Origin of the sequence: Capnocytophaga granulosa ATCC 51502 (assembly GCF_000411115.1) — a bacterium.
Taxonomy (GTDB): Bacteria; Bacteroidota; Bacteroidia; order Flavobacteriales; family Flavobacteriaceae; genus Capnocytophaga; species Capnocytophaga granulosa.
Window position 1 is genome coordinate 1 of sequence record NZ_KE150258.1, and the last position, 47,659, is coordinate 47,659.

The 47,659-nt window shown below is 43.2% G+C and carries 41 protein-coding genes; 27 read left to right on the forward strand and 14 right to left on the reverse strand.

The window, feature by feature from the left end; genetic code table 11:
* Together HMPREF9331_RS11000 and nhaD are read right to left on the reverse strand one after the other, a co-directional pair.
* Nucleotides 1-4,161 (reverse strand): hypothetical protein (locus HMPREF9331_RS11000; protein ID WP_016420981.1); only part of this gene is annotated, 4,161 nt, incomplete at its 3' end.
* 306 nt (nt 4,162-4,467) lie between these two features.
* A complete protein-coding gene (gene nhaD, locus HMPREF9331_RS11005) occupies nt 4,468-5,793 on the reverse strand; it encodes a sodium:proton antiporter NhaD (RefSeq protein WP_016420982.1) in 1,326 nt (441 codons plus the stop codon).
* Nucleotides 5,794-6,061: 268 nt separating this feature from the next.
* Here nhaD and HMPREF9331_RS11010 point away from each other — a divergent pair, with 268 nt between their 5' ends.
* On the forward strand, nt 6,062-6,598 hold the full coding sequence (locus HMPREF9331_RS11010; protein ID WP_016420983.1) for a PAS domain-containing protein: 537 nt from the start codon (nt 6,062-6,064) through the stop codon (nt 6,596-6,598).
* A 205-nt stretch (nt 6,599-6,803) separates the two neighbouring features.
* On the opposite strand, the gene HMPREF9331_RS11015 is transcribed toward HMPREF9331_RS11010, so the two are convergent.
* From HMPREF9331_RS11015 to HMPREF9331_RS11030, 4 genes are read right to left on the reverse strand one after another with little or no spacing between them, the layout of a single operon-like run.
* Complete coding sequence (locus HMPREF9331_RS11015) at nt 6,804-7,940, reverse strand: DUF2062 domain-containing protein (RefSeq protein ID WP_016420984.1); 1,137 nt, start codon at nt 7,938-7,940, stop codon at nt 6,804-6,806.
* A 12-nt stretch (nt 7,941-7,952) separates the two neighbouring features.
* The gene (locus HMPREF9331_RS11020) at nt 7,953-8,264 is read right to left on the reverse strand and encodes a type II toxin-antitoxin system RelE/ParE family toxin (RefSeq protein WP_016420985.1); all 312 of its coding nucleotides are present in this window, start codon (nt 8,262-8,264) and stop codon (nt 7,953-7,955) included.
* Complete coding sequence (locus HMPREF9331_RS11025) at nt 8,264-8,515, reverse strand: hypothetical protein (protein WP_016420986.1); 252 nt, start codon at nt 8,513-8,515, stop codon at nt 8,264-8,266. The genes HMPREF9331_RS11020 and HMPREF9331_RS11025 overlap by 1 nt, the downstream gene beginning before the upstream one ends.
* Nucleotides 8,516-8,564: 49 nt before the next feature.
* Nucleotides 8,565-9,461 (reverse strand): YitT family protein, encoded by an 897-nt coding sequence (locus HMPREF9331_RS11030; protein ID WP_009642510.1) that lies wholly within the window; start codon nt 9,459-9,461, stop codon nt 8,565-8,567.
* Between the two features lie 243 nt (nt 9,462-9,704).
* Between HMPREF9331_RS11030 and HMPREF9331_RS11035 the strand changes: the two genes are divergently transcribed.
* The 4 genes from HMPREF9331_RS11035 to sppA all read left to right on the forward strand — a co-directional run bounded on the left by HMPREF9331_RS11035 (nt 9,705) and on the right by sppA (nt 16,393).
* On the forward strand, nt 9,705-10,862 hold the full coding sequence (locus HMPREF9331_RS11035; protein ID WP_016420987.1) for a 5-(carboxyamino)imidazole ribonucleotide synthase: 1,158 nt from the start codon (nt 9,705-9,707) through the stop codon (nt 10,860-10,862).
* A 206-nt stretch (nt 10,863-11,068) separates the two neighbouring features.
* On the forward strand, nt 11,069-12,928 hold the full coding sequence (gene terL / locus HMPREF9331_RS11040) for a phage terminase large subunit (protein ID WP_016420988.1): 1,860 nt from the start codon (nt 11,069-11,071) through the stop codon (nt 12,926-12,928).
* Nucleotides 12,929-13,254: 326 nt separating this feature from the next.
* Entirely contained in the window at nt 13,255-14,580 is a 1,326-nt protein-coding gene (locus tag HMPREF9331_RS11045; protein ID WP_016420989.1) for an anaerobic C4-dicarboxylate transporter family protein, read from the forward strand.
* A 22-nt stretch (nt 14,581-14,602) separates the two neighbouring features.
* The gene (gene sppA, locus HMPREF9331_RS11050; RefSeq protein ID WP_016420990.1) at nt 14,603-16,393 is read left to right on the forward strand and encodes a signal peptide peptidase SppA; all 1,791 of its coding nucleotides are present in this window, start codon (nt 14,603-14,605) and stop codon (nt 16,391-16,393) included.
* 18 nt (nt 16,394-16,411) lie between these two features.
* Here the strand turns inward: sppA and HMPREF9331_RS11055 are convergent, their stop codons facing one another.
* On the reverse strand, nt 16,412-17,218 hold the full coding sequence (locus tag HMPREF9331_RS11055) for a glycogen/starch synthase (protein ID WP_016420991.1): 807 nt from the start codon (nt 17,216-17,218) through the stop codon (nt 16,412-16,414).
* A gap of 103 nt (nt 17,219-17,321) precedes the next feature.
* Between HMPREF9331_RS11055 and panC the strand changes: the two genes are divergently transcribed.
* On the forward strand, nt 17,322-18,167 hold the full coding sequence (gene panC / locus HMPREF9331_RS11060) for a pantoate--beta-alanine ligase (RefSeq protein WP_016420992.1): 846 nt from the start codon (nt 17,322-17,324) through the stop codon (nt 18,165-18,167).
* 2 nt (nt 18,168-18,169) lie between these two features.
* Nucleotides 18,170-18,958 (forward strand): TrmH family RNA methyltransferase, encoded by a 789-nt coding sequence (locus tag HMPREF9331_RS11065; protein WP_016420993.1) that lies wholly within the window; start codon nt 18,170-18,172, stop codon nt 18,956-18,958.
* Here the strand turns inward: HMPREF9331_RS11065 and HMPREF9331_RS11070 are convergent.
* Together HMPREF9331_RS11070 and HMPREF9331_RS11075 are read right to left on the reverse strand one after the other, a co-directional pair.
* Complete coding sequence (locus tag HMPREF9331_RS11070; RefSeq protein WP_016420994.1) at nt 18,955-19,605, reverse strand: potassium channel family protein; 651 nt, start codon at nt 19,603-19,605, stop codon at nt 18,955-18,957. The genes HMPREF9331_RS11065 and HMPREF9331_RS11070 overlap by 4 nt on opposite strands.
* 2 nt (nt 19,606-19,607) lie before the next feature.
* The gene (locus HMPREF9331_RS11075; RefSeq protein ID WP_016420995.1) at nt 19,608-20,936 is read right to left on the reverse strand and encodes a TrkH family potassium uptake protein; all 1,329 of its coding nucleotides are present in this window, start codon (nt 20,934-20,936) and stop codon (nt 19,608-19,610) included.
* A 450-nt stretch (nt 20,937-21,386) separates the two neighbouring features.
* On the opposite strand from HMPREF9331_RS11075, the gene HMPREF9331_RS11080 reads away from it, so the two are divergent.
* The 13 genes from HMPREF9331_RS11080 to HMPREF9331_RS11140 all read left to right on the forward strand — a co-directional run bounded on the left by HMPREF9331_RS11080 (nt 21,387) and on the right by HMPREF9331_RS11140 (nt 34,068).
* Nucleotides 21,387-22,670 (forward strand): citrate synthase, encoded by a 1,284-nt coding sequence (locus tag HMPREF9331_RS11080; RefSeq protein WP_034566899.1) that lies wholly within the window; start codon nt 21,387-21,389, stop codon nt 22,668-22,670.
* 2 nt (nt 22,671-22,672) lie between these two features.
* Complete coding sequence (locus HMPREF9331_RS11085; protein WP_016420996.1) at nt 22,673-24,886, forward strand: NADP-dependent isocitrate dehydrogenase; 2,214 nt, start codon at nt 22,673-22,675, stop codon at nt 24,884-24,886.
* Nucleotides 24,887-25,003: 117 nt separating this feature from the next.
* Nucleotides 25,004-27,262: an aconitate hydratase gene (locus HMPREF9331_RS11090; RefSeq protein WP_016420997.1), complete on the forward strand. Its 2,259-nt coding sequence runs from the start codon at nt 25,004-25,006 to the stop codon at nt 27,260-27,262.
* A 228-nt stretch (nt 27,263-27,490) separates the two neighbouring features.
* Nucleotides 27,491-28,915 carry an asparagine--tRNA ligase gene (asnS, locus tag HMPREF9331_RS11095; RefSeq protein ID WP_016420998.1) on the forward strand — a complete coding sequence of 475 codons (1,425 nt, stop codon included), beginning with the start codon at nt 27,491-27,493 and terminating at the stop codon, nt 28,913-28,915.
* A gap of 85 nt (nt 28,916-29,000) precedes the next feature.
* Complete coding sequence (locus HMPREF9331_RS11100; RefSeq protein WP_016420999.1) at nt 29,001-29,387, forward strand: hypothetical protein; 387 nt, start codon at nt 29,001-29,003, stop codon at nt 29,385-29,387.
* On the forward strand, nt 29,371-30,357 hold the full coding sequence (locus HMPREF9331_RS11105; protein WP_016421000.1) for a bile acid:sodium symporter family protein: 987 nt from the start codon (nt 29,371-29,373) through the stop codon (nt 30,355-30,357). The genes HMPREF9331_RS11100 and HMPREF9331_RS11105 overlap by 17 nt, the downstream gene beginning before the upstream one ends.
* Nucleotides 30,358-30,465: 108 nt before the next feature.
* Nucleotides 30,466-30,822 carry a DUF1304 domain-containing protein gene (locus HMPREF9331_RS11110; RefSeq protein ID WP_016421001.1) on the forward strand — a complete coding sequence of 119 codons (357 nt, stop codon included), beginning with the start codon at nt 30,466-30,468 and terminating at the stop codon, nt 30,820-30,822.
* Nucleotides 30,823-30,962: 140 nt separating this feature from the next.
* Nucleotides 30,963-31,679, forward strand: coding sequence for a nitroreductase family protein (locus HMPREF9331_RS11115; RefSeq protein WP_016421002.1), 717 nt, complete (start codon nt 30,963-30,965; stop codon nt 31,677-31,679).
* Nucleotides 31,680-31,864: 185 nt separating this feature from the next.
* Nucleotides 31,865-32,326: an HIRAN domain-containing protein gene (locus tag HMPREF9331_RS11120; RefSeq protein WP_016421003.1), complete on the forward strand. Its 462-nt coding sequence runs from the start codon at nt 31,865-31,867 to the stop codon at nt 32,324-32,326.
* 16 nt (nt 32,327-32,342) lie between these two features.
* On the forward strand, nt 32,343-32,762 hold the full coding sequence (locus tag HMPREF9331_RS11125; protein ID WP_016421004.1) for an SMI1/KNR4 family protein: 420 nt from the start codon (nt 32,343-32,345) through the stop codon (nt 32,760-32,762).
* 228 nt (nt 32,763-32,990) lie between these two features.
* Complete coding sequence (locus tag HMPREF9331_RS11130; RefSeq protein WP_016421005.1) at nt 32,991-33,416, forward strand: hypothetical protein; 426 nt, start codon at nt 32,991-32,993, stop codon at nt 33,414-33,416.
* A gap of 11 nt (nt 33,417-33,427) precedes the next feature.
* The gene (locus tag HMPREF9331_RS13385) at nt 33,428-33,604 is read left to right on the forward strand and encodes a hypothetical protein (RefSeq protein WP_234945885.1); all 177 of its coding nucleotides are present in this window, start codon (nt 33,428-33,430) and stop codon (nt 33,602-33,604) included.
* On the forward strand, nt 33,601-34,068 hold the full coding sequence (locus tag HMPREF9331_RS11140; RefSeq protein WP_016421007.1) for a hypothetical protein: 468 nt from the start codon (nt 33,601-33,603) through the stop codon (nt 34,066-34,068). The genes HMPREF9331_RS13385 and HMPREF9331_RS11140 overlap by 4 nt, the downstream gene beginning before the upstream one ends.
* Here HMPREF9331_RS11140 and HMPREF9331_RS11145 read toward each other — a convergent pair whose 3' ends face one another.
* Entirely contained in the window at nt 34,069-34,542 is a 474-nt protein-coding gene (locus tag HMPREF9331_RS11145) for a gliding motility lipoprotein GldH (protein ID WP_016421008.1), read from the reverse strand. It lies immediately after the preceding gene.
* Nucleotides 34,535-35,932 (reverse strand): PSP1 domain-containing protein, encoded by a 1,398-nt coding sequence (locus HMPREF9331_RS11150; protein WP_172539814.1) that lies wholly within the window; start codon nt 35,930-35,932, stop codon nt 34,535-34,537. Before HMPREF9331_RS11150 ends, HMPREF9331_RS11145 begins: the two co-directional genes overlap by 8 nt.
* Before the next feature lie 172 nt (nt 35,933-36,104).
* Between HMPREF9331_RS11150 and HMPREF9331_RS11155 the strand changes: the two genes are divergently transcribed.
* Nucleotides 36,105-36,824, forward strand: a complete 720-nt coding sequence (locus tag HMPREF9331_RS11155; RefSeq protein ID WP_009641220.1) for a YebC/PmpR family DNA-binding transcriptional regulator — start codon at nt 36,105-36,107, stop codon at nt 36,822-36,824.
* A gap of 233 nt (nt 36,825-37,057) precedes the next feature.
* Here HMPREF9331_RS11155 and HMPREF9331_RS11160 read toward each other — a convergent pair whose 3' ends face one another.
* Entirely contained in the window at nt 37,058-37,390 is a 333-nt protein-coding gene (locus tag HMPREF9331_RS11160) for a hypothetical protein (protein WP_040357526.1), read from the reverse strand.
* A gap of 395 nt (nt 37,391-37,785) precedes the next feature.
* Between HMPREF9331_RS11160 and HMPREF9331_RS11165 the strand changes: the two genes are divergently transcribed.
* From HMPREF9331_RS11165 to HMPREF9331_RS11185, 5 genes are all read left to right on the forward strand, one after another.
* Entirely contained in the window at nt 37,786-39,126 is a 1,341-nt protein-coding gene (locus HMPREF9331_RS11165) for an MATE family efflux transporter (RefSeq protein ID WP_016421011.1), read from the forward strand.
* A 73-nt stretch (nt 39,127-39,199) separates the two neighbouring features.
* Nucleotides 39,200-40,546 carry an MATE family efflux transporter gene (locus HMPREF9331_RS11170; RefSeq protein ID WP_040357494.1) on the forward strand — a complete coding sequence of 449 codons (1,347 nt, stop codon included), beginning with the start codon at nt 39,200-39,202 and terminating at the stop codon, nt 40,544-40,546.
* Nucleotides 40,547-40,557: 11 nt separating this feature from the next.
* The gene (locus HMPREF9331_RS11175; protein WP_016421013.1) at nt 40,558-41,535 is read left to right on the forward strand and encodes a D-alanine--D-alanine ligase; all 978 of its coding nucleotides are present in this window, start codon (nt 40,558-40,560) and stop codon (nt 41,533-41,535) included.
* A gap of 33 nt (nt 41,536-41,568) precedes the next feature.
* Complete coding sequence (corA, locus tag HMPREF9331_RS11180; protein WP_016421014.1) at nt 41,569-42,630, forward strand: magnesium/cobalt transporter CorA; 1,062 nt, start codon at nt 41,569-41,571, stop codon at nt 42,628-42,630.
* Between the two features lie 141 nt (nt 42,631-42,771).
* Nucleotides 42,772-43,707 (forward strand): DUF4299 family protein, encoded by a 936-nt coding sequence (locus HMPREF9331_RS11185; protein ID WP_016421015.1) that lies wholly within the window; start codon nt 42,772-42,774, stop codon nt 43,705-43,707.
* A gap of 73 nt (nt 43,708-43,780) precedes the next feature.
* Here the strand turns inward: HMPREF9331_RS11185 and HMPREF9331_RS11190 are convergent, their stop codons facing one another.
* Together HMPREF9331_RS11190 and HMPREF9331_RS11195 are read right to left on the reverse strand one after the other, a co-directional pair.
* Nucleotides 43,781-44,347 carry a hypothetical protein gene (locus HMPREF9331_RS11190; RefSeq protein ID WP_016421016.1) on the reverse strand — a complete coding sequence of 189 codons (567 nt, stop codon included), beginning with the start codon at nt 44,345-44,347 and terminating at the stop codon, nt 43,781-43,783.
* 48 nt (nt 44,348-44,395) lie between these two features.
* A complete protein-coding gene (locus HMPREF9331_RS11195) occupies nt 44,396-44,923 on the reverse strand; it encodes a hypothetical protein (protein ID WP_016421017.1) in 528 nt (175 codons plus the stop codon).
* Between the two features lie 335 nt (nt 44,924-45,258).
* On the opposite strand from HMPREF9331_RS11195, the gene HMPREF9331_RS11200 reads away from it, so the two are divergent.
* Nucleotides 45,259-47,541 carry an NADP-dependent malic enzyme gene (locus tag HMPREF9331_RS11200; protein WP_009641265.1) on the forward strand — a complete coding sequence of 761 codons (2,283 nt, stop codon included), beginning with the start codon at nt 45,259-45,261 and terminating at the stop codon, nt 47,539-47,541.
* Nucleotides 47,542-47,659 lie beyond the last annotated feature (118 nt).

Sequence of the window (47,659 nt, forward strand, 5' to 3'; positions counted from 1 at the left end):
TATCTTATCTACCTTGTAATAGCCTGCGGCACTTACTTGCTGCGTAGCCGTAGTGCTGCTCATTTGTGAGTAGCTAGCCCCTGTAGCTCCTCCATCATACCACTTATAGGAAGTATAACCTGTGCCTCTGGCTGTAAGATTCAAGCTGCCTGCACAGAAGAGTTCCACGCGTGTACAATCTCCATCATTCTTTATCTGCGCATAGGCTCCCGCTCCTTCCTTGGTCATCTCTCCCGCTGCACTACAGTTCTTTAAGGTGAAGACAAAGGCTGGCTTGCCTGTAAGTATCGCTGCACAGGCATTCTCATATGCCGTACAGTCCGCATTGTTCTTTATCTTAATAGGTATGTATACCGATACCTTGGTGCCTTGTGAAAATAACGTACCATCTATGCCTTCAAATTGTAAGACTCTTGGACTTTCATAAGAAACCGTTACTCCTGAACCTAACTCGCTCTTGATGATACCGCTATCTGTAGCCGCTGGCAACTCATAGTTGCCATTAGTATTGTCTGGCAAGGTTACCTTCAAGACGCCTCCGCCCAAGGCTTGTGTCGTCTTGTTCTCTATCGTGGCCTTATAATATATGGTATGTCCCTTGGCTATGGTGGTAATCTGGGTATCACTACCAACCGCATCTACAAACTTGCCCGTTACCGCCACATCTATATTCGAAGCCGTTACCGTTACCTTAAAACGCTTCTTGCCTTCTGTTCCTCCGTCAGCCTTGCCCTTTACCGTATACTCTACATAGCTCTCCCCTACTGGGAAACCATCCCATGTAAGCGCTGGGGTGTTGCCATCTGCATCTGGGGTAGGTGCATACAACTCCGTGCCATCCGCCTTAACTACTCTCCACGTTAGCCTGTAGCCACAGCCCTCCGTATCCGTAATCGCAGGCGCTGTCCATGTCACTGTGCCTGTACACTTGTTCAACGGTAAGGTAGTGGTAAGATCTACCAGCGTGCCTATTGCTGCGTCGGTGAAGTTTTTACCCAATAGTGGTAAGTGCTTTTTGTCTGTATTTTTCTCTACAGGGGTACCACAGCCTAGGCCTGTTTTCATTTTATAAGTAACCCAATACTCAGCCTCTTCCTTAGGGGCTATAGTTAGGGACGGATGCTTGAGGTCAGCAGCTGCTATACCATCTAAAGCACTAGCGGGATCGGCCTTCCACTGTATATCATAAAGGGATTCTGAGATGTCTACACTAAGGATAGTAGGAACACCGTAGCAGACACTTGCCGCCTGTGTACGTACCTGTGGTGCTATCAAGCTACCAAAATCAGGGATAGGTACCCAGCGATCAAAACAACCAGACTCGAACTTCACCTCATAGGTATCGCCACCAGTGAGCTTAGGTATATTGTTAAAAGTCGCATTAGCGTCCGCCATATTACTAGGCTTGACTGTCACCACCTTCTTCACCTCATTACCTCCTTGAGTAACTACGGTCTTGGTGCCCCCTGATACCTTATATAGGGTATAAGTGATCGGATACTTAGGTTCCGCCCCTGCAGGCATCTCCACCCGTATCATACCCGTATTAGGATTAGAAGGGTCACACATAGCTACCGCAGAAAGTGGCACTACATCCGTTACCTCCTTCACGGTGAAGGTCTTATATATATAAGTATGAGACATCAAACCAACCCCTTGTTCATTAGGTCTAAATCCATAAGTATAGCCTTTGTCCTCTGGCTTATAGACTGCGGTATAATGGTGAGATCCTCCTGCCTGAATACCTAGTATATAGTCCCCCGCAGGCAAGTTGTCTATCTCTGCCTTTTTCTCATATTTGGAAGGATCCGATGAAAGTCTGGTAACTGTATATCTTGATTGTCTTATATAGGTGCTTGTATTAGCCCGCTTGTAGATGGGGGCTGTACCTCCTGGGTCTCTAAAGACATATAGCCAACCCAGCACATTATTCTCTACCTCATCTACTGCCCTATAGATAAGCTTTCCTCTTCCTGCTTGTCCGTTTTTACTACATTCTACCTCTACCTTTAGGGGATCTATCTGTATATAAGGGGAAGGGGTTTCCGCCACGGTAAGAGGGAGGTTACGGGTAGCACAATTATTCTTAATATTTACGATATATTCCCCTGGGGGCACGTCCATAATCAGTATATAGCCAGTACGTATATCGTTTTCCTTATAGATACCCTTTATTGGGAATTTTATCTGATAAGTACCTGCCAAGTCTTCAGGACCAGTGGCGGTATAGGTCTTAACACCTTGGAAGCCATCCTTGCGATGGATAGTAACCTCCAAGGGATTGGCATCGGTTACTACATCTCTCACACCGTATAGCTGTACCCTTTTTCCTCTATGTTCCCACTGTAGGACAGCTCCATAGCCATTATAGAGGGCATGTACCCCTACATTGTCAATCAAGTCAGGCTTAGTTAGGGTCAGCTCTGGGGAGACATAGTGTTTGCAATCGGTAGGCGCCGTAGCGTTGAGAACCGTGGAGGCATCAGCATATTCTACCTGATATTTGTTGGTTATGGTAGAGACAGGCACATACATCCTATGGCGATTGACATCGTATTCGTCATAGAACTTATACATCACATCCGTTACTGTGGTAGCTACCTGCCAAACATTGGAAGTTTTTACACGGGCTTTCATTCCCGTGAAATTACAAAAATCGGTATAGGAAGGCGTTCCTCCATGTTGGAAAGTAGTGGTAAGCTCTACCTCTCTATCGCAATTGCCTCCTCCTGTTTTCTTGCGTACTCCTATCGAGGTGAAAGGCTTGTCTGGCGTAGTTTTAACAGTATGGGTGAGCACTATAGGGGTGGCCAAGGCGCAATCCTCATAGGTAACAGTAATCACATCCCCTCCTTTTACCTTATAGGCGGACTTATGCACCATCGCATCATAAAGCGTACTAAGCCTAAACTCATTGTTGCCATATATATACCCGTTATTGGTACCTGTCTGTGGTAAAGCATCCGTATTGGTGAATTGTTCTGGAAAGCCTGGGAGCATTACCCCACCACGCTTTACCTCAACCTTAAGGTTATAGGTATAGAACTTATCACGGGTTACCTGATTGGGATTACTATTCCTATTAGGGAACTTGGGTGCTACGGCAAACTCATATTCGCCACAGTCGGCACAGGTATGTGCCAAGTGAAGTCGTACGGCCTCTGCTGAGAATCGGAGCGGGTTGGTCTGGGTACGTTCGGCCACACAATTCCCACCTACGTCCTTTACCTTAATAACATAGTCCTTCCCTACCTCCAAGCGCTTGCCTGCATCGGGTTCTATTTCTTTTTGAGTAGTTCCTGTAGCCCCTCCCTTAGGGAAAGAGGCATCGGCATTGCTTGCGGATACGACCACTTGGTTGTTATCTTTTCGGCGTACCTCTACCTGAAAGGGGCCTACGGCATTGGGGTTGTTGATCTCTACTGTAATCATTCCACGAGACCCCCTTAGTACCCCTTTCTGCTTACAGCTCTCCAAGGCAATACTTCTAAGGAAAGAGGCCGAAGCAGGCTTGGTGGTGAAACTTCTGACATTGCGGTTTTCTGTTTTTGCACAAGTTCCCCCTCCTACCTGGTCGGTTACCTCTATCTCGTACTTGGTATTGGCCTTAAGGCCTGTGGTAATCTGTACGGTAGTTTCATTGCCTGACTTAGTGGTAGGGGCAGAGGTGGCCGCAGGTGTAGCTTGGCCTACTTCATAGAGCTTAATCACAAAGGGGCCAGCCCCATTTTTTATCTTAAAGGTCATTTTCCCATCGGAGGTACACTCCCCTACGGCACGTTCAGCATCAGCCTGTTCGTAGGGTTCTACCACGATAAAGTTCCTATAGGTGGAAGTAATCGTTTGGGTGCCCTGTGTGGGGTGGGTCTTAGAACCATCTTTTCTAATGACCTTTACCTTATATGTGCCTGTAGGGAAGGCAAATTGTGTCTTCCCTGTTGCGTCAAAATCCTTTTGAGATTGTTTGACCCCTGCACTATTATAGAGTTCCACATGCCAAAGCGACACAGGAATACCTGCGGTAACCGCAGCTGACCAGTCTACCTTTATATTTCCTCCACATACCGTATTCTCCCCCGTAAGGGTATAGGCAGGAAGACTCTGTGCCAACGCAAAGAGCGGTAGCAAGAAAAAACCTATATATAGTAGCGATCTTTTCATAATAATATATTTATTGGAAAATCTTTATAATTGTTATTTGTCTATTACTAATGAGAATCAACAGTTATAGCCAATCATTTTTAGAATGCAAATAAATAGAATAATCGGCCAATTCTTAATTTGCTCTTTTTCAAGGGCAAATTGCCTCACATACTCCGCTTTCGCGGACTTTACCCCTACACCTGCTCACGCTAATTTTTCGCAAACCATTTCTGTTTGACTATAAGACAATCCCTAATGAGCATAGTTTTCTGTAGAAAGACTATTGATTTGCGTCATTAGTCACTGGTCACTAGTCACTGGTCACTATCTAAGCCAAGTCTCTACGGCTATCAAAGATCCACAACCTGCTAAGAAGCCTATGAGCGCTAGCCATGAGATGTGCTTTACATACCAGAAAAAGTCTATCTTTTCCATACCCATAGCCGCTACACCCGCAGCTGAACCTATGATGAGCAAGCTACCCCCTGTTCCTGCTGAGAAAGCGATAAAGTGCCACAGAGAAGCATCCAAAGGCTCTTGGAACATACCTATGGCAGCTGCCACTAGCGGTACGTTGTCTATCACCGCTGAGGCGAAACCAAGGATCATCACCACTATATTCTCATTGGGAACCACTTGGCTAAGAGTACCTGCAAAGTTGAAAAGAACACCTGTTACCTCCAAAGCTGCTACAGCCAAGAGAATACCTAGGAAAAACAATATACTGGAGTGTTCTATACGTCCTAAAGCACTATGTACTGAGAACGAAGGCTTGTCCCCTTCTGCCAATTCTGTATTAGGCTTGAGCAGCTCTGAAAAGAACCACACAGTGGCCAAGGAGAACAACATACCCAAATAAGGAGGCAAGTGGAACAAAGACTTAAATATAGGCACAAAGATAATACCTAATACCCCAATGATCAAGATAGGAGTACTGCTCTTGTAAGCCATGGTCTTATCCATCTGTGGCATGTCCAACTTCCCTTTGAAAATAGGCATAAAGGACGCAATAGCAAAAGGCACCAAGAAACAAAATACGGCAGGCAGTACCACATAGTCAATCAGTCTCATAGCAGTTACCTTATTGGCCATCCACAGCATAGTGGTAGTTACATCCCCTATAGGAGACCAAGCCCCCCCTGCATTGGCCGCAATGATCAAAAGTGACGCATACCATATACGTTCCTCGCGGAAAGGTACCAGCTTGCGCAAAATGGTAATCATTATTATTATAGTGGTAAGGTTATCTATCAAAGATGATAGGAAAAACGCTACAATCCCCATTACCCAAAGTAATTTTTTCTTTCTACGGGTCTTGATCATCTTTTTGATAATCTCAAACCCTCGGTGCATGTCGATGATCTCAACAATGGTCATCGCTCCTATGAGGAAGAAAAGAATTTCGGCTACCTTTCCTAAGTGATACAATAGGAGGCTATCAATGGCCTGAGGGTTCCCTCCCTCGTAATGTTCTGCCAAGGGAACTAGCCCCTTGTCAATTTCAAAAATAGGCAAGTTAGCCATTTTGAGGATTGTCCAGCACACAACAGCCATACCGAGTGCTGAAATCGTTTTGTCAATTTTCACCTGGTGTTCTACTGTAATAAACAGATAACCAATGAAAAACACCGCTACAATAAGATATTCCATAGCAATTTCCTTTATACTTTTTTGAGGGTGCAAGTTATAAAAAATTTATCAGAAAAACGAATTTTTCCACATAGTTTTTTCCTCTTTTTGTTGATAACTTTTTTGGGTGCTTCTTCACCCCTCTGCAAACAAGAGGAAAGACATGAAAATCAAGCAGTCAGCATACAGCTCAACCTTTGTTCATAAAAATAATATGGTTTTCTTTTCCTTATTTTTGAAAAAAAATGTATCTTTGCAGGGATTTTACCAAAACAATTAATTTCCTCATATGATTCCAAATTTCAAATACCCCACTCCTATTGACAAGGAAGTCGATTGGGATAAGTCCAAAACGATTATGAGTCGTACGGATGCGGCAGGTGTGATTGATTACGTCAATCAAGTATTCTGTGATGTATGCGGCTATAGTGAAGAAGAACTTATGGGTTCTCCACACAATATTATCCGCCATCCAGACATGCCTCGTGTCATTTTCAAGGTACTTTGGGACAATATACAACAAGGTATAAACTTCCATGCGGTGGCCAAGAACTTAGCCAAATCAGGCGAATACTACTGGGTGGTAACGGATTTTGACATCATCAAGGATGCCCAAGGCAAAATCGCAAGTTACTTGGCGCGTCGTACTTCTGTTCCTAAACAAAGTATAGATAAATACATCGCTCCCCTCTATGCCAAGATGCTACAAGTGGAAGCCGTAGGTGGTATGGAAGCCAGTGGTGCTTATCTGGCCAACTTCCTCAAAGAAAACGGCTACTACGACTATATTGACTTTATAGAAAACGCAATCCTTGAATTTAAGTGAAAAGTGAAAAATGAATAATTAATAGTGAATAATTAATAGTGAATAATTAATAATTAATAGTGAATAGTCATTGGTCACTACTCATTAACGCGAATCAATAGTAGAAGAACAATCATTAAGACGCAATAAATTGCTTATTAGGCAGTTAGCGAATAGTGTTTTAACTATTGATTCACGTTATTAGTCACTTGTCATTTGTCACTTGTCACTTGTCACTGTTTTTCTTCTTTTTCAAAAACAAATAGGTAGCGCCGCCTAAAAGACTAGCCATAAATGCGGCCAAGAGAAAGCTGCCTATAAGGTACTGCATAAGGTGTGCCTTGACAAACTCTTGGGTAATCTCACCCTTGGGAAGCAAGTCCCCGCCAACAAAAAATCCCCCTACCTTGAGCGAACTCCATACAATCACTGGGATTATAGGCGGAATACTGATGTTGGAAGCCAAAAAGGCCAAGGACTTATTCAGCCCCAATAGTACCGAAAAGGTAATAGTCAGTGCCGTTTGCAAGCCCCATAAGGGGGAAATACCAAAAAAAACACCCAAAGCTATAGAAAAGGCTTTCTTGCTATCGGAGAGTTTCGTCTCTAAAAGATCTTCCTTAAGAAACGCTCTAAAACTTTTTTTTTGAAACTTCCTCAGAAAATCACGAGGTTTGATATAAAAAAGGGCTATAAGCACCAAAACTGTGTTGAGCAAACTGATACGCACAAAATCCCACACAGGCCGAAAGTGAGAGACCCGCTCTTGTGGATCATAGAGCACTCGTATAGGCACGGACTTTATAGGCACTCCACGCCAACTGCTTCTAACAAGTACTTCTATCTCAAACTCAAACTTGCCTGTAAAATAGCGCTTCGGTATCCCCTCAAGCGGGTATAAGCGGTAACCTGACTGGGTATCAGGGAGCCTCACACCTGTCTCCAAGTGAAACCAAAAGTTGGAAAACTTATGCCCAAAACTACTCTTTCTAGGGACACCCTCCACAGTCATATCGCGGTTACCCACCAAGAGCGTGAGGGTAGGTTCTTGAGCTATAGCAGTAAGGAAATGAGCTATATCCTCTGGGAAGTGTTGCCCATCGGAATCTATCGTCAGCACATACTGGTAGCCCTTGGCTCTTGCCACACGAAAGCCCTCTTGCAAGGCCTTGCCCTTGCCTTTGTTCTGAGTGAAAGTAATGACTTCTATTTGAGGATAACGAGCAAGGATCTCGGCTGTACTATCAGTGGAGCCATCATTAACAACAATTACCTCAGGGGTATAGGAAAGAACCCCATCCAATACTCTGGAAAGGGTCTTTTCGTTGTTATAAGTAGGAATAAGTACAGCGTAGTTAGTCAATGATTAATGCTATTAAAACTTTAACTTTTTAGGATTACTTCTATTATCTACAAATGTTATTATTTGGACTTCTTTTTCGGCTTCTATGATTCTATAGTACATTGAGAAATTTCGCAATATAACAATTCTACGAATATTCTTCTCTTCCAAATAAATCGTCCCTATTTTAGGAAAATACCTCAATGTATCTAAGATTGTTTCTACTTGCCGATTCAAACTTATAGCATATTTGGGTGAATTATTGTTTTCTGCCCAAAAAAGAAGTATATCGTTATATTGTATCTTTGCCTCCGCTGTCCATAGAACAAGATATTCTGTTTCCATTAGTCCATGTATTTTTCCAATATCTTCCTTGCACTCTCCATAACCTCTTCATGGGAGACAAAATTTCCTGCTTCTGCATCCTTTAAGCCTCTCTCTATTGCCTGAAGTGTATATTCATCATATGTCTCATAAGCATTGGCTTTCTCTACCAATTCGTTATAGTCCTCTATAGGAAGTAATGCATAGGTCTTATTTCCTTGCTTATCTGTAAGGAAATGCGTGTCTGTTAGTGGTAAAGTGGCTGTATTCATAATATAGTTGTTTTGTTAGTGATTAGCTGTTAGTTACTCTGACTACTATCTAGCTAAATTTTTCAAATCCTTTGCCATATACTGCCTCTACATTGGTACGAGTTACAAAGGCTTCTGGATCTATGCTATTGACTAAGCGGAAAATAGTGGTACCCTCTCCACGGCGTGCAAAGACGATAATGACCTTCTGGGGGTTCTTAGTGTACCAGCCCACACCATCCACTACGGTACAACCGCGCTTGAGTTCGGTGTTGATATGGGTAGCAATCTCTTCATATTTCTTGGAGAGTATGGTAACCTGTATGGCTCGCTTGGCGCCATTCATCACCACATCCACTGTCTGATACATAATAGGCAAAAGGATAATCCCTAAGACCATTTTCTCTATAGTGTAGCCCTTAAGTACGAATATAGAGGACGTTACAACAAGTAAATCCACCACCAAGAGAATACGAGAGATGCGTATCTTGAAATATTTGGTTACTAAAAAGCCAATAATATCTACCCCACCGGTACTTCCATTGACTGAATAGACCATTCCTAAACCTGTTCCCATCAAAATACCTCCCAAGACTATGGAGATAAAAGTATCATGTATCAGCGGATTCGCCGTAAAGTATGGGGTCAGGTAGGTCTCCCCTATCTTCACCCCTAAGGTAAGCAAGCCTGCTCCTATGACTGTATTGATCACAAAAGTCTTGCCTAAAAAACGGAAGGCAAGTACTAAGAGCGTCAAATTTACCACTAATATAGTAGTAGAAGCATCTATGCCTGTAGCATATTTGATCAAAAGAGCTGCTCCTGCCAAGCCTCCTGTTACTACTTTATTAGGCATGATAAAACCTGTAAGCCCAATGGAATAGATAACAATGGCAAATGCCATGTAGAGATAATCTTTGATATAGAAAGATTTCAAATACTCAATGGTATTGTTCTTTTTGTCCATATATTATTGCTTTTTTTGCGGTACAAAAGTACGATTTTTTTTATGGTAAAAAAAGGTTTTCCTATAAATTTTAATCTATCGGAAATTTAGGAAATAATTCGTATTTTTGCGCTATCTAATTAGCTAATGCACCCATGTATCAATGCGCCATTTTGTCAATGTGCTCATTGACCAATTGACTCATCTGCTAATCAGTTAATCAACTCATTAACAATTAATAATTAACCATTAACAATTAAAAAAGTGTCCTATTTTTCTACTAATTTTACTTTAGGGATACTCGGAGGGGGGCAACTAGGAAAGATGCTCCTTAGTGAAACCCTCAAATACGATATCCGCACCATCGTGCTCGATCCTAGCGCAGAAGCCCCTGCTCGCTTCGGCTGTCATGCTTTCTTTCAGGGCGACCTGATGGATTATGACACGGTATACCAGTTCGGCAAGCAGGCCGATTTGCTTACCTTTGAAATAGAAAATGTCAATGTAGATGCCCTTGAACGCCTAGAACAAGAGGGGGTCAAGGTGTATCCTACCCCTGCAAGCCTTAGAATCATTCAGGACAAGGGCGCCCAAAAGGCTTTCTACAAGGCACATAAGATTCCTACGGCTCCCTTTGAGGCTTTCGACTCCCCTACTCTCTTGGCCGCTGCGGTTGCTGAAGGCCGATGGACATACCCCTTTGTGTGGAAGAGCACCCGCTTTGGCTATGATGGCAACGGAGTGAAGATTGTACGCAATCTTCAAGACCTCCATGCACTCCCCGAAGGGCCTTGTATAGCTGAGCAGTGTGCCGAAATAAACAAGGAACTTGCGGTGATTGTTGCCCGCAGTCCCAAAGGGGAAGTGGTCACCTACCCCGTGGTAGAAATGGAGTTTCACCCTGAGGCCAACCAAGTGGAGTATGTGCTTTGCCCTGCTCGTATTGCTGAGACTATCAGCAGCCAAGCCAGAAAAATCGCTCTACAAGTTGCCGAAGCCTTTGGCAGTATTGGCCTATTAGCTGTAGAACTCTTCCTTACTAAAGGGGGAGAGATATGGGTCAATGAGGTAGCTCCACGCCCACATAACTCTGGCCACTACTCCATTGAGGCAAGCTATACCTCTCAGTTTGAGCAGCACCTAAGAGCTATTTTAGATTTGCCTTTGGGCAGCACCGAAAGCAAAGTCGCTGGCGTCATGGTCAATCTCGTCGGAGCCGAAGGCTATGCAGGCAATGTGATCTATGAGCATATAGAGGACGTACTCTCCCTCCCTGGCGTTACCCCTCATATCTACGGCAAACGACAAACGCGTCCTTTCCGCAAAATGGGACATATCACCATCACCCACCGCGATATAGAACAAGCCCGCTTACTGGCTCAGAGGGTAAAAGAAACTATTAAGGTCATCAGCCGTCAGTAGGCATTGGTCAGTGGTTAGTGGTTAGTGGTTAGTGGTTAGTCTATTGCGACTAACCACTAACCACTGTTAAATACTTAACACCATTTTTTTATTGTATAAATTCTTACTTCTCAACAGCCTTTTCCTTGACTTCCCTGTCCTAAATGTTGTAATTTTGCAGCGTTTTAGTGGTTGTTAATCATTAATCATTATTGGCATTAATCATTATGGATGAGGCTTTAGAAATTCTTTGGACATATGCTCGTCGTGAGCCTTTGGATAGCAATGGAGAGACGGTTGTCCCTACCGTTAATAACAGTATTGCCGCTATCCGTATCATTATGCGTTTAGAAGGATGGGCAATGGGAAGTGAAAAGCGAAAAGTAAAGCCAAGCGAAAACTTGGAGCTTGGGTATGTGGGTGAAAAGCGGGCAACGCCTGCTTATGCAACGTCTGATAAGCCAGCACACGGTTGTATAGGCAAAGTCAGCAAAAATGAAGTAGGTAAGCCTTTCACCCAACCCAATATAGACGATGATGACAACGAGGGCGAATTGCCATTTACCCCTACACCTGCTCAACACCAATATCCCCAACCCAATACAGCTCACAACAATTACCCCTCCCAAGCCTGCGCCTGCTTAGTAGCTCCCTCGCCTTCGGAGAGAGGGTTGGGGGAGAGGAACCTCCTTTCCTTCACCCGCCATACACTCCCTTCTTTTGCTCCCGCGCCTTTCCATATCGCTTATTACGAGGTGCTAACCCGCTTTGCTATGGGAGAAATCAAAAAGCTCATGATCACCATGCCACCTCAACATGGCAAGAGCGAGGGTGCGACCCGCCGCTTACCTGCTTTCGTTTTAGGACAAGACCCTGACAAGCGCATTGCTATTGTCTCTTACAATGCTATCAAAGCGCGTAAATTTAATAGGGAATTGCAACGTATCATGGACGATGACCGCTACTATGAGCTGTTTCCACAAACGCTCCTCGCGGGTCAGGCAAGCTACCAAGAACAAGGCCGACGTAGTCGCAACTACGCCCGCAACTCCGATGAGTGCGAAATTGTAGGCTACCAAGGCAGCTTTAAAACGATAGGTGTAGGAGGTTCCCTAACTGGTGAACCTGTGGATATGTTGATTATGGACGACTTGTACAAAGATGCTTCCTCAGCTTGGTCGCCAGTCATCAGACAGAACGTGGCCGACTGGTACGATACAGTAGCCTCTACACGTTTGCACAACGATAGCCAACAGCTGTTGGTCTTTACTCGTTGGCACATGGAAGATTTAGCAGGACGCTTGCTCGAACAAGAGGGTATATATGACCCCATAGAAAACCCGCAAGGTTGGCTACTCGTTAGTTTCCCTGCCATACAGAACAGGCCACCGAGCGAGCAAGACCCTAGAGCAGAAGGAGAACCCCTATGGCCTGAAAGACATAGTTTGGAAAAACTCTTAGAGATAAAAGGTCGCTCCCCAACTGTCTTTGAAAGTTTGTACCAACAGAATCCACAGCCTTCCCAAGGATTGATGTACGAAGAGTTCAGCTGTTATACCGACTTGCCTTCTCGTTCCTACTCCGTAGCATATATAGATGCGGCCGATAGTGGGGCGGATTATCTATGCGCTTTGTTCTACAAAGAGGCGGAGGACGGCAACTATATTACAGATGTACTCTACACCAAAGACCCTATGGAGGTTACCGAAACAACCCTAACTTATATGTTGCAGCAACACCAAGTGGAGCGCTGCCATATCGAAAGCAACAACGGCGGAAATTTGTTTGTCAGCAACCTGCAACAACGTTCGTGGGATATGGGCAACCGACTGACGCGCTTTAATCCGTTTCACCAGAATCAGAACAAAACAGCAAGGATTTTTGCCGCATCAGCCTCTGTACAGAAGCTCATCAAGATGCCTCTGGATTGGAAAAAGCGCTTCCCGAAGTTTGCCCGTGACCTGACGGGTTACCTCCGTGTGGGTACCAACGCCCATGACGATGCCCCTGACGCGCTCACTGGCTCCATAGAGTGTCGCCAGCCCCCCAAGAGGGTCAGCGTCGCGGAGATGTTTGGACTTCGGTAGTGACTAATGACCAATGACTAACGACTAACGACAAGTGACTAGTGACTAATCCTATAGCACTAGCCACTCGTTCCCTCTTCGGAGGTTAGGGGGATTAGTCACTCGTCAAATGCTCTTTGCTTTCTAAGACGCAATAAATTGCGTCTTAACGAATTGGACAAAACAATCATTTTCTACCACTATTGCCATTAATCATTGCTGGCATTAATCATTATTGGCATTGACCATTAATCATTGCTGGCATTAATAATTAATCATTAATCATTGGTCATTAATCATTAAATTCGTATCTTTGTCGCTCATAAGAACCACCTTAATTTATTGCTATGATTTACATGGAACTATTGGTTGTCCTTGCCGCTATATTCATTGGTGCAAGAGTCGGAGGTATCGGCTTGGGTATCTTTGGTATGATGGGATTGGGCGTCTTGGTCTTTGGTTTTGGCCTTAAGCCTGGTAACCCGCCTATCGATGTGATGCTGATAATCGTGGCTGTGATCACCGCCGCGGCTACCTTGCAAGCAGCAGGGGGGCTGGATTACTTGGTCAAAGTGGCCGAGAAAATCCTGCGTAGAAACCCTGCTATGATTACCTTCTTGGCGCCTGTGGTATGCTATTTCTTTACTTTGTTCTCTGGAACAGGACATATTGCTTACTCACTGCTTCCGATTATCTCGGAGATTGCCACCGATAGCAAGGTGCGCCCTGAGCGTCCCCTCTCTATCTCGGTGATCGCCTCCCAACAGGCCATTACTGCCAGCCCTATCTCGGCCGCTACTGCTGCCTTGCTCTCAGCTGAACTTTTGGGAGATAGGGGCATCACCTTGGGCAATATACTTATGGTGTGTATTCCTGCCACTCTTATCGGGGTGATTGCAGGGGCTATTGCGGTGAATTTCGTGGGGGTTCCTTTGGAAAAAGACCCTGAGTACCTGCGTCGTATACAGGAGGGTATCCTCAGCCAAGACAAGAGTGAAAAAGCAGTCCCTAGTCCAGAGGAGCAGAAACGTGCTAAGACCTCTGTGATTATCTTCCTCTTAGGGGTATTCTCTATTGTTCTTTTCGGTTCTGTAGAGGCTCTACGACCTACATTCACCATTGACGGAAAAGCGGTACAACTGGGTATGACACAGACCATTGAGATTGTGATGATGTCCACCGCTGGCCTTATGCTGATCCTCTCCAAAGCGGATATCAACAAGGCTGTCAAGGGCTCCGTTTTTATTGCAGGTATGCAAGCGGTAATTGCCATTTTCGGGATTGCTTGGATGGGTGACACCTATTTCAATGGCAATATTGAGTTTTTCAAAGACCATATAGCCGAGATTGTCAACCAGTATCCTTTCCTTTTCGCCGTGGCGCTCTTTGTCATGTCTATTTTCCTTTTCAGCCAAGCGGCTACCGTACGTACGCTCTACCCCTTGGGATTAGGATTGGGGATCTCTCCCCTTGCCATGGTAGCTATGTTCCCCGCTGTCAATGGGTATTTCTTTATTCCGAACTATCCAACCGTAGTGGCAGCGATCAACTTTGACCGTACAGGTACCACTCACATTGGCAAGTATGTGCTCAACCACTCCTTCCAGCTCCCTGGCTTTGTGGCGACCATAGTGGCGATCGCTGTAGGATATACAATCATTGCCTTTATGTAACTGATTATCAAAACTATAATAAATGAAATTTTTTAAAACCGTTTTAGCTGTCATAGTAGGCTGCTTTACCAGCTTATTCCTCCTCTTACTGATTTTCATCGGTATGGCTTCTTTCTTTGCGCCCAAGGAGGACGCTCTTGAGATTAAGGACAACGCCATACTTTCCTTAGACTTTCAGCAGGAGGTATATGAGTATAGCAACCCTATACACATCAAGGATTTCGACTATGACATCAGCCAGGATAATACCCTGACAGCGATTCTAAGGGCTATTGAATATGCCAAAACAGATAAGCAGATCAAGGGAATTGTTCTAGGAGGTACCCAAGGTATCAAGGGACGTGCCCACTTGCAGGATATTCGTGAGGCCGTAGAGGATTTCAAGACCTCCGGCAAGTTCGTCTATGCCTTTAGCGAAGGGGCAACCCAGTCGGATTATCTCTTGCAGAGTGTGGCCGATTCGCTCTTTGTGGGTACCCTCTCCGAACTCAATGTACAGGGACTTAGTGCTGAAGTACTCTATTACAAGGACTTACAAGAGAAAACAGGAATCCACATGGAAGTCTTCCGCCATGGTAAGTACAAAAGTGCCGTAGAGCCTTTCTTGGAAAACAGCATGAGTGAGGCCAACCGCGAACAGATAAAGGCTTACCTTAGCTCCTTGTGGGAAAACTATGCCCATGATGTGGCGCAAAGCCGTGGTTTCTCTGTGGCTGACCTCAACCAAATTGCCGATAGCCTTTGGGGGCGTACCCCTGAGCTGGCACTCTCTCATCACTTAGTGGATAAGATTGCTTTCCAAGATGAGTTTGAAAAAAGCCTATGCAAGGCCACTGGAGTCAAAAAAGTAAAGGATTTTGAATTAGTTCCTATAGAAAAATATACAAAGAAAGTAGCCGTTGAGTATAAAAAGAACTTACTCAAAGAGCGAAAGAAAGCGCATATCGCAGTGATCTTCTGCAACGGAGAAATCGTATATGGCCCCTCCGAGGAGGCTACAGTAGGCAACGAGACTATTATCCAGGCCTTACGCCAAGCACGCGATAAGGAGTCTGTGAAGGCCATTGTGCTACGTGTGAATTCCCCTGGGGGAAGTGGCCTAGCTTCTGAGCTGATACATAGGGAGATAGAGCTTACCCAAAAGGTAAAACCTGTCTATACTTCTATGGGCAACTTGGCCGCTTCAGGCGGTTACTATATCGCTTGCAACTCCAAGCGTATCTTTGCCGACAAGCAGACCATTACAGGTTCTATCGGGGTATTTGGTATATTGCCCAATTTCAAAGATTTGGCCGACAAATGGGGGATCAACAGCGAACAAGTACAGACACACCCCAATGCGCTTACCTATAGTTTGTTTGAGAAAACACCTGAGAAAACCCGCCAGGTATTCACCGAGGGAATTGAGCTATTTTATAAGAAATTTGTTCAACGGGTAGCTGACGGACGCCACATGAGCTGGGAGCAAGTGGATTCCATAGCTCAAGGACGTGTATGGACAGGCGCCGACGCGCTAAAACTAGGCCTTGTAGATGAAATAGGCAACCTTAAGCAGACCATTGCCTATGCTGCCAAAGAAAACAACCTCACCGAGGGTAATTATGGCCTTTTGGCTTATCCTGTTGTAGAAATTGATTTCTCTAATTTCATGAAGAAGCGTTTCCGTGCCTCTACCCAAGCTGAACTTAGAGAGATGATAAGGCAAGAAATAGGTACCAATGTGTATCAGGGAATGCAACAGCTTAAGAATGCTGTTCCCTCCTCTGGCACCTTCTTACAAGCGAGAATGCCCTATGATGTGTATATCAAATAAATAGATAGTCTATAGAGATTACTTGTGCATGAGTTCCTTATAGAACTGAGGATACACCTTACAAGTAGCCTCTATAGTCTCTCCCTGAAGAAAAGGCTTACCTGTGCCTTGTATATAGTCTATAGCCTCTTGGGGAAGAGTGCCTTTGACGGTAGTAATAGCATCGGAATAGCGGCTGGCAATCTTGATAAGGTTTAGGCTATGAGGCTCTTTTAGTTCCTCTGCTTCCTTTTCTGTGATTTCATCGAAGCCTACTTTAGAAAGTAGCGCCGCATCCAGCTGCCCCTCAAAGGAAGAGCGCAAAAAGCAAGTAATAGTCTTGGTATTATAGAAGATGGGTTCGTCCTTGTAGTAAGTTCTTAGGTAGAGCGGAAGCAGTGCCCCAAGCCAACCCTGTATATGGATCAGATCAGGAGACCAATTGAGTTTCTTAACTGTCTCTATGATCCCCTTAGCAAAGAAGATACAACGCTCATCGTTGTCAGCATAGAGTTTCCCTTGGTCGTCAAAGGCATCTTCTTGCTTGAAATATTCGTCATTATCAATAAAGTACACCTGCATACGCTCCTTTTGGATAGAGGCTACTTTGACAATCAGTGGCATATCCACATCATTGATAACCAAGTTCATTCCTGAAAGACGAATCACCTCATGCAACTGATGACGGCGTTCGTTGATGTCTCCATAACGGGGCGTAAAGATACGCAATTGTCCTCCTGTGGTATTCAGGGCGCGTGCCAAATCAAAAGCGCGTTGGGCTATTTCTGTCTCTGCCTGATAAGGCAACACCTCAGAAGAAACATAAAGTATCTTTTTATTTTTCATAAGTGTATTTTTTTTAGACGAAAAACATTCAGGCACAAAGTTACAAAAAAAATTACAAACAAACCACTATCAACAAAAAAATAGTTTCGTAAATTCATAAAAAATGCAAATTTTTGACAAGAAATTAGATTTACAGTCTTTTTTGGCTCCCTTGTTCCAAGAAAAAAAATCAGTAGGCCTTGTCCCTACTATGGGAGCGCTCCACAACGGACATTTGTCCTTAATGAAAAAAGCCTTGCAGGAGAACGACCAAGTCGTGGTCAGCGTCTTTGTGAACCCCACTCAGTTCAACAATGCAGAGGATTTAGAGAAGTACCCACGCAACCTGGAAAAGGACGCGGCTACCATCGCCAGCCTATCGGACAAGATTGTGCTCTTTGCTCCCGAAATTTCCGAAATGTATGAGGGTGTTCCCTCCTCTGGCAGTTATGACTTTCAGGGCTTGGACAAGGTCATGGAAGGCGCTTTCAGGCCTGGACACTTTGAGGGGGTAGCCACCATCGTAGAAAAGCTTTTCAGGCTGGTAACCCCTACCCGTGCTTACTTCGGAGAAAAGGACTACCAACAAATATTGATTATCAAGCGTATGGTCGCCCAGCGAGGCCTACCTGTGATGCTGGTGCCTTGCCCTATCATCAGGGAGGAAAGTGGCCTTGCTATGAGTTCTCGCAACGAGCGCCTCTCCAGCGAAGGACGCCAGCAGGCAGCTTTCATCTACAAGGTACTCCAAGAGGCCAAAGCGCGCTTTGCCTCCAGCTCCATTGCCGAGGTAAAGGCTTTCGTTGAGCAACAATTTGCCCAAGCACCTGCCTTCGAATTAGAGTATTTCTTAATCGTAGACGAAAATACCCTCCAAGAGGCCACCCAGAAACAAGCCAACAAGGCTTACCGTGCTTTTGTCGCCGCTTATATTGAGGGCGTACGACTTATTGATAACCTTTCCTTATAGTCATGCAACAGATTACCAGCCTACAGAATCCCCTTGTCAAATACCTCTTTACCCTCACCCAAAAGTCCAAGCAGCGCAAGGAACATCAACAATTTCTTATAGAAGGAAAACGCGAGATTACCTTGGCCTTACAAGCAGGCTACCTCATTGAGCAGTTATTCATCTGCCCCGCTATCCTAAGTGAGGCAGAGGTCGAAAGATTTTTTGCAGGGTATAAGTATACGGCTATTTCAGCAGAGGTGTATGAGAAGCTCTCCTATCGCTCCTCTACCGAGGGGATATTGGCGCTGGCACAGTGTAAAGACCATGCGCTTTCTGGAAGTGTATTCCAAAAAGCGCATCCTTTAGTCTTGGTTGCCGAAGCTCCCGAAAAACCTGGCAACATTGGGGCACTACTACGTACCGCCGATGCCGCAGGGATTGATGCCGTCTATATCGCCAATCCTAAGACAGACCTGTACAATCCCAATATTATCCGTTCCAGCGTGGGCACTGTCTTTACTGTTCCTATTTTTATGGGCAGTAGTGAGGATATTCGCTCTCACTTACAGCAGCAGGGCTTTGCTATCTATTGTGCCGCTCTTTCGGCCTCTGTGCCTTATGATGAGGTGTCCTATAGGGGGCGTACCGCTATTATGGTAGGTACCGAGGACATTGGCCTCTCCCCTACTTGGCTAGAGGCTTCCTCCCAGAATATTATCATTCCTATGCAGGGCAAAATTGACTCTATGAATGTATCTGTCAGTGCAGCCATCCTTATTTTTGAAGCTGTCCGACAGCGAAAAAGCTAAACGATCTTCCCGATGGAGTTCTCTCTGGCCAATACAATAAGTACGTCTTCCTTATCCAAGCGAAGATTCGGATCTGGAGTTACATTCATCTTGCCATCACCATGCTTGACCGCCAATATATTGATCTCATACTTATGCCTTAAGTTCAGCTCCATAAGCGACTTGCCTATATAGCTCTTTGGAATTTTGACCTCGTAGATAAAATAGTCCTCCGAGAACTTAAAGTATTCTATGATCGTAGGGTGTAGCATAGAGTAGGCAATCTTTTCCCCCATGGACTCCTCTGGAAAAACCACTTGGGTAGCCCCAATCTTTTCCAAAACACGACCTTGGGTGTGATTCACTGCCTTACAGATGATATCTTTCACACCTAAATCCTTTAGGTGTAAAGTAATCAATATGCTCGCTTGTATATTGTCTCCTACACTGACAAAGGCCATATCAAAGTCGTCTTTCACTACATTCTTCAGGGCTATCTCATCGGTAGCATCCAAGATAACGGCATCATCTATGATACCCTCATTCAGGGCTTGCTTGATCAGTTCCTCATTGGCATCAATGGCCAGTACAGTGGATTTATTTTTATAAAGGGTCTTGGCTACGGATTTACCAAATTCGCCCAAACCTATGACTAAAAAACTTTTCATAATTATCCTATTAATATATTTTCTTTAGGGTATTTATAATTACCAACTATTCTCTCACGAGAAAAAGCCAATACAATTGTAAGCGGCCCTACCCTACCCAAAAACATGGTAAAGAGTAAGATAGTTTGAGAGGCTGTACTCAAAGAATTGGTAATCCCCATGGAAAGCCCTGTGGTAGAGAAAGCCGACATAACCTCAAAGAGAATCTTTAGAATTTCCACCTTTGGATCAAAGTAAGTTATAAGTAATGCAGCAAGAAAGACATACAACAGAGTTATAAAAACCAAGGTAGAGGCCTTATTGAACAGCTGCCATGAGATACGTCGTTTAGAGTACTCTATATACCGTCTATTGAGCAAAGAGGTACGTACCCCTAAGTATAAAACACCAAGAGTAGTAGTTTTTATCCCTCCTCCTGTAGAACTAGGCGAAGAACCTATGAACATCAGCAAAATCCACAAAAAAGCCGTTGCTGCTGAAATCTCTGTTATAGGTATGGTATTGAAGCCCACCGAACGCAGTGTGGCTGAGTGGAAGAAGCTAATAAGCAGCCTATTCCCCACAGAGTGCCCCGCATAAGCGTCCATATGATTGTATTCTAAAATAAAAAACAGCAAGGTGCCTGCCCCAAAAAGAATCAAGGTAATCAGGCTGGAAAACTTAGAATTGACACTGATTTTTCTACGCTTTCCTCTGATATACTCAAAGAGTTCTATAATAGCAGTAAAACCGAAACCTCCTAAGAACATCAATGGAATAATAATGAGGTTCATAGGAATATCAAAGGTATAATCTTGCAAACCATTGGGATAGAGAGCAATCCCTGCATTACAAAAAGCCGATACCGAATGAAAAATTGCATAGAAAAGAGCTTTGTACCAGCTATATTGCTTGATAAAAACAAAAAAAAGCAGAAAAGCACCTATAGCTTCTATGAGCAGAACGATAAAAACTACCTTTTTGATATGAGAATACAAGTCTATCTTAGCCTCATGGTTCATACCCTCAGAGATCAATCGCTTGGTATAGAAGCCTATTTTTTTAGTAATAAGCAGCACAATCACTGAAGAAAAAGTCAGTATTCCCAAGCCTCCCAGTTGTATCAACAGCAAAATGCACACCTGCCCATAGTCCGAGAGTATACCATGCATATCACAGATAGAGAGACCTGTACCTGTAACAGCCGAAGTAGCGGTAAAAAGTGCCTCAAAGAAAGTAAACCCGCTCCCCGCGCTATGCGTAAAAGGCATCATCAACAGCCCCGCCCCTACACATATCAGAAAGAGGAAAGAGATTATAATAATGGTATAAGGAGAACAATTACGTAACATCAATAGTGATTAGTGATTAGCGAACAGCGAATAGTGAATAACAAGCAACAGGGTGACACTTTTCACTCTTCACTTAATTAATAGGTGGCAAAAGTACTAAATATAAACAAGCTAACCAAATATTTTAAAACTTAGTTTCTAAACATCAATCAATAGTTAAAATATCATTTACTAATCCTCTAAGACACAACAAATTCCATGAATAGTCATTAGTCACTCGTCATTAGTCACTTGTCATTGGTCACTCGTCATTGGTCACTTGTCACTTGTCATTGGTCATTATTCTTATCCCCTTAAAAATTCTAAATAATCAGAATAGAATATTATTTTTTCCCAAACAAAACAACAATCATAGAAATTACAGTTAAAAGACAAAAAAATATTTTACTCCTGCTTGATATGTCAAAAAAAAAACGTATGTTTGTGGTAGCTAAAAAAAACACTTTTGCTATGGAAAATACAGTAAAACTAACTTTCGAAGGAAAGGAATACGAGTTCCCGCTGGTAGTGGGAACCGAAAACGAAAAAGCAATTAACATAGAGAAATTGCGCGCCCTCACAGGGCTGATTACCTTAGACTCTGGCTACAAGAATACTGGTTCTTGCAAGAGTGCTATTACTTTCTTGGACGGAGAAAAAGGTATCCTCCGCTATCGTGGCTATAACATAGAGGATTTAGCAGCCAAGGCAGAGTTCTTGGAAGTGGCTTACCTGCTGATCTTCGGAGAACTCCCCACGGTAGAAGAGTATGACAAGTTCAAGAAAACCATTCACAAGTACACCTTGGTACATGAGGAAATGCGCCAAATACTCAATGGTTTCCCTAAGGCTGCCCACCCTATGGGGGTACTCTCAGCCGCCACCAGTGCGCTGACTGCCTTTAATCCTGTTCCAGTAAATGTGAAATGCGAAAAAGATGTGTATGAAGCAGTGTGTAAGGTGATGGCCAAAGTGACCATTATCGCCACTTGGGTATATCGTAGGCGTGAAGGATTACCACTGAACTATTACAACAATGATTTGGGTTATATCGAGAATATTCTACAGTTATTCTTCTCTATCCCTACCGAAAAGTATGAGATCAACCCAACCGTAGTTTCAGCTCTTAACAAACTACTTATTCTCCATGGCGATCATGAGCAAAACTGCTCTACTTCTACCGTACGCTTGGTAGGCTCTTCCGAAGCGGGACTCTTCGCTAGTATCTCCTCTGGGGTATCTGCCCTCTGGGGTCGCCTACATGGCGGGGCTAACCAAGCCGTAATTGAAATGCTCGAAGAGATTCACAAGGACGGAGGCGATGTGGATAAGTTCGTTCGCCGTGCCAAAGACAAGGACGATCCGTTCCGCCTTATGGGCTTCGGACACCGTGTATATAAGAACTTTGACCCGCGTGCTACTATTATCAAGGCCGCAGCCGACGATGTGCTCAATGCCTTGGGCATAGACGAACCTATCTTCGCTATTGCTAAGCATCTAGAAAAAGTAGCTCTTGAGGACGAATACTTCAAAGCTCGTAACCTTTACCCCAATGTGGATTTCTATTCTGGTATCATCTACAAGGCTTTGGGCATGCACTTAGAAATGTTTACCGTACTCTTTGCCATCGGCCGCCTACCTGGTTGGATTGCACAATGGAAAGAAATGCGCCAAGGCGGAGAGCCTATCGGTCGTCCACGCCAAATATATGTAGGAGCCACCCAACGTCCATTTGTGGAACTTAACAAGAGATAGTCATGAAAAGTATCGTATATACCAAAACCGACGAAGCTCCTTTTTTGGCCACACACTCACTACTGCCTATTATTCAGCGCTTCTGTGCCTCTTCAAATGTCACCTTTGAGCTGAAGGATATTTCTTTGGCAGGGCGTATCTTGGCAGCTTTCCCCGAATGGCTCTCTAAGGAGCAACAGGTGAAAGATGACTTAGATGAGTTGGGGCACTTAGCCACTACCCCTGAGGCCAATATCATCAAATTGCCCAATATTAGCGCCTCTGTACCTCAGCTCAAGGCGGCCATTGCCGAATTGCAAAAACAAGGCTATCCCCTCCCCCCCTATCCTGAAGCTCCTGCTACGGAAGAAGAAAAGACTATCAAAGCACGTTATGATAAGGTAAAAGGAAGTGCTGTAAACCCCGTACTTAGGGAAGGTAACTCCGACCGTCGTGCCCCTAAAGCGGTCAAAGCCTATGCCAAAACCCACCCGCATAGTATGGGGGCTTGGAGTAAGGATTCCAAAACCGCTGTAGCTACCATGGACGAAGGGGATTTCTATCATAACGAACAGTCAGTAACGCTCAAAGCTGCCGACACCGTACGTATAGAACTACTCACTGCCTCTGGTAAAACCCAACTGCTCAAGGACAACCTCCCTCTACAAGAAGGAGAGATTATCGACGCTACAGTAATGAGCCGAAAGGCCTTACTGGATTTCTATAAAAAGCAGTTTGCCCGTGCTAAGGAGCTAGGGGTATTGCTCTCTTTGCACCTGAAAGCCACCATGATGAAGGTCTCCGATCCTATTCTCTTTGGCTATGCCGTGGAAACTTTCTTTGAGCCACTTCTTAGCAAATATGCTGATACCTTCAAGCGCTTAGGAGTGAATACACGCAATGGCTTCTCCGATGTCTTAGACAGAATAAGCTCCCTCCCCGATGCTGAAAGAACTGCTATTGAAAAAGATATAGAAAAGGTATTTGCCCAGGCGCCCGCTGTGGCCATGGTCAATTCCGACAAGGGCATCACCAACCTACACTTCCCTAACGATGTAATTGTAGATGCTTCCATGCCTGCCATGATACGCAATTCAGGGAAAATGTGGGACGCCAAAGGGCAAACCCAAGATACCCTCGCCGTACTACCCGACAGCAGTTATGCAGGAGTATATCAGGTAGTGATAGACTTCTGCAAAGAATATGGAGCTTTCGACCCTACCACTATGGGTTCTGTGCCCAATGTAGGCCTCATGGCGCAGAAAGCCGAGGAATATGGTTCTCATGACAAGACTTTCGAAGTACCTGAAGACGGGGAAATACGTGTTGTAGGGGCGCATGGCAAGGTATATCTCTCTCACCAAGTAGAACGAGGCGACATTTGGCGTATGTGCCAAGTGAAAGATGCGCCCGTACAGGACTGGGTAAAGCTCGCCATAAGCCGTGCAAGAGCTACAGGTGCTCCTGCTGTCTTCTGGCTGGATACCCTCCGCCCTCACGACCACGAACTTATCAAGAAAGTAGGTCGCTATCTGAATGACTACGACACCGAAGGATTGGAAATCCATATCCTCTCCCCCGAAGAGGCTACCCTTTTCTCCCTCAAGCGAGCTAAAAAAGGATTGGATACCATCTCTGTTACTGGTAATGTCTTGCGCGACTACCTCACCGACTTATTCCCGATCTTGGAACTCGGTACCAGTGCCAAAGTGCTTTCCATTGTCCCTCTAATGAACGGCGGCGGACTTTTTGAAACAGGTGCGGGAGGTTCTGCGCCTAAGCTAGCCGAACAGCTCTTCCAAGAAAATCACTTGCGTTGGGATTCCCTTGGGGAGTTCCTCGCCTTGGGTGCTTCCTTAGAGCACTTTGCACAAACCTACAAAAACCCGAAGGCACAAGCCCTTGCCGATGCTTTGGACGTAGCTGTAGGCAAAGTCCTTGAAGAAGGCAAATCTCCCCAATCCAAGGTAGGCACCTTGGACAACCGTGGCAGCCATTTCTTCTTGGCGCGTTACTGGGCTGAGGCTTTAGCCGCACAAACTCAGGACAGTGCTCTCGCCCAAGAATTTGCACCTATCGCCAAAGCCTTGGCCGATAATGAGGCACAAATCTTAAGCGAACTTATGCAGGTGCAAGGAAAGCCTGTAGATATACAAGGCTACTATCACCCCAACGAAGCACTAACCTTCGAGGTGATGCGCCCTAGCCAAACACTTAATTCAATTATTAATGGCTAATTTTTAATGATTTATAATTTGTTTGTAGGGGTAAATGGTAATTCTCCCTTGTACGAATGACAATTTACCCCTACAATAACTCAAAACTAAAAATTCAAAACTTAAAACTAACAACATATGGCATTTGATATTGAAATGATAAAAAAGGTATATGACCGTATGCCTGAGCGAGTAGATAAGGCGCGTAGCATCGTAGGCCGCCCCCTTACCCTCGCTGAAAAAATCCTCTATGCACACCTTTGGGAAGGAACACCTACCCAGGCCTTTGCAAGAGGAAAAGATTATGTGGATTTCGCCCCTGACCGCATCGCTTGTCAGGACGCCACCGCTCAAATGGCGCTCTTACAGTTCATGCACGCTGGCAAATCCAAAGTGGCTGTACCTACAACCGTACACTGCGACCACCTTATCCAAGCCAAAGAAGGTGCCGAAATAGACCTTAAAGTGGCTACCGAACAGTCCAAAGAGGTTTTTGACTTCCTTTCCTCTGTATCTAACAAATATGGGATTGGTTTCTGGAAGCCAGGGGCTGGAATTATCCACCAGATTGTCTTGGAAAACTATGCCTTCCCAGGAGGGATGATGATTGGTACTGACTCCCACACTGTCAATGCAGGAGGCTTAGGTATGATTGCCATAGGTGTCGGAGGTGCCGATGCGGTAGATGTGATGGCTGGTATGGCTTGGGAGCTAAAATTCCCTAAACTCATCGGGGTCAAACTCACTGGTAAGCTCAACGGATGGACTGCCCCTAAGGACGTAATCCTCAAAGTGGCTGATATCCTTACTGTGAAGGGGGGTACAGGCGCTATTGTGGAATACTTCGGCGAAGGTGCTCAATCCCTCTCTTGTACTGGTAAAGGTACAATCTGTAACATGGGGGCTGAGATAGGAGCTACAACCTCTACCTTTGGCTATGATGAGTCCATGCGCCGCTACCTCAAGGCTACTGGCCGCGAGGACGTTGTAGCTGCTGCTGATAAAGTAGCTGATTACCTAACCGCTGATCCTGAGGTATATGCCGAACCTGAAAAATACTTTGACCAACTTATTGAGATCAACCTCTCCGAGTTAGAACCTTATATCAATGGGCCTTTCACTCCTGACCGTGGTACGCCTGTAAGCAAGATGAAGGAAGTAGCCCGTGCCAATGATTGGCCTCTCAAAGTGGAATGGGGGCTTATTGGTTCTTGTACCAACTCCTCCTATGAGGATTTAAGCCGCGCTGTATCAGTGATTAAGCAAGCCATTGAGTTGGGCGTAACGCCTAAGGCTTCCTTTGGTATCAACCCAGGCTCCGAACAGATTCGTTACACCATCGAGCGCGATGGTATCATAGATACTTTCAAACAACTCAGCACCAAGGTATTTACCAACGCTTGCGGCCCTTGTATCGGTCAGTGGGACAGAGAAGGAGCAGAAAAACAGGAGAAAAACACCATTGTGCACTCCTTCAACCGTAACTTCTCCAAGCGTGCCGACGGAAACCCTAATACCCATGCCTTTGTAACCTCCCCTGAAATGGTAGCTATGCTAGCCATTGCTGGTCGCTTAGACTTCAACCCTCTTACCGATACCCTTATCAACGACAAGGGCGAAGAGGTAAGGTTCAAACCTCCTTACGGAGAAGAACTCCCAACCAAAGGATTTGCCGTAGATGACCCTGGTTATCAGGCACCAGCCAAAGATGGTAGTAATGTAGAAGTTGTGGTATCCCCTACCTCCAACCGCCTACAACTCTTGGCGCCTTTCGCCCCTTGGGACGGAAAGAATATCACCGGAGCTAAGCTGCTCATCAAAGCACAAGGCAAATGTACTACCGACCATATCTCCATGGCAGGGCCTTGGTTGCGCTTCCGTGGACACTTGGACAATATCTCCAATAATATGCTCATCGGGGCAGTAAATGCCTTCAATGGAAAGACCAACAGTGTCAAAAATCAGCTCACAGGTGCGTATGACGAAGTGCCTAAGGTACAACGTGCCTACAAGGCAGCTGGGGTTCCTTCTATCGTAGTGGGCGACCAGAACTATGGAGAAGGTTCCTCTCGCGAACATGCGGCTATGGAGCCACGCCACTTAGGGGTGAAGGCTGTTTTGGTTAAGTCCTTTGCACGTATCCATGAGACCAACCTCAAAAAACAGGGTATGCTCGCGCTAACCTTTGCCAACGAGACTGATTATGATAAAATACAAGAAGATGACACTATCAATTTCCTTGACCTCACCGACTTTGCACCTAACAAACCCCTACACTTGGAGTTTGTCCACAAGGACGGTAGCAAGGATGTCATCACCTGCAACCATACTTACAACGCCTCTCAAATAGAGTGGTTTAAGGCAGGAAGTGCACTGAACCTCATTGCTAAGAATTAGTAATCAAATGCCAGATGTCAGTAGTTAGTGGTTAGATGTCAATAGTCTCTATAGACTGATTTCTGACCACTGACTACTGATAACTGATAACTGACTACCGACCACTGATAACTGAATTTTTATTTTTTATTTTTTACTTTTTTCACTACCTTTGCGTTTCAATCTAAAGTAGGAAGCTATAAGTGCCTTTTTTACCTTATTACTTTTTACTTTTTACTTTTTAAAAACATGAGTATCAAAGAATTATTACAAGAAAAGACAAATGTAGACGAGGTTACCCTCCGTGGGTGGGTACGTACCTTTCGCAGCAACCGCTTTATAGCCCTTAATGATGGCTCTACCTTGGCCAACTTACAGGTGGTAGTGGATTTCGAACATACCCCTGAGGAAACCCTCAAGCGTATCACCACAGGAGCTGCTATTGAGGTAAAAGGGAAGGTAGTAGAAAGCCAAGGAAAAGGCCAATCTATTGAGGTACAAGCCACTGAAATTACCATCTTAGGAGACTGTAACCCCGACGAATACCCTATTCAGCCAAAGAAACACTCTTTGGAGTTCCTCCGCGAGCAGGCTCACTTGCGCGTACGTACCAATGCTTTCGGGGCTATCATGCGCGTACGCTCTACTTTGGCCTATGCGGTACATAAGTATTTCCAAGACAATGGCTTTTTCTATGTCAATACCCCAATTATCACAGGTAGTGATGCCGAGGGCGCAGGGGAAATGTTCCGTGTAACTACCCTTGACCCTAAGAATCCGCCCCTTACCGAAACAGGTGAGGTAGATTACAAAAAAGACTTCTTCGGGCGTGAAACCAACCTTACGGTATCTGGACAGCTCGAAGGGGAAACTTTTGCTATGTCATTAGGGAAAATATACACCTTTGGCCCTACTTTCCGTGCAGAAAACTCCAACACCTCTCGCCACTTAGCCGAATTCTGGATGATTGAGCCTGAAATGGCCTTCTATGACCTTATTGACAACATGAATTTGGCAGAGGACTTTATCAAATATGTTCTCAAATACACCCTAGAGGTACGTCGCGAGGATATAGAGTTCTTAAACCAACGCTTCTTAGAAGAGGAAAAGACCAAACCACAAACCGAACGCAGCGAGATGTCCCTTATTGAGAAGTTAGAGTTTGTCATTCATAACGACTTCAAGCGTGTAAGCTATACCGAGGCGGTGGAAATTCTCAAGAACTGTAACCACAACAAAAAGAAGAAGTTCCAATATCTCATAGACGAATGGGGAGTAGATCTGCAAAGCGAACACGAACGCTATTTGGTAGAGAAACACTTCGGTTGTCCTGTGATTCTCTATGACTATCCTGCCAAGATCAAGGCTTTCTATATGCGCCTGAACGAAGATGGTAAGACGGTTCGCGCTATGGATATTCTTTTCCCTGGTATTGGAGAGATTGTCGGCGGTTCTCAGCGTGAAGAGCGTTACGACGTCCTCAAGCAGAAAATAGAAGACTTAGGCATGGACGAGCAGACCCTTTGGTGGTACCTCGAACTACGCAAGTTCGGTACGGCCGTACATAGCGGTTTCGGTCTGGGCTTTGAGCGCTTAGTACTCTTTACCACAGGTATGACCAATATCCGTGATGTAATCCCCTACCCTCGCACCCCACAAAGTGCAGAGTTCTAAAATACCCCAAAAAGGCTGTCCGAAAAGGGTAGCCTTTTACTTTCAGATAATATTTCACTATCTTTGCTCCCACAGAAGCACTCTTATGAAAAAATATCTATTCTATACTTTAGCTTTAGTAGGATGTTGGCTCCTACCCATAGGAGTACATACTTTAGTGAGTGTTTTCTATGAAAAAAACTTCACTTATACCACTATACATGGAGTTTCATGGGGACTATCTATCTATTTTCTATTTTATTACTATAATGCTGTGGGATTACTCCTTTCCTTTCTATTATTTCAATGGAAAAGAGGACTATTTTTTGTACCTTATGGATTACTTTCTCTAGAGATATTACAGCATTTCCCCTATCGTCCTTTGAGAACTTTACTCATATGGGGTAGTATAAGTATAGGCTATGGCTTATTATTTGTGTTATTAAACCGATTTAGAAAAACAAACCGTATTCAGAATGAAAAAGATATTTAACAAACAAAACAACTTCCTTTTTGCCTTAGTGGGCATGATCATCTTAGCAAAAATCATCCCTTATAGAGATGAATACAGTGCGGTATTTAACCTAAACCGCTTTATTGATTGGGGAATTTGTATTATCTTCTTGCTCTACGGACTAAAACTCAACATCAAAGAGGTATTTCGGGATATAAAGAACTGGAAACTTCACCTATTGGTACAAGTGGGTACCTTTGTCCTCTTTCCGCTCTTGGTGGCTTTGTTCTACCCATTAGCCAAGGGAACAAACTACCAGTTGGTCTGGCTCTCTATTTTCTTTTTAGCGAGCTTGCCCTCCACGGTATCCTCCTCAGTGGTAATGGTTTCTATTGCTAAGGGCAATATTACCTCGGCTATATTCAACGCCTCCATATCGGGACTGATAGGGATTGTAGCTACGCCCCTACTCATGGGCTTTTTCTTAGAAAACACCTCGGCTGAGGTGGATCAAGGGGAGATTATTCAGCAGCTATTACTCAAAGTACTGCTACCTATCGTACTGGGGCTATTATTGAATCCTCTTTTGAAGAAATGGGTAGATAAATACAGCAAATGGATAGGTCAGTTTGACCGATTTATTATTTTGCTCATTGTATATGAGAGCTTTTCCGATGCTTTTGTCAAGCAGATATTCCTTTCGGTCTCTCCTATGGTCTTTGTGATCATTGCAGGGGCTTCAGTAGCTTTGTTTTTCATTGTATATGAAGTACTCAAGCGGCTCTCTCATGCATTGGGATTCAACAGGGAAGACACCATCACCACTACCTTTTGTGGATCTAAAAAGTCGCTAGTACATGGGAGCCTTTTTGTAATGGTTCTTGGTATCCCCGAAACCCAAAAGGTACTCTATTTGCTCCCTATTATGCTGTACCACAGCTTCCAACTCTTTTATGTCAGCTGGCTGGCAAATCGCATTGGACAAGGGGTAGATAAGAGTGAAAAGTAAATTAAGTGAAAAACGAAGAGTGAATAGTGAAAAACACGCCCTTATCGTTAACTATTCTCTTTTAAGCTAACTCAAAATTCAAAACTAATAACTCAAAATTATATTATCATGTTCGCAACTATTGTAACTATTTTGGTAGCCCTTGAGCAGCTATACATACTCTATATAGAAATGTTTGCTTGGGAAACAAAAGGTAAGGCCTTTTTTGAGTCCTTGCCTAAACATTTATTTGCCGATACAAAGAGTATGGCGGCTAATCAAGGATTGTACAACGGCTTTTTAGCGGCGGGACTCGTATGGAGTCTATGTATATCCGATCCCCAGTGGAGCCTATATGTGCGTTTCTTTTTCTTAGGCTGCGTTGCCTTAGCAGGGATTTATGGAGGAATCACCACTTCTGGGAAAATATTCTTTGCTCAAGGTATGCCCGCTATTATAGCCATATGTGTTAGCCTACCCTTTTAAAAGAAAAACGAAAAGCAAATTAAGTGAAGAACGAAAAGTGAAAAGTGAAAAACGCGTCCCTATCGTTAACTATTGACTCTTCATTATTCACTCTTCACTTTTAAGACAACTCAAAATTCAAAACTTAAAACTCAAAATCTGTGCTAAAAGATATTTTAAACTTCCGAAGGGCGGTACGTTATTATGCTCCTACGCCCATTAGTGAGGAAAAGGTACGCGAATGCCTTAAGCTCGCTACATTAGCACCTAGTGGTTTCAATATGCAACTATATGAGTTGTACCATATTACTGATAAAGCTTTGATTAAAAAATTAGCACAAGCCTGCTTGGGGCAGCTTACAGCAACCACGGCACAACAAATGGTGGTTTTCGTGACTCGACAGGACAAACACCGCCAGCATGCCAAAGCTATCTTGGAGTTTGAGCGTGGTAATATAGAGCGCAATAGTCCGCCCGAAAGGCAAGCTAAACGCATTAAAGATAAAGAGAAGCTTTACCAGAAACTAATCCCGTTTGTGTATAGTCGTTTTTTTGGCTTATTAGGTGCTTTCCGCAAGCTCTCTGGGATAATCGGTTGGTTTCGCCCTATGGTGCGAGAACTCTCTGAAGGTGATATACGTGTGGAAGTACATAAAAGCTGCGGGCTTGTAGCGCAAACTTTTATGCTAGCCATGGCTGAAGAAGGGTATGATACTTGTCCGTTAGGGGGGTATGACAGCCGCCGTATTAAAAAACTTTTGCACCTACCTTGTGGAGCAGAGGTGAGTATGGTCGTCACTTGTGGGATTCGTGAAGAGCGCGGCATCTGGGGAGAAAGGTTTAGACTACCATTTGAGGAAGTATATAGAAATTGTTAATTGTTAATTGTTAATTGTTAATTGTTAATTGTTAATTGTTAATTAACTAATTATCAATATGAATCATATGAATCAATAGTTAAAATGTAATTCGCTAACTGCATAAGACACAATAAATTGCCTCTTAATAAATTGGACTACACAATTGTTTTTCTACTATTGATTCACATTATCACTAAGACTCTATGAACAGAATTGACTTTATAAAATCTTTAGGATTAGCTTCTACGGGGCTTATCTTGCCTACAAATTTGTTAGGGAAAAGTTTGGTAAAAATCTATGACAACTACATTCGTGGCGTACAATATTACCAGTATAGTAGAGTAAAAGAGCTGCTAAAAGAAGGTGATACTTTGCTGCTAAAGCATGAAAAAGAGAATATATATGATGCTTTTGCCGTAGAGGTTTATTACCAAGAATACAAGCTAGGGTATCTTCCTGCTTATGAGAACATAGTGATTGCCAATATGTTGGATGCCAATGTCGAACTAACTACTCAAGTAAGCCAACACAATCCTAAGGATGCTTATCAATCTATAGCTGTAGAAGTATTTGCAGAGCTTATTACGCCTACCCCTCAGCTCTTTACAGCCTTACAAAATGCACGAGCGAGCGATGCGGAAGACCTCTACCGACAAGGATACTAAATAACGATTAATGGTTATGAATCCAATACTTAGTGAGAGATTGCAGGATTTTTTCAGAAAGAATCCTATAACAGTAGGAGAACCCTCAACCGCCGAAGAACTATTGTTTGTGGAACAAACTATGCAGCTGAATTTGGATGAGACTCACCGATATCTACTACTGCATTATGGAGGGGTGGTAATAGGTGACATTCGCATTTATGGGCTAAAAAATGCTGAATTAGTAGGTGATGAGACTTTTGTAGAACTTACCAATGATTTTAAAGAGCAAATAAGTATAGAGGCACAACAATATGTTATCTCGGTAGATGATACGGGGAATCCTATATTGATAGACACCGCAACTCACGAGGTAATTTTGTATAATCACGATATTGGAGCGTATGAAAAGCTCTTCAACTCATTAGAAGATCTTATCCTTAGTAAATTAATGTGAGTTCGATATAACGAAAGCTCCCACAGATTTTCACGGATTTCACAGATTTTCTATGTTTGTGCAATTGTGCTGTTGCGATTTACACAGATTTTTATAAGGCCAAAGGCCTTATTTATCCGTGGAAATTAAAGAGTTATACTTAGTTGTTGTGTTATTCTCTCTGTGAAAATCCGTGGAATCTGTGGGAGAAGAAATGTAATTTTGCTTATGTCGAACTCACGTTAAATTATGATTAAAAACATTTATAAACCTGATAATGAAGATATACTTTTTTGGTTAGCCCATAATGAAAAATGGCCTGACTCCGATTGGGATCTTTATGTGGTGAATGAAAAGAATGACGATTTGGTCTTCCAGTTAGCTAATGACAAGGCGTGCCCTGAACAAGAGTTCTTCCTGCATTGTTTGTATTATTTTATTGGTGAAGTGTATATCTCAAATGATATGGAGAAGTATCGGGAGCGTATAGATAATCTATTTAGCAAGACTGTTCTTTTGCCTTCTGTGGTACAATGGAAAGAAAAGGCAGTACTTTTATTGGCAGGAAAGATTACTTTTGACAGCGAGTTTTGGCTGAATTATCTCTTTTATCAAGATATTCAAAGAAGAAATATAGAAGACCTATTTGTGAACCTAATCCTACAGAAAAGTTGAAACAATATGCCTTGCAATTGTATACAAAAGGCTTTTCTAAAGAGGAAATATATGAGATATTCCTCAACTGTACCACTTCAACTATGGAACAAACACATAAGGACAACTTAGAGGATGTAATGGATATGATAACAGGCTGGTATGTAGGGAAAAATATTGATTTTGAAAATGAGATTAAGAAAATATGAATCTACTTACTAAAAATATAAAGCGTAATGGTTATATCGTAGTCATTTGCTATATCATATTGGTTTGTTTCTATAATGTATTCAATTATATAAGGAAACCAGGGATGCCTGAGTTACATTCCTTTTCTTGGGAGGGGATACAAGCTCTTGTAGAAACTTTCGCCGTTCCTATGATGTTGCTCTTTGAGTCCTATGAGTCAGGGGATTGGGTGCTAAATACCCTCAACAAACTCTTAACTATTGCTCCATTGCTATTTTACATAGTTGTTCCTTCTATCCTATATAATCAAAAAGGAGAAAATAGACTACTGAATCGCCTTTCTGTTAGGAGTTATTTCCTTGTAATTGATAGCATTACATTTGTCATATATGGATTGCTGGCATTACCTACCTTAGGTATAGGTTTATCTGGAGTAATAAGCTATCCTTTGTATGCTTTTATGCTCTTTTATAAGAAAAGATAATTACTTCCCCTCTATTTGGAACCCTACTTCGGTGATGCCTTGTAGGTTCTCCACGCCTTTTTCCTTTCCTAAGCTGCGGTCGGCCTGTTCTATGGAGAAAGTATAGGTTCCTTTGGTGGGAAAGATTACTCCTTCCTTATACCATAACTTACTATCCTTAATAGAGGCACCTTCGCCTAACCATTTCCCTTCGGTGGTGGCCATCTCATATTCCAAAGTATCCACTACTACCTGATTGTTGGGAAACTCCATTTTGGTAATAAGAAAGATATTACTATAAGGATAATCATTGTTATTCCTCAACATGATAAAAAGGTTGTGCTTTTGTAGTGTATCAGTCGCCTGATAGCGAAAAGCAATCGCCTTATTAGCTGGCCAACCCTGAGGTAGGGTCTCATACTCACTATACTGTATATTTTCTCCACAGCTAGCCAAAAGAAGGAAGCCTATTGAGAAAAGAAATATTCTATTCATCGGACTTAGGGGCTGTTTTATTGGGTTTCTTAAATGGTTTCCTTGTACTTTTCTTAAGATTGGTTACCTGTGGTGCTGCTTTGTCTTGATTTTGCGAGGCATTTATAGCCTTTTGTGGCGCATTATTAAATGGTTTTTTGTTTTCAGGGCGTGGTTTACGTCCTTCAGGAACACCTTTCTTTTCTTTAGCTACAGGTACTGGTTTCTCTTTGGTGTTTTTCTCTGTTTTTTCACCATTCTGTGTCGCTTCTACCTCTGTAGTGGTTGTGTTGTCAGCCGCAGGTACATTCTTGAGAGGCTGTTTCTTTTTATTTTTGCGCTTTTTCGGCTTTTCATCAAAGCGGGTGAGGCTACCTTCTTGAGCGTTTTCCAAGGGCAGAGCACTTGCGATCTCATCTTCCTCTTGCATATATTCCTCAAGGCTTGGTACGGGTTGTTTTTGCTTATTAAGCTCTAAGATTTCCTTTACTTGATCTACGGTAAGCTTATGCCAATTGATAAAATCCCCCTCATAGGTGAACCACATCAGGCGCTTGAAGATATCTACTTTCTGACAAGAAGCAATTCCCTTTTCGGTCAGTAGCTTGGTGTCGGTACGTGGAAAATCACGCAATGCCTCAAGGTAACAATCCAATTCAAAATTCAAGTCACACTTAAGTTTGCCACATTGTCCAGCCAATTTCTGGGGGTTGAGTGAGAGCTGCTGGTAGCGTGCTGCTGCTGTGGTTACACTACGGAACTCTGTAAGCCAAGTGGAACAGCTTATCTCTCGTCCGCTGGAGCCAATACCCCCAAGGCGTGCCGCCTCTTGGCGATAACCTATCTGGCGCATCTCAATACGAGTGGAAAACTCCTTGGCCATATCCTTAATCAGCTGGCGGAAATCCACACGCCCTTCGGCGGTATAGTAAAATGTTGCTTTGGAACCATCGCCCTGATACTCTACATCGGAGATCTTCATCTCCAAGCCCAAGGCTATGGCCAGCTCACGTGAGCGCTTTTGTAGTGCCTCCTCCTTAGCCCGATGTTCTTTCCAAATCTCTATATCACGCTCTGTTGCCTTGCGGTAGATTTTGGGCAGGGTGGGTGACTGGTCATCTACCTTTTTCTTTTTCATCTGGATACGTACCAGTTCCCCTGTGAGAGAGACCGTACCTATGTCATGCCCTGAAATGGTTTCGGTAGCTACCATATCCCCTATTTGCAAAGGGAGCCTATGAACATTGCGGAAAAACTCCTTACGGCTGTTCTTAAAGCGTACTTCCACGCAGTCAAAAGCCTGCTGACCCGCTGGCAGAGGAATATCGGAAAGCCAGTCATAGACGGATAGCTTTACACTTCCGTAGTTATACGCTATTTTATTATGTGAGGGTTCGTCGTTGTAAATCATTGGTTGAAAGTAATACTTTTCTAAGAGGGCAAAAATACGCAAAAAAGTCAAGAATAAAAAGTTAAATATACACCTTGTTGCTTTACAGAATATTTTTTAGCCACATAGATAAAATTTTTCAAGGAAAAGCTGTATATTTGCACACATTTTTAACAAAACAATTTAGAAGCAAATGGGAAGAGCATTTGAATTTAGAAAAGCCCGCAAATTCAAGCGTTGGGCTGCAATGGCAAAAACATTTACCCGTATAGGAAAGGATATTGTAATGGCAGTTAAGGAAGGTGGTCCTCACCCTGAGACTAATGCCCGTCTACGTGCTATTATGCAGAATGCAAAGGCGGCCAACATGCCAAAGGAAAACGTAGAACGTGCTATCAAACGCGCTACTGAAAAGGATACAGCCAACTATAAGGAAATCCTTTTTGAAGGCTATGCGCCCCATGGAATTGCGATTTTGATAGAAACTGCTACGGACAATAACAATCGTACAGTAGCCAATATCCGTAGCTATTTTAACAAATGCAATGGTACACTGGGCACTTCAGGTTCGGTGGAATTTATGTTTGACCACACTTGTAACTTCCGTATCAATGCTGAGGGGATAGACCCAGAGGAGCTAGAATTAGAGATGATAGATTTCGGAGCTGAAGAAGTCTTTGTAGATGAAGATGGGATTCTTATCTATGCGCCTTTTGAGAGTTTTGGAGCCATTCAGAAGGAATTGGAAAGCCGCCATATAGAGATCTTATCCTCTGGTTTTGAGCGTATTCCACAAGTAACTAAGGAACTCAGCCCAGAAGAGCAAGCCGATGTAGAGAAACTCCTTGAAAAAATAGAAGAAGACGACGACGTCCAGAACGTTTACCACACCATGAAAGAAAGTGAAGAGTAATATACAAAAAGAGCTGTCCAAAAGACAGCTCTTTTTGTATTATAGCCAAATTTAGATTGCAAATAAATAGAATAAGTAACTCATTCTTATTTGCTTTTTAAGGGCTAATTGCCATTAGCCCCTACAGTTGCTCACGCTAATTTTTCGCAAACCATTTCTGTTTGACTATTAAGTTATACCAATGGAGGGTGCTTGCTGACCTTGTGGAAGGATTTTGTTACAACGAACTCCTATTATTTTAAGTACAAACCGATGATCATAAGGGCAAGGGTAACAAAGAGACTTACAAGCCATTTGATAAGATCAAATTTGACTTGATATATTTCTTTTCTGAGATCTTCTTTCATCAGAAACATGTCTTTTCGTATGAGGTATAAATCGTCCTTAACCTCGGATTTATAGCGTGCTATATCTTCTTTATTAACGAATGTAGCAGCCTTAGTATCTACTTCTTTTTTTACATTTTCAGTTACAGAAGTAGCTATATAAGAAGTAAGTGCTTCAGCGGTTTCTTGGTTGAGCTTCTTACTTAATAGCTGGTATAATTGTGTTACAGTGATAGTCATTCTGTTTGTTTTATTGCTTGCGCAAAAATACGAAAAATATTTTAAAAACTCTCGCTTTTGAGGGGCTTTTTTATAGTCCATCATATTTAGAATACGGAATAGATAAGGCAAGAGACGCTTTCTTATTTGCTTTTTTAAGGGCTAATTGCCATTAGTCCCTACACCTGCCCACGCTAATTTTTCGCAAACCATTTCTGTTTGACTATAAAAACCTCCTCATCTCTAAAAGGATTTTTTTAAGGCCAAGGATAATTATCTATACTAACACAGCTTTTCGTCAAAAAACGAAAAAATAAACTTTACTTATTAAGAAATTACCACTATTTTTTGGTATGTTCTAGAAAATGATGTAAATTTGCGGTGTCTTATCACAATAAGCCGAAAAGTCCTATTTTTTGAAACGAATAACTACCCAAGAAATCAATCGCTTAGCACTTCCTGCTATCGTCTCGGGGGTGATAGAACCTGTTATCTCCCTTACCGATACGGTAATGGCAGGGCATATCGCCCTTAATACCAAAGAGGTACTGGGAGCGGTGGGGGTCGTTACCTCCTTTCTTTCGGCGCTATTATGGATTTTCATTCAGTCCAGTAGGGCGATCACCACTCAGGTGGCTTATGCTTACGGACAAGGACGGCTGTCACAGGTCAAAGGTTTGGTGGCTCAAATCCTTCTTTTAAGCCTGAGTATCTCCTTATTTTCTTCTATTTTTTCCTTTGCCTGTAGTGAATTTATTTTAGAACGTTTTTATGATGCAGAGGGGACATTTTTAGACTATTGTTTGGATTATTTTCACATTCGCGTATGGGGTTTCCCTTTTACGTTGCTCACCCTTACCATACATAGTATCTTTAGAGGCTTTCAGAACACCTCTTGGAGTATGTACATCAGTATCTTGGGAGGTGTTATTAACTTGGTATTCAACTATATATTTGTATATATTTTCCACTGGGACATCAAGGGGCTGGCCTGGGCGAGTCTTTTGGCACAAGGAACTATGTTTGTCGTCTCGGTGGTTGTTATGTATAGGATGACACCCTTCAAATTCTTTTGGGTCAATGGATTACACCCCAAGTTCATGGAGAGTATTCGTATGAGTGCCGACTTGCTCATACGTTCGTCACTGCTACAGGCTGTACTTTATTTTTCTTTCTCAAGGGCGACCCTTTTGGGGGCTAATGGAGACCATACCATTGTAGCTACTCATACACTACTGAATCAGGTATGGGGCTTTTCTACCTTTCTTTTTGATGGTTATTGCAATGCAGGGGGACTACTCTCGGGCAGGCTCTATAGTACGCGCCAATACCAAGCTATTAGAAAACTGGTAAGACAACTCTTTTATGTCGTTTTGGGAATAGGCTGTGGTATTGCTCTTACATATCTGCTTTTGTATTATTGGATAGGTTCTTTGATGACTAAAAATGAGGATATAGCTTTGCTTTTCTACAAAAATTTTTGGATTGTGGTACTGATGCAGCCTATTACGGCAGTTACTTTTCTATTTTCGGGTATCTATAAGGGTATGGGCTTTACTCGAGTACTTCGCAATGCCTTTATTATTGCCACTATCTTAGGATTTTTCCCTACCTTCTATCTAACCCAAAATATACTGGAATGGGGCTTATCGGGGATATGGGTAGCCTTTTATATTTGGATGGTATTCAGGGGCGGTATCCTCTTTATTCACTACTTAAGTTTCTTCTATAATAGGTCTATGTGGCCAAGTATTTAATAATATTTTTTTTAGAATTAAAAAAAAATTGTACCTTTGTAGGGATTTTTGCAAAATATCTAATTACCTGATTTTGAAGAGAATACCTATAAAAGAAATTAATCGACTGGCCTTTCCTGCCCTTGTCTCTGGCATTATAGAACCTATCATCTCCCTTACTGATACTATAATGGCCGGACATATAAAAGAGGACACAAAGGATATACTAGGAGCGGTAGGTATAGTTTCCTCCTTTATCACAGCCTTGGTATGGATTTTCATTCAAGGGAGCAAAGCCATTTCGGCACAGATTTCTTATGCTTATGGGCAAAATCGGCTTCAACAGATGCGAGGATTGGTAGCTCAAGTACTCTCTTTGTCCTTAGTGATCTCGGTTGGTTGTGCGCTGATTACGTATCTCTTTACCGATTTTGTATTGAAGGATTTGTACAAAGCAGAAAAAGGGCTTTTGGAGAATGGTCTTATCTATTTTCGTATCCGTGTATGGGGATTACCCTTGACCTTTTTGACTTTGGCCATACACAACATCTTTAGAGGCTTGCAGAACACCTCCTGGGCTATGTATACGGGGATTTTGAGTGGGGTTACGAACTTGGTTTTAGATTATCTGTTTGTTTTTGTCTTTGACTGGAATATTCGCGGATTGGCCTGGGCGAGTCTTTTGGCACAAGCCATCATGCTGGCCACTTCGGTATATCTGTTATATACAAAAACACCTTTTCGCTTTCAACGCACCAGGAGATGGCACCCCGATTTCATGAAAAACACCCGTATGAGTTTAGACCTATTCTTGCGTTCGCTGATGATGCAAGCCACTCTGTATTTCTCTTACTATGTTGCGACAAGGCTAGGAGGAGGTAAGGAAAGTACCATTGTGGCTACTCATACAGTCCTGAACCAAGTGTGGCTGTTTTCCGTATTTCTTTTTGATGGTTTTTGTTCGGCAGGAGGGGTGCTTTCAGGCAGACTCTATAGCAGTGAGCAGTTTGCCTCTATTCGGTATATGATACGGGATTTGTTCTTTATCGTAACGGGGATAGGGTTGGGAATTGCTTTGGTATATTTCACCCTGTACATTCAAATCGGGGAATGGCTCACCAAGGATGCCGATATCCGTAGGCTCTTCTACGAGACATTTTGGATTGTGGTACTGATGCAGCCGATCAATGCGGTAACTTTTCTTTTTGATGGGTTCTATAAGGGGTTGGGTTTTACTAAAACCCTGCGTAATGCCTTCTTGATAGCTACCTTTTTGGGCTTTTTTCCCATCTATTACTTTGTAGAATACGCCTATCACTGGGGGCTTATGGGGATCTGGATAGCACTACTGATATGGATGGTCTTCCGTGGAGGTATCCTCATTATCCACTATAAGACCTTTTTTGTTACTTATAAAAGTTCGTTCTTTAGGATCAGATAAAATTAAAACACATGAAAAATATAGCTATACTTATGGGGGGCTATTCCTCAGAAGCGGATGTTTCCCTCAAGAGTGCTGCCACTGTAGTGGAGTGCTTGGACAAGAACAAATATCGTCCCTACCCTATCCTTATTGCTAAGGATCGCTGGGTCTATACCGATGCACAGGGGCAGGAATTTGCTATAGACAAGAATGATTTTTCCCTTACTCTCGCTGGTGAGAAGATCACCTTTGCCTGTGCTTTCAACGCCATTCATGGTACCCCTGGGGAGGACGGCCACTTGCAGGCTTATTTCTCCTTTGTCGGAGTTCCTATCACTGGTTGTAGTATGTATGCTTCCGCACTGACCTTCAACAAGCGCGATATGCTCTCGGTGCTAAAACCCTATGGAATTGCTCGTGCCAAGGCCTATTACCTGAACCGTGGTGATCACTTCTCCACTCGTGAAATTATCAAGTCTGTAGGCTTGCCCTGTTTTGTCAAGGCCAATCGCTCAGGCAGTAGCATAGGTGTTTTCAAGGCATATAACGAAAAAGATATAGATGAGGCTATAGAAAAGGCCTTTGAGGTGGATAATGAAGTCATCATTGAGGAATTTCTCAAGGGAACGGAAGTCTCTGTAGGGGTGATTACCTACCGTGGTAAAAAGCGGGTGCTCCCTATCACTGAGATTGTCTCCGAGAATGATTTCTTTGACCACGAGGCCAAGTACGAGGGCAAATCGCAAGAGATTACTCCCGCGCGCTTGAGCGAAGAGGAACGCAAGAGAGTAGAGGAAGTCGCCCTAAGGGTGTATAACCTCTTGCAAATGAAAGGCTTTAGCCGTAGCGAATATATCTTAGTCAAGGGGGAACCACATCTGCTGGAGATGAACACTACCCCTGGGCTTACCAAAGCCAGTATTCTCCCCCAACAAGCCAAAGCGGCAGGTATCACCCTAGCTAACCTCTTTGATAATGCGATTGAAGAAGCGATTAATAATGACTAGTGACTAATGACTAATGACTAATGACTGCTCATAATGAGTAAGAAGAGAAAGGCCAATAGAGCTAAGAAGATAGGGTTGCCCCCTGGGAGCTTGGTGTATTTCGGAGAGAAGGAAAAACTCTTGGATATAGATGTGATTTCCTACTCCGATACGGCTGTCCATGAACAAAAAGTAGGTAGTGCCCAAGAGGCGCTATCTCTTATCAAGGACAACCAAATCACTTGGATTAATATCAATGGACTGAATAACATAGAGGAGATACGCAAAATAGGGAACTATACCCAGCTGAACAACCTACTCCTGGAGGACGTACTCGACACACAACACCGCCCCAAAGTGGAGCTGCTGGACGAACATCTGCTGGTGATTATCAAGATGCTCTACTACCAAGATGGTGAGCTCATCGCTGAGCACTTAGCACTGCTGCTGGGGGAAAACTACCTCTTCTCCTTCCAAGAATCGGAAGGAGGTGATGTCTTTGATCCTATCCGCAAACTTCTACAAGCTCCAGAGAGCCTACTGAGGAAATCCTCCGCAGACTATTTGCTTTTTGCGCTTTTAGATAGTATTGTGGATAACTACTTGGCTATAGTGGATCGGATGAGTGATGCCATAGAGAGTATAGAGGATGAGATCATCGCTCACCCACGAGAGGATATGATTTCGGAAATACAAATGCTGAAAAAGAAAGCTACCTTCCTACAGAAATCCATCACTCCAGCTCGTGAGGTTATCAGCCGTATAGAGCGGAATAACCACTCCCTTATTCAGCCCCGTTGTAGGCCTTATTTCAGGGACTTACACGACCATATCATACAGATCGCTGAGACGCTTGCCTCCTATAGAGATATTCTCTGGGGTCTTACAGATACCTATATGGGGGCGATGAGTAACCGAATGAATAACATCATGCGGCTTTTGACACTCATCTCTACCATATTTATCCCGCTGACCTTTATCGTAGGAGTGTATGGCATGAATTTTGAGCACATGCCAGAGCTGCACTACAAGTGGGCTTACCCTGCTTGCTGGGGGGTGATGCTACTGATTACCATAGGAATGATTATCTATTTCAGAAGGAAAAAGTGGCTGTAGATAGTGACTAGTGACCAATGACTAGTGACTAATGACTAGTGACTAATGACTAGTGACCAATGACTAGTGACTAGTGATTAGTGACTAATGACTAGTGACTCATTCAAAACTTAAAACTTAAAACTCAAAACTCAAAACTCCATGAGTCGTACTTTTTACATTAAAAATCCTGAGGCGCCTAAGGTGATGAGTACTCAGGAGCTATTAGACCTCGTAGGAGGTAATTTCAGACAATTTGCCGTTAGAGATAATGACGAAGACCTCAATGAGATTATGCAAATGCCCTTAAACGAATTTGGCTATATGCTATTGGGGCAGGAAGGCATCAGCGGGCGAGGCTTTGAGTGTAGCTATTCAGCGGACGAGCATACTTACAATGTGCGTGTCTTTACGCCCAGCACCTCCGCCGACTGGCATGGGGCACTCTCCTTTATAGAGAAATTGGCCACTACCTTTGGCGTTTCGGTAACTGATGAGGAAGGAGAGACCTATGAGGGTAACAATATCACCTATGATTTTCGCCATGACATAGCCTTTGGTATCGCATCTATGGAGAAAGGCGATGAGGGTTACTTTATCTTTGGCGCTATGCGTCCCATCTGCTTTTCAGATGAAGATATAGACCGAATTCGCGCGGCGGAAGATAGGGTAAAGGCTTTTGACGACTTTATTGCCGCACAGCGCCAGCATGAAGATCTCTATATAGCTCACCCCATTTTCGTCAAGAATGACCAAGATGAGATTATTGGCATCTATGCACTGACAAAAACCGTCCATAGTGTACTTCCTTATAAGTATCCTCCGTTTATAGATATTACCAAGTATAACCTCTCCCAAGAAGACGTCAAGGAGTGGCGTGTGCATTTTGCTGATTATGATGTGCGTCTTTCTGACGAGGAGCAGTTTCCTACCATAGGCGAGATGGACTATCAGACTTTCTTGGAGCGCCTTCCTGAGGAGAAAATCCAAAAGTTGGACGGACACTATATGTGTCTCTGCTTAGAGACTAAAGCCGAAATAGAAGCCTTATTGGGAAAGAAAACAAGCCTGTGGGGTAAAATAAAGAAGCTGTTTTAAGATAAAAAACCTTTGTAAGTCAATGACTTGCAAAGGTTTTTTTCAGATATATTAGAGATATGAGATTAGGTGTTTAGGGTAGGTCTATATGTTCTGAAGGTGTGTAGGGACCCTCATCACCCTTTGTCTGAGTCTCCGCATCATTTATATACACTTCTTCCAAAATAAAGTAATAGCCACAAAAGTACTCCTTACCATATTGTATATTTTTTCTATATCCATAGAAGCCTAATATATCTATTTTGTAAGATTTGGTTCTGTTTCTCAGATAGAATGTTTCCTTTTCTCCTGTAAAGAAATCAAAAGGTTCAACAATAGATACTCTAACGGTTTTACCATTATGAAAATCCACATCCATAGGGTAATAACGCTGCTCTTTTCCATTTACTTCTTTAAAGAAATAAATAGCTTCCTTATCAATCTGTGTTCCTTTAAAAAACAAGGCATAATCGGCCGATTCCTTTTTGATATCTACAGAAAATACATAAAAAGGATCAGGGCACCAACGAACTCTTTCCCTTCTGCTAGGTTCCTTTTCTTCTTTATCTTCTTTATCTTCTTTTTTTTCCTTTTGCTCTTCTTTGCTACAAAAGGAAAAAAGAAGGCAAGTGGCTATCAAAAAATAAAAATACTTTTTCATGATTGGTGATTTTTAATGGTTAACGCATTTTGTTGTGTTAAGATTACATCAGTCTAAAAATATTCCTTTAGAGTCCTCTATTTGTTGTACTTCACGCTTTACATCATTTATATACACTTCATCTAATTCGAAGTAATATCCACAGTTGTATTCTTTACCAAATTGTACCATTTTGATAACGCCATAAATACCCAAGATGTCCATTTTGTAGGATTTTTCTTTGTTTCTTAGATAGAATGTTTCCTTTTCTCCTGTAAAGAATTCAAGAGGTTCAAAAGCGGCTATTCTAATGTTTTTGCCCTGATAAAAATCTATTCCCAAAGGCAGATTGCTTCGCACCTCTTTTCCATTGCTTTTTTTGAAAAAATAGATAGATTCCTTATCTATTTGATCTACATCTTTAAGAAACAAGGCATAATCGGCTGATTCCTCTTTAACAAATATAGAAAAAATATAGGGAGGAGTAGAACATAAAGGGATTCTTCTTCTTGTATCAAGATCTTTTCCTTTTTCCTCCTTATGGCAAAAAGTAAAAAGAAAACAAGCAGCTATTAGAAGATAAAAATACTTTTTCATGGTTAATATATTTTATTGGTTATTTTGTACAACTTACGTCGTTAAAAACAATTATTTTTCACCTTGCAAATATAATACAAAATAACTAATAAAACAACTATTCTTTAAAAAAATATTTAGATAAGTTGTCAACCCTGAAATTTACACCTTGTTTTTGTAACAAATACTCATTTTTGAACCTATATAAATAGACCTTAAAAAAAACTTACAAATATTTTTATTCTCATTCATAGATGGTGATTATACAAAAAATTAATCCTAAATCATTGACCATTACACATTAATTTCGTATTTTTGCGGTTCTATATATACTAACTTGATAAAAACATTTTCAAATGAAAGATAATAATCATAAGAAAAACACGGATGCCCTTGACTATCACGAGTTCCCACAACCAGGGAAGATAGCCGTGGTACCTACTAAGAAACACGCCTCCCAGTATGACCTCTCTTTGGCCTACTCTCCTGGAGTGGCAGAGCCTTGCTTGGCGATTGAAGAAAACAAAAACGATGCTTACCGATATACCAACAAAGGAAACCTCGTGGCAGTAATCTCCAATGGTACCGCCGTGCTTGGCTTGGGTAACATAGGTGCTGATGCAGCCAAACCTGTGATGGAGGGTAAAGGCTTGCTCTTTAAGATCTTTGCCGATATTGATGTATTTGACATAGAGGTCAATACCACTGATGTAGATGCCTTTGTCAACACGGTTAAGGCCATTGCGCCTACTTTCGGGGGAATCAACTTGGAAGACATCAAGTCGCCAGAGGCTTTCGAAATCGAGCGTCGATTGAAGGAAGAATTGGACATTCCTGTGATGCACGATGACCAACACGGTACCGCCATTATCTCAGCTGCAGCACTTAAGAACGCTTTGGAAATTGTCGGCAAGGATATTCGCCAGATAAAGATGGTTGTCAATGGTGCAGGAGCTGCCGCTATTTCTTGTACTCGCTTGTATATTGCCTTGGGAGCTGACCCTAAAAATATCGTGATGTGCGACAGCAAGGGAGTCATTCGCAAGGACAATCCTAACTTGGACTACCTCAAGGCCGAGTTTGCCACTGACCGCGACCTACACACTCTTGAAGAAGCCATGAAAGATGCTGATGTCTTTATCGGTCTTTCCAAAGGAAATGTAGTAAGCCCAGAGATGCTCCTTAGCATGGCCAAAGACCCTATCGTGTTCGCCATGGCCAACCCTACCCCTGAGATTGCTTATGACTTGGCTACTCAAACCCGTTCGGACATCATCATGGCCACAGGCCGCTCCGATACCCCTAACCAAGTGAATAACGTACTTGGGTTCCCCTTTATCTTCCGTGGTGCCTTGGATGTACGCGCTACCAAGATCAATGAAGAAATGAAATTGGCCGCGGTACACGCCTTGGCCGAGTTGGCTAAGAAAACCGTACCAGACCAAGTGAATCTGGTATATGGAGGTGCCAATCTTAGTTTTGGCAAGGAATACATTATTCCTAAGCCTTTTGACCCACGCCTTATCTACGAAGTGCCGCCCGCTATTGCCAAAGCCGCTATAGAGACAGGTGTCGCACAGAAACCCATCACCGACTGGGACGCTTACCGCGAACAGCTGATGGATAGGCTTGGCGGTAGCAACCGAGAAATCCGTGTGCTTCAGGAACGTGCCCGCCAAAATCCTAAGCGAGTGGTATTCCCCGAAGCTGACCTTACGGATGTACTTAAGGCCGCCCAAAGGGTATACCAAGAAGGTATCGCTATTCCCGTACTGCTCGGCCCTAAGGATATTATCCAAAGCAAAATGGAAGAGCTCGGCTTTGAGGCCAACTTGCAGATCATAGATCCTAAAAGCCCAGAAGAGAGAGAACGTCGTCACCGCTTTGCGGACATCTACTGGAAGAAGCGTGAGCGCAAGGGCATCACTCAGATCAATGCACGCCGCCTGATGCGTGAGCGCAACTACTTCGGTGCTATGCTGGTGAATACCGGTGAGGCCGATGCGATGATTACAGGTTACTCTCGCTCCTACCCACAGACCATTCGTCCTATCTTGGACTTGGTAGAGAAAGAAGAAGGCTTCCAGCGTATTGCAGCCACTAGTATCCTTATCACCAAGCGTGGCCCCTTGTTCCTTTCCGATACTACGATGAACCCTAATCCATCTTCGGAAGACTTGACCGCTATCACTTTGGCGGTAGCCGAGAAAGCGAAGATGTTCGGTTTAGACCCTGCTATTGCCCTACTTTCTTACTCCAACTTTGGTTCTGCTCCTTCGGAAAGTACCAAAAAGCTCAGCAAGACCGTCTCCTACCTACACAAGAACTATCCAGAGCTTATTGTAGATGGAGAGGTACAGGTAGATGTTGCCCTTAACCCAGAGAAAATGGCAGCCATGTTCCCCTTCTCCAAGCTCAATGGCAAGGCCGCCAATGTGCTTATATTCCCTAACTTGGAGTCGGCTAATATCACCTATAAGATCATGAAAGAGTCTGAAGGAATCAGCTCTATAGGACCTATCATCTTAGGACTCTCCAAGCCTATACACATCACTCTGATGAACGCCAGCGTAGATGAAATGGTAAATCTTACTACTTTCGCCGTAGTAGATGCCCAAGAGAGAGAAAGAAGGAAATAACGACAGCGTAATAATAAAAAAAGCACGACGACGCGTACGTTACGTTTACTTTATTAGTTACGTATACTACTACTACTTACTTACGTACTAGTACGTACGTACGTATACTACTATATAT

Coding starts and splice junctions, on each gene's coding strand:
- HMPREF9331_RS11190 (WP_016421016.1), bottom strand. CDS start 44,347: ATGAAAAAGTATTTTTATTTTTTGATAGCCACTTGCCTTCTTTTTTCC.
- HMPREF9331_RS11065 (WP_016420993.1), top strand. CDS start 18,170: ATGCAACAGATTACCAGCCTACAGAATCCCCTTGTCAAATACCTCTTT.
- asnS (WP_016420998.1), top strand. CDS start 27,491: ATGAGTATCAAAGAATTATTACAAGAAAAGACAAATGTAGACGAGGTT.
- HMPREF9331_RS11175 (WP_016421013.1), top strand. CDS start 40,558: ATGAAAAATATAGCTATACTTATGGGGGGCTATTCCTCAGAAGCGGAT.
- HMPREF9331_RS11070 (WP_016420994.1), bottom strand. CDS start 19,605: ATGAAAAGTTTTTTAGTCATAGGTTTGGGCGAATTTGGTAAATCCGTA.
- HMPREF9331_RS11010 (WP_016420983.1), top strand. CDS start 6,062: ATGATTCCAAATTTCAAATACCCCACTCCTATTGACAAGGAAGTCGAT.
- HMPREF9331_RS11130 (WP_016421005.1), top strand. CDS start 32,991: ATGATTAAAAACATTTATAAACCTGATAATGAAGATATACTTTTTTGG.
- HMPREF9331_RS11090 (WP_016420997.1), top strand. CDS start 25,004: ATGGCATTTGATATTGAAATGATAAAAAAGGTATATGACCGTATGCCT.
- HMPREF9331_RS11120 (WP_016421003.1), top strand. CDS start 31,865: ATGAACAGAATTGACTTTATAAAATCTTTAGGATTAGCTTCTACGGGG.
- HMPREF9331_RS11195 (WP_016421017.1), bottom strand. CDS start 44,923: ATGAAAAAGTATTTTTATCTTCTAATAGCTGCTTGTTTTCTTTTTACT.
- corA (WP_016421014.1), top strand. CDS start 41,569: ATGAGTAAGAAGAGAAAGGCCAATAGAGCTAAGAAGATAGGGTTGCCC.
- HMPREF9331_RS11110 (WP_016421001.1), top strand. CDS start 30,466: ATGTTCGCAACTATTGTAACTATTTTGGTAGCCCTTGAGCAGCTATAC.
- HMPREF9331_RS11030 (WP_009642510.1), bottom strand. CDS start 9,461: ATGGACAAAAAGAACAATACCATTGAGTATTTGAAATCTTTCTATATC.
- HMPREF9331_RS11080 (WP_034566899.1), top strand. CDS start 21,387: ATGGAAAATACAGTAAAACTAACTTTCGAAGGAAAGGAATACGAGTTC.
- HMPREF9331_RS11185 (WP_016421015.1), top strand. CDS start 42,772: ATGAGTCGTACTTTTTACATTAAAAATCCTGAGGCGCCTAAGGTGATG.
- nhaD (WP_016420982.1), bottom strand. CDS start 5,793: ATGGAATATCTTATTGTAGCGGTGTTTTTCATTGGTTATCTGTTTATT.
- HMPREF9331_RS11140 (WP_016421007.1), top strand. CDS start 33,601: ATGAATCTACTTACTAAAAATATAAAGCGTAATGGTTATATCGTAGTC.
- HMPREF9331_RS11150 (WP_172539814.1), bottom strand. CDS start 35,932: ATGATTTACAACGACGAACCCTCACATAATAAAATAGCGTATAACTAC.
- HMPREF9331_RS11145 (WP_016421008.1), bottom strand. CDS start 34,542: ATGAATAGAATATTTCTTTTCTCAATAGGCTTCCTTCTTTTGGCTAGC.
- HMPREF9331_RS11045 (WP_016420989.1), top strand. CDS start 13,255: ATGATTTACATGGAACTATTGGTTGTCCTTGCCGCTATATTCATTGGT.
- terL (WP_016420988.1), top strand. CDS start 11,069: ATGGATGAGGCTTTAGAAATTCTTTGGACATATGCTCGTCGTGAGCCT.
- HMPREF9331_RS11100 (WP_016420999.1), top strand. CDS start 29,001: ATGAAAAAATATCTATTCTATACTTTAGCTTTAGTAGGATGTTGGCTC.
- sppA (WP_016420990.1), top strand. CDS start 14,603: ATGAAATTTTTTAAAACCGTTTTAGCTGTCATAGTAGGCTGCTTTACC.
- HMPREF9331_RS11075 (WP_016420995.1), bottom strand. CDS start 20,936: ATGTTACGTAATTGTTCTCCTTATACCATTATTATAATCTCTTTCCTC.
- HMPREF9331_RS11025 (WP_016420986.1), bottom strand. CDS start 8,515: ATGAATACAGCCACTTTACCACTAACAGACACGCATTTCCTTACAGAT.
- HMPREF9331_RS11085 (WP_016420996.1), top strand. CDS start 22,673: ATGAAAAGTATCGTATATACCAAAACCGACGAAGCTCCTTTTTTGGCC.
- panC (WP_016420992.1), top strand. CDS start 17,322: ATGCAAATTTTTGACAAGAAATTAGATTTACAGTCTTTTTTGGCTCCC.
- HMPREF9331_RS11020 (WP_016420985.1), bottom strand. CDS start 8,264: ATGGAAACAGAATATCTTGTTCTATGGACAGCGGAGGCAAAGATACAA.
- HMPREF9331_RS11055 (WP_016420991.1), bottom strand. CDS start 17,218: ATGAAAAATAAAAAGATACTTTATGTTTCTTCTGAGGTGTTGCCTTAT.
- HMPREF9331_RS11105 (WP_016421000.1), top strand. CDS start 29,371: ATGAAAAAGATATTTAACAAACAAAACAACTTCCTTTTTGCCTTAGTG.
- HMPREF9331_RS11160 (WP_040357526.1), bottom strand. CDS start 37,390: ATGACTATCACTGTAACACAATTATACCAGCTATTAAGTAAGAAGCTC.
- HMPREF9331_RS11125 (WP_016421004.1), top strand. CDS start 32,343: ATGAATCCAATACTTAGTGAGAGATTGCAGGATTTTTTCAGAAAGAAT.
- HMPREF9331_RS11155 (WP_009641220.1), top strand. CDS start 36,105: ATGGGAAGAGCATTTGAATTTAGAAAAGCCCGCAAATTCAAGCGTTGG.
- HMPREF9331_RS11200 (WP_009641265.1), top strand. CDS start 45,259: ATGAAAGATAATAATCATAAGAAAAACACGGATGCCCTTGACTATCAC.